Source organism: Halalkalibaculum sp. DA384, from assembly GCF_043951955.1.
GTDB lineage: Bacteria > Bacteroidota > Rhodothermia > Balneolales > Balneolaceae > JAMQKA01.
In genome coordinates this window covers 1-57,671 of the sequence record NZ_JBINJE010000017.1, presented here as the reverse complement: position 1 = coordinate 57,671, position 57,671 = coordinate 1, and the positions used below count along the sequence as shown (strand labels likewise).

Annotated in this window: 43 protein-coding genes, 1 pseudogene and 1 riboswitch (1 of these 45 running past the window's edge); of the genes and pseudogenes, 21 read left to right on the top strand and 23 right to left on the bottom strand. The window is 50.3% G+C overall.

The window, feature by feature from the left end:
- A pseudogene (locus tag ACG2E4_RS11095) lies at nucleotides 1-308 on the top strand (binary toxin-like calcium binding domain-containing protein) (its annotated part extends 100 nt beyond the left edge of the window); the annotation flags it as partial.
- Complete coding sequence (locus ACG2E4_RS11090; RefSeq protein ID WP_395276606.1) at nucleotides 285-698, top strand: OmpA family protein; 414 nt, start codon at nucleotides 285-287, stop codon at nucleotides 696-698. The pseudogene ACG2E4_RS11095 and the gene ACG2E4_RS11090, both read left to right, overlap by 24 nt.
- 113 nt (nucleotides 699-811) lie before the next feature.
- Here the strand turns inward: ACG2E4_RS11090 and ACG2E4_RS11085 are convergent, their stop codons facing one another.
- The 3 genes from ACG2E4_RS11085 to ACG2E4_RS11075 all read right to left on the bottom strand — a co-directional run bounded on the left by ACG2E4_RS11085 (nucleotide 812) and on the right by ACG2E4_RS11075 (nucleotide 6,873).
- On the bottom strand, nucleotides 812-3,220 hold the full coding sequence (locus tag ACG2E4_RS11085) for a DUF5686 family protein (protein WP_395276591.1): 2,409 nt from the start codon (nucleotides 3,218-3,220) through the stop codon (nucleotides 812-814).
- A gap of 587 nt (nucleotides 3,221-3,807) precedes the next feature.
- A complete protein-coding gene (locus ACG2E4_RS11080) occupies nucleotides 3,808-4,446 on the bottom strand; it encodes a class I SAM-dependent methyltransferase (RefSeq protein ID WP_395276590.1) in 639 nt (212 codons plus the stop codon).
- Nucleotides 4,447-4,824: 378 nt separating this feature from the next.
- Nucleotides 4,825-6,873, bottom strand: a complete 2,049-nt coding sequence (locus tag ACG2E4_RS11075; protein WP_395276589.1) for a copper-translocating P-type ATPase — start codon at nucleotides 6,871-6,873, stop codon at nucleotides 4,825-4,827.
- Nucleotides 6,874-7,374: 501 nt separating this feature from the next.
- Here ACG2E4_RS11075 and ACG2E4_RS11070 point away from each other — a divergent pair.
- Nucleotides 7,375-10,806, top strand: coding sequence for an AAA family ATPase (locus ACG2E4_RS11070; RefSeq protein ID WP_395276588.1), 3,432 nt, complete (start codon nucleotides 7,375-7,377; stop codon nucleotides 10,804-10,806).
- 325 nt (nucleotides 10,807-11,131) lie between these two features.
- Here the strand turns inward: ACG2E4_RS11070 and ACG2E4_RS11065 are convergent, their stop codons facing one another.
- On the bottom strand, nucleotides 11,132-11,521 hold the full coding sequence (locus ACG2E4_RS11065) for a GxxExxY protein (protein WP_395276587.1): 390 nt from the start codon (nucleotides 11,519-11,521) through the stop codon (nucleotides 11,132-11,134).
- A gap of 433 nt (nucleotides 11,522-11,954) precedes the next feature.
- Here ACG2E4_RS11065 and ACG2E4_RS11060 point away from each other — a divergent pair, with 433 nt between their 5' ends.
- The 4 genes from ACG2E4_RS11060 (at nucleotide 11,955) to mddA (ending at nucleotide 15,714) form a co-directional block, all read left to right on the top strand.
- The gene (locus tag ACG2E4_RS11060; RefSeq protein ID WP_395276586.1) at nucleotides 11,955-12,740 is read left to right on the top strand and encodes a methyltransferase domain-containing protein; all 786 of its coding nucleotides are present in this window, start codon (nucleotides 11,955-11,957) and stop codon (nucleotides 12,738-12,740) included.
- 63 nt (nucleotides 12,741-12,803) lie between these two features.
- Nucleotides 12,804-13,286, top strand: a complete 483-nt coding sequence (locus ACG2E4_RS11055; protein WP_395276585.1) for a hypothetical protein — start codon at nucleotides 12,804-12,806, stop codon at nucleotides 13,284-13,286.
- Between the two features lie 65 nt (nucleotides 13,287-13,351).
- Nucleotides 13,352-14,932, top strand: coding sequence for a hypothetical protein (locus ACG2E4_RS11050; protein ID WP_395276584.1), 1,581 nt, complete (start codon nucleotides 13,352-13,354; stop codon nucleotides 14,930-14,932).
- Between the two features lie 44 nt (nucleotides 14,933-14,976).
- Nucleotides 14,977-15,714 (top strand): methanethiol S-methyltransferase, encoded by a 738-nt coding sequence (mddA, locus tag ACG2E4_RS11045; protein ID WP_395276583.1) that lies wholly within the window; start codon nucleotides 14,977-14,979, stop codon nucleotides 15,712-15,714.
- A 481-nt stretch (nucleotides 15,715-16,195) separates the two neighbouring features.
- Here the strand turns inward: mddA and ACG2E4_RS11040 are convergent, their stop codons facing one another.
- Together ACG2E4_RS11040 and ACG2E4_RS11035 are read right to left on the bottom strand one after the other, a co-directional pair.
- Entirely contained in the window at nucleotides 16,196-17,410 is a 1,215-nt protein-coding gene (locus ACG2E4_RS11040; protein WP_395276582.1) for a molybdopterin molybdotransferase MoeA, read from the bottom strand.
- A gap of 39 nt (nucleotides 17,411-17,449) precedes the next feature.
- Nucleotides 17,450-17,776, bottom strand: a complete 327-nt coding sequence (locus tag ACG2E4_RS11035; protein WP_395276581.1) for a hypothetical protein — start codon at nucleotides 17,774-17,776, stop codon at nucleotides 17,450-17,452.
- Between the two features lie 123 nt (nucleotides 17,777-17,899).
- Between ACG2E4_RS11035 and ACG2E4_RS11030 the strand changes: the two genes are divergently transcribed.
- Together ACG2E4_RS11030 and ACG2E4_RS11025 are read left to right on the top strand one after the other, a co-directional pair.
- Complete coding sequence (locus tag ACG2E4_RS11030; RefSeq protein ID WP_395276605.1) at nucleotides 17,900-18,334, top strand: uroporphyrinogen-III synthase; 435 nt, start codon at nucleotides 17,900-17,902, stop codon at nucleotides 18,332-18,334.
- Nucleotides 18,335-18,782: 448 nt separating this feature from the next.
- Entirely contained in the window at nucleotides 18,783-20,138 is a 1,356-nt protein-coding gene (locus tag ACG2E4_RS11025) for a hypothetical protein (RefSeq protein WP_395276580.1), read from the top strand.
- A gap of 60 nt (nucleotides 20,139-20,198) precedes the next feature.
- On the opposite strand, the gene ACG2E4_RS11020 is transcribed toward ACG2E4_RS11025, so the two are convergent.
- The 7 genes from ACG2E4_RS11020 to nirB all read right to left on the bottom strand — a co-directional run bounded on the left by ACG2E4_RS11020 (nucleotide 20,199) and on the right by nirB (nucleotide 31,973).
- The gene (locus ACG2E4_RS11020; protein WP_395276579.1) at nucleotides 20,199-20,441 is read right to left on the bottom strand and encodes a MoaD/ThiS family protein; all 243 of its coding nucleotides are present in this window, start codon (nucleotides 20,439-20,441) and stop codon (nucleotides 20,199-20,201) included.
- A 107-nt stretch (nucleotides 20,442-20,548) separates the two neighbouring features.
- On the bottom strand, nucleotides 20,549-22,027 hold the full coding sequence (locus ACG2E4_RS11015) for a rubredoxin (RefSeq protein WP_395276578.1): 1,479 nt from the start codon (nucleotides 22,025-22,027) through the stop codon (nucleotides 20,549-20,551).
- Between the two features lie 185 nt (nucleotides 22,028-22,212).
- Nucleotides 22,213-25,725 (bottom strand): molybdopterin-dependent oxidoreductase, encoded by a 3,513-nt coding sequence (locus ACG2E4_RS11010; protein ID WP_395276576.1) that lies wholly within the window; start codon nucleotides 25,723-25,725, stop codon nucleotides 22,213-22,215.
- Nucleotides 25,726-26,014: 289 nt separating this feature from the next.
- Complete coding sequence (locus tag ACG2E4_RS11005; protein WP_395276575.1) at nucleotides 26,015-27,385, bottom strand: NarK family nitrate/nitrite MFS transporter; 1,371 nt, start codon at nucleotides 27,383-27,385, stop codon at nucleotides 26,015-26,017.
- A 56-nt stretch (nucleotides 27,386-27,441) separates the two neighbouring features.
- Nucleotides 27,442-28,746, bottom strand: coding sequence for an alginate export family protein (locus ACG2E4_RS11000; RefSeq protein WP_395276574.1), 1,305 nt, complete (start codon nucleotides 28,744-28,746; stop codon nucleotides 27,442-27,444).
- Nucleotides 28,747-28,952: 206 nt separating this feature from the next.
- Entirely contained in the window at nucleotides 28,953-29,300 is a 348-nt protein-coding gene (nirD, locus tag ACG2E4_RS10995) for a nitrite reductase small subunit NirD (RefSeq protein ID WP_395276573.1), read from the bottom strand.
- 135 nt (nucleotides 29,301-29,435) lie between these two features.
- The gene (gene nirB / locus ACG2E4_RS10990; RefSeq protein ID WP_395276572.1) at nucleotides 29,436-31,973 is read right to left on the bottom strand and encodes a nitrite reductase large subunit NirB; all 2,538 of its coding nucleotides are present in this window, start codon (nucleotides 31,971-31,973) and stop codon (nucleotides 29,436-29,438) included.
- 294 nt (nucleotides 31,974-32,267) lie between these two features.
- Between nirB and cobA the strand changes: the two genes are divergently transcribed.
- The 4 genes from cobA to ACG2E4_RS10970 all read left to right on the top strand — a co-directional run bounded on the left by cobA (nucleotide 32,268) and on the right by ACG2E4_RS10970 (nucleotide 37,557).
- Nucleotides 32,268-33,149, top strand: a complete 882-nt coding sequence (cobA, locus tag ACG2E4_RS10985) for a uroporphyrinogen-III C-methyltransferase (protein WP_395262122.1) — start codon at nucleotides 32,268-32,270, stop codon at nucleotides 33,147-33,149.
- Nucleotides 33,150-33,419: 270 nt separating this feature from the next.
- A riboswitch (cobalamin riboswitch) is annotated at nucleotides 33,420-33,612 on the top strand.
- Between the two features lie 137 nt (nucleotides 33,613-33,749).
- Nucleotides 33,750-34,097 (top strand): hypothetical protein, encoded by a 348-nt coding sequence (locus tag ACG2E4_RS10980; RefSeq protein WP_395262123.1) that lies wholly within the window; start codon nucleotides 33,750-33,752, stop codon nucleotides 34,095-34,097.
- A gap of 44 nt (nucleotides 34,098-34,141) precedes the next feature.
- Complete coding sequence (locus ACG2E4_RS10975) at nucleotides 34,142-35,128, top strand: ribonucleotide-diphosphate reductase subunit beta (RefSeq protein ID WP_395262124.1); 987 nt, start codon at nucleotides 34,142-34,144, stop codon at nucleotides 35,126-35,128.
- 11 nt (nucleotides 35,129-35,139) lie between these two features.
- The gene (locus ACG2E4_RS10970; protein WP_395262126.1) at nucleotides 35,140-37,557 is read left to right on the top strand and encodes a ribonucleoside-diphosphate reductase subunit alpha; all 2,418 of its coding nucleotides are present in this window, start codon (nucleotides 35,140-35,142) and stop codon (nucleotides 37,555-37,557) included.
- A 148-nt stretch (nucleotides 37,558-37,705) separates the two neighbouring features.
- Here the strand turns inward: ACG2E4_RS10970 and ACG2E4_RS10965 are convergent, their stop codons facing one another.
- On the bottom strand, nucleotides 37,706-38,260 hold the full coding sequence (locus ACG2E4_RS10965; RefSeq protein ID WP_395276571.1) for a hypothetical protein: 555 nt from the start codon (nucleotides 38,258-38,260) through the stop codon (nucleotides 37,706-37,708).
- A 271-nt stretch (nucleotides 38,261-38,531) separates the two neighbouring features.
- On the opposite strand from ACG2E4_RS10965, the gene ACG2E4_RS10960 reads away from it, so the two are divergent.
- The gene (locus tag ACG2E4_RS10960; RefSeq protein WP_395262128.1) at nucleotides 38,532-39,320 is read left to right on the top strand and encodes an SDR family NAD(P)-dependent oxidoreductase; all 789 of its coding nucleotides are present in this window, start codon (nucleotides 38,532-38,534) and stop codon (nucleotides 39,318-39,320) included.
- 458 nt (nucleotides 39,321-39,778) lie between these two features.
- On the opposite strand, the gene ACG2E4_RS10955 is transcribed toward ACG2E4_RS10960, so the two are convergent.
- A complete protein-coding gene (locus tag ACG2E4_RS10955) occupies nucleotides 39,779-40,729 on the bottom strand; it encodes an NADP-dependent oxidoreductase (protein WP_395262129.1) in 951 nt (316 codons plus the stop codon).
- A gap of 362 nt (nucleotides 40,730-41,091) precedes the next feature.
- Here ACG2E4_RS10955 and ACG2E4_RS10950 point away from each other — a divergent pair, with 362 nt between their 5' ends.
- A complete protein-coding gene (locus ACG2E4_RS10950) occupies nucleotides 41,092-42,585 on the top strand; it encodes a formate/nitrite transporter family protein (protein WP_395276570.1) in 1,494 nt (497 codons plus the stop codon).
- Nucleotides 42,586-43,492: 907 nt separating this feature from the next.
- Here the strand turns inward: ACG2E4_RS10950 and ACG2E4_RS10945 are convergent.
- The 4 genes from ACG2E4_RS10945 to ACG2E4_RS10930 form a co-directional block, all read right to left on the bottom strand.
- The gene (locus ACG2E4_RS10945; RefSeq protein ID WP_395276569.1) at nucleotides 43,493-44,740 is read right to left on the bottom strand and encodes an MFS transporter; all 1,248 of its coding nucleotides are present in this window, start codon (nucleotides 44,738-44,740) and stop codon (nucleotides 43,493-43,495) included.
- A gap of 26 nt (nucleotides 44,741-44,766) precedes the next feature.
- The gene (locus ACG2E4_RS10940; protein ID WP_395276568.1) at nucleotides 44,767-45,552 is read right to left on the bottom strand and encodes a nucleoside phosphorylase; all 786 of its coding nucleotides are present in this window, start codon (nucleotides 45,550-45,552) and stop codon (nucleotides 44,767-44,769) included.
- The gene (locus ACG2E4_RS10935; protein ID WP_395276567.1) at nucleotides 45,545-46,174 is read right to left on the bottom strand and encodes a class I SAM-dependent methyltransferase; all 630 of its coding nucleotides are present in this window, start codon (nucleotides 46,172-46,174) and stop codon (nucleotides 45,545-45,547) included. The genes ACG2E4_RS10940 and ACG2E4_RS10935 overlap by 8 nt, the downstream gene beginning before the upstream one ends.
- Nucleotides 46,175-46,299: 125 nt before the next feature.
- Nucleotides 46,300-46,971 (bottom strand): ArsR/SmtB family transcription factor, encoded by a 672-nt coding sequence (locus tag ACG2E4_RS10930; protein WP_395276566.1) that lies wholly within the window; start codon nucleotides 46,969-46,971, stop codon nucleotides 46,300-46,302.
- Between the two features lie 141 nt (nucleotides 46,972-47,112).
- Here ACG2E4_RS10930 and ACG2E4_RS10925 point away from each other — a divergent pair, with 141 nt between their 5' ends.
- Nucleotides 47,113-47,451 carry a hypothetical protein gene (locus ACG2E4_RS10925; protein ID WP_395261658.1) on the top strand — a complete coding sequence of 113 codons (339 nt, stop codon included), beginning with the start codon at nucleotides 47,113-47,115 and terminating at the stop codon, nucleotides 47,449-47,451.
- Nucleotides 47,452-47,954: 503 nt separating this feature from the next.
- Complete coding sequence (locus ACG2E4_RS10920) at nucleotides 47,955-48,782, top strand: sterol desaturase family protein (RefSeq protein WP_395276565.1); 828 nt, start codon at nucleotides 47,955-47,957, stop codon at nucleotides 48,780-48,782.
- Between the two features lie 102 nt (nucleotides 48,783-48,884).
- Here the strand turns inward: ACG2E4_RS10920 and ACG2E4_RS10915 are convergent, their stop codons facing one another.
- On the bottom strand, nucleotides 48,885-49,787 hold the full coding sequence (locus ACG2E4_RS10915; RefSeq protein WP_395261660.1) for a LysR family transcriptional regulator: 903 nt from the start codon (nucleotides 49,785-49,787) through the stop codon (nucleotides 48,885-48,887).
- A 184-nt stretch (nucleotides 49,788-49,971) separates the two neighbouring features.
- Between ACG2E4_RS10915 and ACG2E4_RS10910 the strand changes: the two genes are divergently transcribed.
- The 3 genes from ACG2E4_RS10910 to ACG2E4_RS10900 all read left to right on the top strand — a co-directional run bounded on the left by ACG2E4_RS10910 (nucleotide 49,972) and on the right by ACG2E4_RS10900 (nucleotide 54,363).
- Complete coding sequence (locus tag ACG2E4_RS10910) at nucleotides 49,972-50,274, top strand: hypothetical protein (protein WP_395276564.1); 303 nt, start codon at nucleotides 49,972-49,974, stop codon at nucleotides 50,272-50,274.
- 264 nt (nucleotides 50,275-50,538) lie between these two features.
- Entirely contained in the window at nucleotides 50,539-51,981 is a 1,443-nt protein-coding gene (locus ACG2E4_RS10905; RefSeq protein WP_395276563.1) for a proton-conducting transporter membrane subunit, read from the top strand.
- Entirely contained in the window at nucleotides 51,982-54,363 is a 2,382-nt protein-coding gene (locus ACG2E4_RS10900) for a DUF2309 domain-containing protein (RefSeq protein ID WP_395276562.1), read from the top strand. It abuts the gene before it with no gap.
- Between the two features lie 431 nt (nucleotides 54,364-54,794).
- Here ACG2E4_RS10900 and ACG2E4_RS10895 read toward each other — a convergent pair whose 3' ends face one another.
- Nucleotides 54,795-55,871, bottom strand: coding sequence for a calcium/sodium antiporter (locus ACG2E4_RS10895; RefSeq protein ID WP_395276561.1), 1,077 nt, complete (start codon nucleotides 55,869-55,871; stop codon nucleotides 54,795-54,797).
- Between the two features lie 212 nt (nucleotides 55,872-56,083).
- On the opposite strand from ACG2E4_RS10895, the gene ACG2E4_RS10890 reads away from it, so the two are divergent.
- Nucleotides 56,084-57,136 carry a CNNM domain-containing protein gene (locus ACG2E4_RS10890; RefSeq protein WP_395276560.1) on the top strand — a complete coding sequence of 351 codons (1,053 nt, stop codon included), beginning with the start codon at nucleotides 56,084-56,086 and terminating at the stop codon, nucleotides 57,134-57,136.
- Between the two features lie 30 nt (nucleotides 57,137-57,166).
- Here ACG2E4_RS10890 and ACG2E4_RS10885 read toward each other — a convergent pair whose 3' ends face one another.
- Both ACG2E4_RS10885 and ACG2E4_RS10880 read right to left on the bottom strand, forming a co-directional pair.
- Nucleotides 57,167-57,343: a hypothetical protein gene (locus ACG2E4_RS10885; protein ID WP_395276559.1), complete on the bottom strand. Its 177-nt coding sequence runs from the start codon at nucleotides 57,341-57,343 to the stop codon at nucleotides 57,167-57,169.
- A 113-nt stretch (nucleotides 57,344-57,456) separates the two neighbouring features.
- On the bottom strand, nucleotides 57,457-57,594 hold the full coding sequence (locus ACG2E4_RS10880; RefSeq protein WP_395276558.1) for a hypothetical protein: 138 nt from the start codon (nucleotides 57,592-57,594) through the stop codon (nucleotides 57,457-57,459).
- Between the last annotated feature and the right edge of the window lie 77 nt (nucleotides 57,595-57,671).

Here is a 57,671-nt window from a genome sequence, read left to right as displayed (position 1 = left end):
AAGTTAACGAGTATGATACCGATCCACTTAACGCGGATACGGATGGGGACGGACTTGAGGATGGACCTGAAGTAAATTCCTATGATACGGACCCCAACAATGCCGACACCGATGGTGACGGACTTGAGGATGGACAGGAAGTTAATGACTATCGCACCGATCCCAACAACGCTGACAGCGACGGGGACGGCCTGAATGATTATGAAGAGGTAATGGATTATGATACGGATCCCAATAATCCTGACAGCGACGGTGACGGATTTACCGACGGTCAGGAAATTGAAATGGATACCGATCCCAATGATGCCCAGGATCCCGCCTATATAAGAGAAGGTGACCTTGGCACGATCAATTTTGATTTCGATAAATCGAATATTGACGATCAGGCAGCTGCAATTCTTACGGAGAACGTGCAGCAACTGCTCGATGCGCCCAATTTCCGTGTTCGCATAGATGCTTATACTGACCATATTGGGGGCGACCAGTACAACCTGCGCCTCAGCCAGCGACGTGCTGTTTCCGTGGTCGACTTCTACACTGAAAACGGCGTTTCCGAAGATCGTATTGATTCTCGTGGACTGGGTAAAGCACCGGTTCCCTGCTATGAGCAGGCCGGTCCGGATGATCCAGGCTGCCGCAAGAATCGTCGCGCAGAATCACACCCGATCAGCCCCTACCAGTACACTCCGTCCAACTAACGGCTGATCCGGAGTAATCAACTTCAAGGCGAATCCCCGACGCGGGGATTCGCCTTTTTTAATGCATATTATAGGGCACCATCGGAAGGCCGGATGCAACCCTTTCGTGCAGACTAGAAAATACGTGCCACGCTTATATTCAACAGGTAGGCGGGTTGATCCAGTCGCCGGGCCAGGTCGATCCTGAATAAACCGAAAATGCCGTTCAGGGAGATGCCGGCCTCAAGGTGTGGGTCGCCGGTTTCCGGTACCAGGTATCCCATCCGGTCCAGGATGGCCTGTTTGCGGGTGTCGGAGATCCAGGTTTTGCCGGCCCCGCCGAAGATAATAAGGCTCCAGTTCCAGTCGACCGGTTTTTGTAGTCCCAGCGCTTCAAACGGAATGGTCCGGAAATTGTGCTCGGCATTAAGCATCAGGTACTGCTCACCCATATAGGGAGTCTGCTGGCGGGTCTTCAGCGTGCCGAACGGGCTGAAATGGTCGATTGAAACATCCAGCAGCCCCAGCCGCTGCAGGGGGAGCCTGCCACTGAACGTGCCCGCTGCAAGGTTGAGGTCCAGCGTGTTGGAAAGGAACCGGCGCTGATAGAAAGTGGGAAAACTCCACTGCACAGAACCGGTGTACCTCGCAAAGTTAAAATCACTGCCCAGCATATCATCCGACAGTTCAACTGAAAACGCAATTTTATCGATTCCCGTGACGCCAAAATTGTATCCCTGGTCCAGGTTGTACCCCGCCCTGAGGTCAAGCGAACGCAGCGATCCCTCTTCCACATCGGGATTCAGCTGCAGACGGGGCGACCGCCCCAGCAGATCGTAGCTGGTATTTTGTGACAGGGAGGAGTGTTCCTGACTGTTGAAGCCGACAACTGCCGATAGATCCCGCGGAAATTCCAGCCCGGTAAACACCCGGTATCCTTCGCTGCGAAAATAGTTGTAGTAATCGCGTTCACCCAGCAGGTTGGTCACCGTGGTAAAGTAGGCCCCGTAGATGGCCGACTGCTGCTGGGGGACGGTACCGGCTAGGTATTCCAGCCCAATGGACTGGTCAAATCCCTTGGCATTCACCAATTCATACTCGAGTCCGCCTCCGTAGCTCCACGCCCGGTAGCCGGTGCTGTAGCCGCCCCGAACATTCAGCTCCACCCGATCAGCTATACCGATATCATATTTCAGCCCGCCGTAAAATTCGTCCACCCGGTTGTAGCGGAAAACGGGTGAGAAACTGCCCGGAACTCGATTCAAAAACCCGGATCCGTCGTCACCGTTGCCGTTCTCATCCCCCTCTTCATCGATGAACCGAGCCAGGAAGCCGGAGGGTTTAAACGCCTTTTCCAGGGTGGCGGTGCTGTCCAAGCTGGAGTAGGCTACTTCCTCTTCTCTCGAAAGGGGAACCGATTTCACGGCGCTCACAAACAGCGAATCGGCCCCGGTGGTGGTTGTATCGACCGTGATATGCTCCTTCTTCCGGTAAAGGGAATCGGGGAGCGGAATGTTCACCTCGTAATTTGATATCTGGGAGACCTGGCGAAACCTGATAGTCGGGAAATCGAGGCCCACCATCGAAATCTTGATGTCGCCCCGGATTCGCATGTCGACCGGCAACCAGAACTCTTTTCCGTAGTTGTTGAACTGCTGCTCGTAAAAAGTGTTGAAATCCCTGACAGGCTGTGGAAAGGTCACGACGTCGTTCGGCTGCAGGCTCACTTCCAGCAGGGCGTATTCCCGGTCGAGCACGTAGATGGTGCCCTCGAACAGGGGCTGGAGTTTGCGGGCCGGCGAAACAGATATTTCGTACACCACCCGGTCGTCGATATTGCGGTAGTCTTCGAGCCTGAAATCGTAGTATGTAAGAGCCTCCGGGTGGGTGACACCCACGAGTTGAAATCCGGCAATTTCGATGTTGTCGTCATACAGGTTGGGAAAGTAGCTGACCCCCGCAAAGTTGTCACTGGCTGCGATATTGGCGGTCTGTCGTCGCGATTTAAGCACCTCGCGGTGTCCCTGTTCCTTGTCCCAGAACGCCTCCGAAACAGACTCCGAGATCATCACGATGGCGGTGTCGTTGGAAATGGTCTGCCGGGTATAGGCCTCGGCGCGGTAGGTATCCAGCCGTTTCCGCCACTGTTGTTTACGTTCAATGACCCTGCGCATGATGCCAATGGCGGGATCCCCTCCCGTTATCACGACCTCGTCCATCTGGAGGGTGGAGGGTTCAAGCCGAAAATCCTGGGTGCTGTTCGAGCTTCGCTCGATCGTTCGTTTATCGGTGTTATACCCGAGATAGCGGACCACAACTGTTGCCGGCAGCAGCGAGTCGGGAATGGTAAGAGAGTAGCGCCCGTCGCGGTTGCTGATGGTACCGCGATAGGTATCTTCGATTGAGATATTGGCCGAGGGAAGCGACTCTCCACTGGATGCGTCGGTGATGGTGCCGCTGATCGTTTTTTGGGCATAAGCAGGATCTGAAAGGGAAAGCATCAGCGCCAGCAGGACAACAGGACGGGTGATTCGGAGATACATAGCGATATTTTCTTAATCTGATGAAGACGAAGTGTATTGTACTGATAAATGGGCGGAAAGTTACGATATCCCTGGCAATGATACGACGCTGCGAGTTTTCAACAGTAATCTCTCCAAGGATTCTAAACCCTTAGCCTGTATTTCTCACGATAATGATGCATAAATCATGTACCCTAATGGCAGGCAGTATCTTACCTCATATGTTACCGACCTTTTTATTTGACAGGGGGTAAAGCGCTGGTAGATTTTCCCTTCAACTGCGTTAAAGGGAAAATTACCTGCTCAACGTGCAAAGCTACGTCTGCGCGGCCATTTTCCCTTTGCCTTGCTGAAGAATAAACTTCCTGGTGAGGTAATCCAGGCAGGCTATCCGCCTGAGCGACACCGGGATCGGTTTTGATGAGGAGGCCCAAAAGCACCTGTTTGAGCGGTTCTGCCGGGCCAATGAATCAGAAGTGCAGGAGCAGTAACTCGGGCTGCCATTGGTCAAAGCCATTGTAGAACTTTATAACGGTAAAATTCGCGTCTACAGTGAGGGACAAGGTGAAGGAAGTACATTCGTGGTGGGGCTGTCGCTGGCTAGAGGGTTAGTGTGGTTTAGAGGCTTCAATCTGTCTAAAGATCCCTTTGGCAGTTAAATCCCGGACTTGCTCTATTTTCCAGCCGGCCTTTTCAACATTAGCTACGGTTTGCCGGGCGATATGAACGCCACTCAGGTAGTGGATGGGTGCATCCAGTTTCTCCATTAGGCCGGCCAGGAGGGACTGTTCCGGTTCCGGCTTCATGTGTTCCAGCAGGTGCAGCTGCCCGCCGGGCCGGGTGACGCGCAGGGCTTCTTTTAATCCCAGGATGGGATCGGGGACGGAACAAAACACAAAGGTGGCAACCGCATCGTCAAAATGGTTATCGGGAAAATCCATATTTTGAACATCCATCTCTTTGAGGGTAACATGATCTTTTTGCTTTTCTGCCAGCAGTTTTTTGGCGCGTTTCAGCATGCCGGAAGAGAGGTCGATTCCCGTTATTTCAATATCATCAGGATAGTACGGGATGTTTTTACCGGTGCCCACACCAATTTCCAAAACGTTTGGCCCGTGAATGTTCTGCCATAGCACCCGTCGCCACTTTTTGTACCACAGTTGCTCTACCGGCCACTCCATCAGGTTGTACAAAGGGGCGACAAATTGGTATCGACTTTTCGTATGGGTTGTATCCCTGTTTGTCACTTTATTGATGGTTAATCATTCGTTAGATTTTTTTCCTTTCTTCAAATTCTTCCCGTTCAATTTCGTCACGGGCAAACCTTCTTTTTACTATTTCCATGGCATCCTCCTCCAAATCGTTATTGGGTCGATATGGAATGAGATTGAAAACTATCAAAAGAATAAGGCCAACTACAATGATCCGCCGGATCCAGTGCATTCCTACTAAGATGGTGATCGTAAAACATGGTATTACTACTGTTCAATTGTGATGTTGCTGGTGATTACTGTACCGCCCCGTTCCTTCGCCTTCGAAAACAGCCATACAACAATAGCCTTCGTTGCGGAGCGCCGTGTATTGATCGGATAAACGCTTTAACAAGTTTCATAATAACCTCATTTTTAGCGTTCGATTTTAAGGAACCGCGCATTGATCGCCACGATCACGGTACTGAGTGACATGAGCACGGCGCCAAGAGCGGGGCTCAGAATTATGCCGTAGGTATATAATACTCCGGCGGCCAGCGGTATCGCGAAGGCGTTGTAACCCGTAGCCCACCACAGGTTTTGCACCATTTTTTGGTAGGTTGCTTTTGCCAGCGCGATTAATGAAGCTACATCTTTGGGATTGCTTTGGGTGAGAATAATGTCTCCTGTTTCTACCGCCACATCGGAACCCGCGCCAATGGCAATACCCACGTCGGCCTGCGCCAGGGCCGGGGCGTCGTTCACACCGTCGCCGGTCATGGCCACTTTGAGTCCGCGCTGTTGCACTTCTTTTATTTTGGCGGCTTTTTCCTCGGGCAGCACCTCGGCAAAGAAATCATCCAGTCCAAGTTCGTTGGCTACGTAAGCGGCTGTCTGTCGGTTATCGCCGGTGAGCATGATGCACTGAATCCCCATGTCGTGAAGGCTTTGAATGGCTTCTCTCGAATCTTCCCGGATGCTGTCACCAAGGGCGATAGCTCCCTGCAGCTGGTCGTCAATAATCACGAATACTACGGTTTTGCCCTGTCCCGAGAGCTGCTCATATTGTTCGGTCGGCAGATCAATGTTGTTTTCACGCAGGTAGCCCGGGCTTACCACTTTGACCTGTGTGCCGTCTACGCGGCCTTCAATCCCTTTGCCCGTGATGGAGTTGAACTCCTCTATGTTCATCAACCCGTCCGTGGCCTTTACGATGCCCCGGGCAATCGGGTGTTCTGAGTTCTGCTCCAGCGAGCCGGCCAGTTTCAGCAGTTCATCCTTATCTTCAAAGCCATTGAACGTCAGGATGTCTGTTACGCCGAATTCACCATGAGTGAGTGTTCCCGTTTTATCGAAGATGATGGCTCCGAGATTGCGGGCTTCTTCAAATGCGGTACGGTTGCGGATCAGGAATCCATTTTGGGCGGCCAGGCTGGTGGAAACGGCCACGACCAGCGGTACCGCCAGCCCCAGTGCATGCGGGCAGGCGATCACCATCACCGTAACGGTGCGTTCCAGGGCGAACACAAAATTTTCGGTCGTAAAGAACGTCCAGGCAAAAAACGTAAGCGCACCGGCCCCTAATGCAATCATGGTCAGCCAGAATGCGGCGCGATTGGCCAGATCCTGGGTGCGTGATTTGCTTTCCTGGGCCTGTCGTACAAGATCAATGACCTGGGAGAGAAAGGAGTCTTTCCCCGTCCGGTTAACTTCAACAGTCAGCGACCCCTCTCCATTGATGGAACCCCCGATCACTTCGTCATCCGGCTGCTTGGATACCGGCTTTGATTCGCCGGTCATCAGGGATTCGTTGACTGAGCTTTTCCCTTCCAGGACCAAGCCGTCGGCGGGAATTTTTTCCCCGGGTTTGACCAGTACCTTAAATCCTTTTTGAAGCTCTTCAAGGGGGACATCATTTATAGATCCATCGTCTTGCACCACGTGCGCTTCCGACGGCATCAGTTTGGCCAGCTCTTCCAACGCCCTGGAGGCGCTCATTACAGATTTCATCTCGATGTAGTGGCCGATCAGCATAATATCAACCAGGGTAGCCAGCTCCCAGAAGAAAACTTGTCCTTCTACGACGAATACTACGAGCGTACTGTAGACATAAGCCGCGGTTATGGCAACGCCGATCAGCGTCATCATCCCCGGCTGGCGGTCTTTCAGCTCATCAAATAACCCCTTCAAAAATGGCCAGCCTCCGTAAAAGAAGACGACACTCGAAAGTACAAAGGAGATATAGGTATCACCGGAAAACCGGAGGGTATCCCCGAATCCCAGGAGTTCCTGAATCATGTGAGAAAGAATCAGGATGGGAATGGTCAGGCCAATGGATATCCAAAACCGCTTCAGGAAATCCTGTGCCATATCAGCATGGTGCTCGGCATGACCGCCGGAGTGGCGTTCCTTTTTGTGATCGTGTTCAGGGTGCTCGCTACTGTGATTGTGACCGTGATCCTCATGTTCGTGTGAGTGTTCCATGGTACCAGCCGGTTAGTTGTTATGATGAGGAACCTTTGCAGAACCTGCTATTTTGTTGGGAGGTGGTTGAACCACCGACCTTATGACCTTGTTAAGGGGGAGTACAACTCCCTCAGAACGAGGAGTGAGGGTTTTACAAATCCCTCGATTACAAAGCGTATTTCAGTATTTGAATCTTAGATACATACACTATTTGCAGTTACTCCTTCAATATTATAAAGAGCATAGGCTTAAGTTAAGCTTAAAAGAAAAGTCGGGGAAATCCATTTATTATCAGGAGTGAGATAAATAATCGGAACAAAAAGAGTTACACATTTTTAATGTATGAATGTCATTCACCAGTGATAATTTCGGGGGGGAGTTGATCGATGGATACGCAACTGCCTGACCTGCCGTCATCTCAAATCATTTCTAACATCAGTTAAGAACGATTCTGAACACTATCCATTATTTTGTTATAATATTTTAAATGGGATGGAACTCAACTAAGCTACTGGGGTTATGGAATCGTCAAAGCCGTTATCGTCCGCAAGCCTCGAGATGCATCTGTTCGGGCGTTTTGAGGTTATTATCGATGGACAAGCACTAAATGAAACCGAAATTAAAGGTCGCAAAGCGCGAACTCTGCTTAGGCTAATTGCGCACCAACGTAATTTCCAGATGGCCCGGGAACATGCCACCGATCTGTTATGGCCGGATCTAGATCAAAATGCAGCAAACGCACAACTCTACAAGGCAATCCATCATATAAGAAAAGCTTTTACAAAGCATAATGACGATGCCGATGACTGGATCAACATTACGGATGATTTCATAAAAATCGACCCGCCCGGTGGTGTTGTAACCGATGGACGACTCTTTGAACAAGCAGCACGAACAGGTATCAAAGAGCGAGACCTATCTGAACTGGAACATGCCGCTTCAATATATAGTGGTGAATTTTTGCCCATGGATCGATATGCCGAATGGGCGTCGCTGCCCCGAGAGCACTACCGGCAGTTATATCTGGATGTCCTTACGGCCCTGGCCGGGCAGTATGAGAAGCGTGGCGAGCTGTCGGAAGCGGCTGAAATGCTGAGGCTGGCGCTGGAGAAAGAACCCACCCTTGAAACAGCGCACCGAGGTTTGATGCGCGTTTTTGCCAAAAAAGGTCAGGAAACACGCGCCTTTCACCAATATGAAGTTTGCAGAGAGAGGCTGGGCAATGAGCTGGGTATGGATCCTTCTAAAGAGACTATTGAACTTCTGGACAATATCCGGGAAGGCCAGCTTAAAGTAGAAAAAAAGCAGCGTGCTCGTTTAACATCCTTTCCAGAATCTATCCCGCCAATTATCGGACGCGTTGAAGAGTGTAATACCATAGAGCAATTACTTGATGACCTTTCAAGTGGGCGCGGGAGCGGACTTATAATAAGTGGCGAAGCCGGAATCGGAAAAACACGGCTGGTCCGGGAACTCATTCTGCGTGCCCGCCGCAGGGATATCCCGTTCTTTTTGGGGCGGAGTGGGGAAGCATCCGGGAATGTGGCTTATGGTCCATTTATCGAACTGTTCGACGATATTCTTTACAGGCACCCCGAACTTGAAGAAGAGCTTCCCGTAGAGATCGGACGTCTTGTTCCGACCTTTGCCGGTGAGGGCATCCCGGCTCCTCATGCCGATAAGCTGGCAGCCAAAGGCCATCTTTTTGCCCGGGTACAACGTCTTTTCGCGATACTTGCCCAGGAGGAGTACTGCGCTGTAATACTTGAAGACCTGCATGCAGCAGACCAGGGTAGCCGGGAGCTTTTCTCCTATTTGATCCGGCACCTGGAGCGATTGCCTGTCCTGATTGTCGCTACATTAAGAAAAGGAGAAGGAGAGCCGGAACCGGAGTTTATCAGAGATATGGAAGAGCCTTTGGTGGAAAAGATCGAACTTGCTCCGCTCACCTATGAGGAACATATAGGCCTGCTTCAACAGTATGCCGAACATGATATCATAGGGGCGGATACAGCCCGCCAAATTTATCAGCTTGCCGAAGGGAATCCCTTTTATGCGCTCGAACTGTTGCGACATTACAGGGAAAAGGGAGATACAGATCACCCCCGGGAGAATGAGCATTCCGAGAAAATGCCGGAGTCTCCTGTATCAAAAAACATTCCTTCCTCCCTGCATCAACTGGTCGACCAAAAACTTGAAAAACTCTCTCCCCCCGCCCATCATCTCTTGTATATAGCTGCAGTGATCGGCCGACAGGTTCCCTATGAGCTTCTGGCTTATGTATGGAGTGGTGACCATCAAGGTGCAAACCAGGAACTTTTTACAGCTCTTGAAGAAGTTGTCAGGGAACGCCTGCTTGAAGAGAAGGGACTTGATTATTCCTTTCGTCACGCTCTTGTCCAGGAGACCATTTACTCGTCGATTTCTCAGGCACGCCGTAAAACCCTTCACAGACAGGTAGCCGACCGGCTATTGGAGTTATCGACAGACGCTAAGGAACCACCGGTTGAACAAATAGCCTGGCATTACCTGGGAGCCGGTGATATGTTCAAGGGAGCACAGTTTTTGATTCAGTCAGCTGAAAGAGCAGAAAGTGCCTATGCCCATGAAGATGCCCTTCAGCGGTACCGCGAAGCGTGTGAAGTACTCGACAATCTTGAAACCGAGAAGGCCACCAGGCTGAAGAGAGAAATGTTGGAACGTATTGGCGACGTCTATCGGGCCTGTGGAAAACTTGAGATGAGCTATGAAGCCTATGAAGAAGCGATATCAATTGCTGAAAAAATTGCTCCGGACAACACGGACTTGGTGGAATTGTATCGAAAGATGGCCGTAGTTGCCATATTCCGTACCGAGATCGATCGCTCTGCAACATATCTGGAGAAGGCTTTTGATCTTGTCGAGGATGATGATCGGGCCAAGGCTAGAGTTTTAATCACAAAAGCACTCCACCTGTGGCACTTGAACCGGCTTAAAGAGGCGTACGATATTGCAAAGCAAGCACTCCAAAAGGCCGAAAAAGCTGAAGCAAAGGTTGAAGCCTCGCAGGCGCGTGAAATCCTTGCGATGACCTGCCTGCCACTCGGCCGATGGGAAGAAGGGTTGCAATACGAAATGGACCGGCAGTACCACGGCTGGTCGCCCGAAATTGTGGTGGCCACGGATGCCCATCTCTGCCTTTGGGAATATCATATTTCCGGTGACCAGCCGCTGCAGCGTGCACGTTCATTTTTGGAACAGATAGCCGAGCAGGCTTCGGAAATGGGTGATTTTCGCTGTGTCGCCGTCTGTCACTACGCGCTGGGCACCATGCACCTGTGGAGAGGACAACGGCACCAGGCTGTCGAAGAGCTGGCTGCGAGTCTGGAGCTGCACGAACAGGTGGGATCGCCTGCCGGAATGGCTTATTCGCTGGCCCGTAAGAGCGTGCTTCATACGCTGACAGGCGCCAGTGAGCTCGGGTGGCAGGCCATCCAGGACGGTCTTGCGTATGCCAATCAGGCCGCTGTCAGGGATCATTGCCTGCAACGGCTTTACGGGGTCGGTATCTGGAATCGTATTGAGAGTGATGATATTAAACGGGCCCAACAAATGGTAGAAAAAAGCGAAGCATTGCTGGATGAAACGGGAGCATGTGGGGCCTGTGCCCTGGAATTGTATCCGTGGATGGCCTATTTCTACCTTCATACTGGTCAGCTGGATCGCGCGCGTGAATGTGGAGACGCCGTATCCCAGCTTGCCGAGAAAACCGATAACCCCATTGGAAAAGCGGTTGCCACTATCATCGAGTCCAGCCTTTGCATCACTCAAGAGGATCGGGATCGTGCTGAAGAATGCAGGGAAAAATCTTATCAAATACTGCAAGAGGCCGTGCCGGAAACAACCCACTCTCCCGTAGCCCATTATCTGGAATGCATGGTTGACCAGCAGGACAAGCTGGGTATGAATTGATTGGTTAAGTTTGGCACATAGGTGCTTTTTATCGTTGCCTGAACCATGATCTGTGGGATTGGCTTGATGACCACGATACTTTTTTTGATCAAGGTAATCCTTTTAATCCCGCGAACCAGGGAACGGTTGACAAAGAAACCGGAAAGTGCAATTGTCTTGGGATAGGAATCTGGGAAATAATGTCTCCCAAAACTGCCTTGAACGAATTCCCGATTTGATGTAGTGCCTGATCGAATATTCGGTGCCTTTCTTTTGTGTATCGAACCTGAACCGTGATTGGTGGTATTGGCCTGATGGGCCGGGATTTTTAAATCAAGGTAATCCCTTAATCCTGTGAATCAGGGTTCAGACTGTTATTGTGCAGCCTCTTGTACCCCAAACTTCGGGCACCGAAATTAAGCAGCAGTCCGATTTCCAGGTTATAAGCTTCCAGATAATTCATCGCCTGGGCCAGATGAACATCCTCCAGTTTAATCACGGCTTTCAATTCAACAGATATGGTATCCTCCACCAAAAAGTCAACTCTGCGTGTACCTACCTGTAAATCCCGATAATGTACCGGCATTTCAAACTCCCGGACGAACATGATATCGTTTAATTTAAATTCATACTCCAGGGCCCGCTGGTAGATCACTTCCTGAAAACCATTACCCAATTCGGAATGCACCCGCATGGCACTGCCGATAATTTTGTGCGTAAGTTGTTTATATTTCATTTCTCTTCTCCCGTTGTCTGCCCCGTGATTTGGGATATTGCTTGATGATCGCGATATATTTCAATCAAGATAATCTCTTAATCCTGCGAATCAAGTAACTGATCCTACATCAGGTGCCTTTCTTGAGTATATCGCAGTCTGAACCGTGATTTATAGGATTGGCCTGATGCCCGGGATACATTTCTAATCAAGGTAATCCCATAATCCTGCAAATCAAGGTTCAGACACCCATTTTTTGAATTACTGATATAAAAAAATTCTGATCCAGCATTTCAAGCAAATGGCTTATTTACCAGTTATTCGTTATTAGGGGCACATCTGTTATCCCAATAACCGAACCCGGAAGAAAAACGGAAGATCAAGGGAAGAGTCTGCCATTACATTGCGGGTGAACCAACAAGAAACCCGAATAAGAAACAAAGAGGTAACTGCCATGAGTACTACGACAACCCAATTGGACAAACAGGAAGTAGAGAACGCCGTGCAGGAGATGTACGACGAAGTAGCCGCCTGCCCGAACAAGGAATTTCACTTTCCGACCGGCCGCAATTCTTGCCTGCATCTCGGATATCCTGAAGAAGAACTAAATGCGATTCCGGCCTCTGCCGTTGAGCCGTTTGCCGGGGTGGGATATCCGTTTTTGGCCGAGGTTATACAACCGGGGGATACCGTGGTCGATATTGGCTCGGGATCCGGGGTGGACGCACTTATTTCAGGAATCAAGACCGGACCCGAGGGACAGGTTATCGGTATCGACATCACCCCTGCCATGATCCGGAAAGCCAGGAAAAATATTGAAAAGGCGGGTGTGGATCATATCCGCATCATCGAAGGACAGGCCGTCGATATCCCGCTGGATGATGCCTCAGCCGACGTGGTAACCAGCAACGGGGTCATCAACCTGGTGCCCGACAAGGAAACAGCATTTAAGGAGATTCATCGCATTCTCAAACCGGGCGGCCACATCCAGATATCCGACATTGTTCTGTCCAAGCCGGTTTCCGAGAAGTCGAAGTCCAACGCCCAGCTCTGGGCCGAATGCATCGTCGGAGCCGAACCGGTTGAAGTATATCTGGATATGATCCGTTCGGCCGGTTTTGAAAACGTAACCGTCATCGACCGCCTGGATTATTTTGACCGCAGCTCCAACGAGAGCACCCGGAAAGCCGCAAAAGGGCTGGGAGCTCATACCATTGTCCTGACGGGTCGGAAAGACTGACACGGGTCGACCGTTTCACTCTTTTTATGAAGAATAGTTCATTTCAAAAAATGGAGGATTACGATGTATTTCAGACTAAAGAAAACCTTACCCTGTGTGATTGCCGCCCTGTGCTTGATAATTCTCGGATGCAATCCGGAACGTGAAGCCGATTCCGAATCCCATAACCACGTGCAGGAGTCCGATGGCACCTATACCGTCACCGGAAAGCTGTCGGGATTTGATTGTGCCGTAGTCGGTTCGCTCTGTCCCACCACCCACCGGGGCGCCGATTACACTACCGGCGTATACACCGAAGACGGATCGTTTTACTTCGTCGTCAACATTCCGCAAAGCTTTCTCCGGCAGCATTTCCTGGAGACGGTGGAGGTGGAAGGAACGGTATATGATCCATACAAAAGGGCGGTTGAACCGGAAGCCATCCGCTTGGTTGAAGATGAAGGCCGCAGGCTGGTCTACGAGGCGGGCTACTTTATTGACGAAAATAACGGGCGGGCCACCTTTCAGGAGGGCGTGTACCGTAATGGCCGCTGGATTGCGGATTAATCTTTCATTCAACAGAGAAATCTATGGAGGTCAGTATGCGGATTCACCAACATTCATCATCACTATTGTGCATTGCGATAGTATTACTTGCAATTCCTTTTTGTCAGCTTAATGCCCAGTCACAGGATTATGGCCATGTTGATTTTGAGGTATCCTGCAAAGAGGAGGTACAGGCCGATTTCAACCGCGCACTGGCCATGCTGCATAATATGATGTACGCAGCGGCGCGGGACGACTTCAGGGAGATCACGCAGGCTGACCCGGAATGCGCGATGGCCTACTGGGGCGTGGCAACGACGCTGTTCCAGCCGCTGTGGGGGACCCGGCCGAGTGAAGAAGATCTCCGGCAGGGCTGGCAGACGATCAACAAAGCCCTTGAGTTTGCCGATTCGGAGCGGGAAAGACTGCTTGTTGAATCGACGGAGGCATTTTTCCGTGAGCCCGGAACGACCGATTTCTGGACGCGCATCCGGCGCTGGGCCGAGGCCGTGGAAGGAGCTTATCAAGCTTATCCTGAGGACGTGGATATCGCTGCTCTTTATGGTTTGACGCGCCTGGCAATTGCGCAGCGGGCTGAGAACCGGGATCCCCTTCATGATGAGGCTGAAGCGGTTCTGCGGGAGATCTATGAGCGAATTCCCTCGCATCCCGGTGCGATACACTATACTATTCATGCCACCGACGTTGACGGCCGGGCCGGGAATGCGCTGGACATCGTGGAGGCCTACGGCAAGATCGCCCCGGCGGTTCCCCATGCCCTGCACATGCCCACCCATATTTATGTGCGACTGGGCAACTGGCCGGAAGTCATTGACTGGAACCTGAAATCGGCCGAGGCTGCGCTCAATTATCCGGTCAACGGATCCATCTCCCATCATTACCTCCATGCCATAGATTATCTGGTCTATGCCTATTTGCAGCGGGGTGAAGATGAAAAAGCCGAATCTGCCGCAGAAAGAGGTTTCAGCAAAGAACCGCACCAGGCATCTTTTGTTGCCGCTTTTCATACTGCCGCCATACCGGCACGGCTGGCGGTTGAGAGGCAAAAATGGAACAAGGTCGCCAAACTGGAACCGCGGTCTCCGGGATACCTGCCGTGGGATGCATCGCCCTGGGCGGAGGGACTGACCTGGTTTGCGCGCGGGCTGGGGGCTGTCCATACCGAAAATATTGAAGCTGCGAGTGAAGCTGAACGAAAGCTCGGGGACCTCAGAGATGGAGCAAAAGCCAGCGGAGCTGACGATATGGCTACCTATATCGAAATTGACCGTCGCATACTGACTGGCTGGATAGCTCATGCACAAAACCAAAATGAAAAGGCGATGGATTTACTGCAATCGGCTGCCGAACTGGAGAATAAGATCGAAAAGCACCCGGTAACCCCCGGCGCCCTGCTGCCGCCCAACGAAGCCCTGGGCAATCTGCTCATGGATCTCGACCGACCCGCAGAGGCTCTTGAAGCTTATGAGGCATCTGACGCGGTATGGCCGGGGCGCTATAACACGCTGCTGGGGGCGGCGCGGGCGGCAAAAGCAGCCGGCAAAAAAAAAGCGGCGGGTGAATATTATGAAAGACTATTGGCCAATGCGCAAGACTCGAATCGTGCCGGTACCCGTGAGGCACAAGGTTTTATAGCCGGACAATAAAAAATCATACAATTTTACTTAACCAAAACAGCGAGGTGATTACTATGTTTGGGCGCATTCTTTCTTTTCTCTACGGCATTGTATCTTACGTCATATTCCTGGGATCTTTTCTCTATGCCATCGCTTTTGTCGGTGATTTTGGGGTGCCCAAAACGATCAACAGCGGTCCCGAAGCGGCAACCCTGTGGCAGGCATTGGGAATAAATGTGCTACTGCTGGGGCTATTTGCTGTCCAGCATTCGGTCATGGCCCGGGATGGATTCAAGAGATGGTGGACCAAGATCGTCCCTTCACATGTGGAACGGAGCACGTATGTGCTGCTCAGCAGCTTGGTTTTGATCCTGCTGTACTGGCAGTGGCGTCCACTTACGGAAGTGATCTGGAGCGTTGATGCCGGATTATGGTCAGCATTGTTGAACGGTCTATTTTGGCTCGGCTGGGGAATCGTTTTGGCTACTACCTTTATGATTAATCATTTTAACCTGTTCGGGCTCCGGCAGGTCTGGCTGTATATAAAGGGAGAGGAAATCACGCCCCTTGAATTCCAGGAGCCGGGGCTGTACAAGTATGTACGCCATCCCCTCATGCTGGGATTTCTCATCGCCTTTTGGGCCACGCCTACAATGACACTCGGACATCTTGTATTTGCCATAGCCACCACCGGCTACATTTTTGTGGGCATATGGTTTGAAGAGCGGGATCTGGTCCGATACCACGGAGAAAAATATAAGGAATACCGGCAGCGGGTAAATATGATTATACCCTCTCCAAAGGAAAACTAAGCAATGTACAGGCTGAATTTTTTATTCACCTTGGTACGCTGTACCGTTATTTTTATAGCTTCAAATAACATCATCTGTAACAACAGAAAAGAGTACTATGAAGGGTATTCACCGGAAATGATGATTTTTAAACGATTAGTTGGTCAAATCAGTAACGTGGGTGGACTTCTAGCTATCACCGCCTTAAGCCGAACGTTTTGCAGAACCTGCAACCGAATGGAGGGGACCCGTAAAGTCTACCTGTATGACAGCACCGTCTTAGAGATCTAAGAATTTATGCAATCAGGAGCCCCTGACGATGAGATGAGCAAGCTGTTTCGAGAGGTGCGTAAAAATGAATTTGAAACGGAATAAAAACGCAAACGAAGTCAATATCCAAGCCGAAAATTGATGTTTCCCATTGTGTATAGCACGAAACCTGATATCATCTATCAGAGGTAGAACCAAATACTCGTAGATTATGAAAAGTATATATCAATATTTACCACATTGGACGATACAGGTAAAGTGAAAAACTTTCTTCCCTGGAAAATAGATTCTTTTCCTCTGGTAGCTCAAGCAAACCATCTGCAAGACACAAGTTGGCGAGGTCGCTTGATCCTTTACCCTTCACCGGGGTGGCCTGCATAATTCCCTCGGGCGACTGAGATATCTTAACCTGAAGAAAATAGGTCAACTTTTTTTCAAAGGTATAGTCCTCTGTAAGCTGTGCCACGGGTTGTTTCTCTTCCTGCATCCCCAATTGCCTTTTAAGCCAGGGACAGATATACCGGTAATAACAGGTAAATGTGGATACCGGGTTGCCGGGCAGGGCAAACACCACGGCCTGCACGGACCTCCCAAACCAAAACGGCTTGCCGGGCCGCTGGCGGACTTTGTGGAACAGTCTTTCTACGCTATTCTGCTCAAGCATCTCAGGGATATAGTCCAGCTTGCCCCTGGAGATGCCACCGCTCAGGATCAGCAAATCAAATTGGGACAGCAGTCCCCCCAGCTTATCGGCGATCTCCTCCTTGTCATCATCCAGGTGGAACAGCCGAGCTTTAATCCCCAGCTCTCGCAACGCCGCGGCAAGGGTGTACGAATTGGATCCCCGAATTTGGTGGGGCAGGGGCTGCTGATCGATCCCCACCAGCTCATCACCCGTAGAAATGACGGCCACCCGGGGAGGGCTGGAGACCTTGACCTGTGGCATCCCAACTGTAGCCGCAACCCCGATCTCAGCAGAGCTCAACACCGTTCCCTCTTCAACGATCAGCGTACCCCCGGCGCGGTTTGTACCCTTGGCGTGGATATTCTGCCGACGCGCTTTGGGAGGCTTTTGAATAGTCGCGATTGCACTCCCGTCCTTTTCGGTTATTTCCAGATCTTCATACCGTATAACAGTATCGGTATTTCCGGGTAGGATAGCCCCGGTCATCACCTCCAGACAGTGAACGCCATTCCGAAGTGTCTGCCTGGGCGCACCGGCTTTTTGAAGTCCCGCAATGGGAAATGACCGCCGTCCCTGTTTCCACTGGTCAAACCGAATGGCAATACCATCCATCATTACTCGATCAAAGGGTGGAAGATCCCGATCTGAAGTGATCGACTCACGGAGTACGCGACCTGTAGCTTCCGACACAGGAACCTGCTCAACCCCTGTATCCAGGGTAATTGAATTGATAATCTCTTCAGCCTCTTTAACTGGTATCATCTAACTAAAATTCATTTTTTAACTTAATTGCCTAATAAATTATGGGTACCCCCCCCCTTTGAAAATGTAACTGCACTCGCTTTTGAAAGCAGAGTGGCAGACTCGACCTCCAAGCTGCTTGAGCGGCAGGGAGCCAACGCCATAAGTGCTCCATCCATGCAGGAGGTGCCGCTGTAAAGCCATACTGCTGTATTCGGTTTTGCCCAGCAGCTTTTTGATGGGGAGGTGGATATCCTGGTATATATGACCGGCGTAGGCACGGACATGCTGGTAAAAACGATGAAGACGAAGTACAAACTTGATGATATCCTGCAGGCTCTTGAAGGTATCATCGTGGTATCCCGCGGATCCAAACCAGCCAAGCAAGGTGTTGCGCGGCCTCGATGTGACGATCGATATTAAAGTACCGGAACCGAATACGTGGGAAGAAATTCTTAACGCGCTGGATGAGCATGCCCGGACTTCAGATCTGACCGGTAAAAAGTAGCCATCCAGGAATATGGCGAGCCCAACGAGAAGCTAAATACTGAATTAAAAAAGCGTAGCGCGGAACTGATCCAAATCTCCATCTACCGGTGGGCGCTGCCTGATGACCTGGAACCGCTCAAAAACGGAATCAAGGCCATTCTGGATCGCAAGGTGGATCTAGTGCTCTTTACCAGCAAAACACAGGTCAGCCATGTGATGAAAGTGGCCGGTATGGTAGCCTCTAAAGAAGAACTGCAAGACGCACTTGACAAAAATGTGGTGGTCGCCTCCATCGGTCCGGTCTGTTCCGGAGGATTGCGATCGAACAGCATTGAACCTGATTTTGAGCCGTCGCGATCCAAGCGTGGACGCTTGGAAGAGCCATTGTTTTTTAGTTTATGTTGGTTCATTAATAGTAAATGGCCTACATATTATGCATTTATTTTTCCAATCTAGTTGCTGGCTCCGTCAAGCGTCCACGCTTGACAACTGACACTGCTTAGTAGTTCATCAACTTATTTCTGGATGGACAAATTTCCACCTCTTCTTTTCGCTATTTAAGTGTTATCAAGGCCCAAACAAGCAGGGTCCCGTTAAACAGAACGCCAATCAGTATCATAAGCCATCCCGGAACCAAGTGGGAAATTCCGGCTCTTTCCCAAATCTTATGAATACCTGTCGCCGGGGTAGAGTAGATAATAGCAGTGTGCTTTTCGGACATTGACAACTCTTCAGGATACAGAAGATGCTTCCCCTCTTCCATAATACCATTAATTAAATGATCGATTACACCAGAAAAGACAACCTGTTTTAGCGTGCCATTTCCTTAATTTAATGTATGTATATTCAATTATATCAATTGTTTAACAGCAGGCACTAAATATTAGAGACGGGAGTTAATCAGATGAGTGACAACAATATCAAATCCGAAAAATCTGCGTCTTGGGACTCACTCCTTGAGATAATGCGAGGCCGCCGCTCCCGCCGCTTTGGACTGGGGATGAAAATGGATTCGGGTCCCATGGCCTACGAAAGCCGGCATGAGGGGCTCCCACTCACCGATCAGGAGGAGGCGATGCTGGTATATGCGGCCGCGGGTATCACGGGCTATGCGCTGGGCGACCTGGTCTATGACGAGGGCGAAGGGGGTACCATCCTTGCAGGTCTCACGGGCCGTACCGTACCGAGCGGTGATGCCATCCAAAGCTGCTCCCTGATCGTGATGAACCCGGACGCCACCTATTACATCAAACGACCGGCCGATTTACCGGCTGAATCCGTACCGGAATTGGTCGAGCTCGCCGAGCAAGAAGACTATACCGAGCTATACCACCGGAGCAGGGTCAGGATTAAAGATGGACGCTCCACGCCTCCGCTGGAGCCCTTCTTCAATATCAACTGTAACAAGTGGTCGCTTTACGATCCGGCTGCCACCTACTTTCTGCCAGTCCAGGATTTTACGGTTATGTATATTAACGCACTGCTGGAAATCTTCAACGAGCATAACGGCATCTATCCCATTGATGAGCGAGCAGGCTTTCGACCTGCCGGCATCAAAAAGTTTGCGCAGAGCCGCGGTGGTCACCTCGTGGATGATCCAAGCAAAGAGCATACTATCACTATCCAGCAGCTGGAGACGCTCGTCACGGAGTTCGTCACAGCCGAGGCCGGCATGATTATCCAAAACCTGGCACTTATGACGCAGGCCATGGGTCTGGGCGGATTCCCTCACTGGGCGGCCCATTATTACGGGTGGTTTGAGGCACTGGGATTTCGCATGAGGGAAGTACGTGCCTCCCGCTACCTGGGAATGAACTGGTTTTACCGGTTGATGGCCAAGCTGCTAAATCGGGATCAACCCGTTCCGTTGGTGGTAGGACTGGAATCAGGTGAGGAAGTCCTGATTAAGCCCCATTGCCCGCCGTACTATAGTTCAATGGAGGATGCAGTTCGGACGATTGTTGACATGAAGTGGGGAGCAGAGGGAATATTCAGGAAAGGGGCTTCCAACAGTGCATGGTTAAATTCGGGTGAAGTCAGTAATACAGCACCGGGCGTGAGTGAAGCTACAGTGGAAGCCACAATCGCGTATTGCAGCTATATTTATGAACGCTATGGCCGGTTCCCGGCCTACCAAATGCCGCTGCGCACGCTACTCGGTTTCCAGGCCAATCATTTGGATGTAGATTTTTACAAAAAATTTTATCGTCCAGAGGCCCTTACAGATCTACAGCGGGATCATCTTAAAAATTGGCATTAGAAAAGCTAAACCTCGCGATACAGAACCCAGGTGCCCAATAACTAATACACCAACAAGCAACTACCCGCTACTGACCGGTGGAATAAGCACAATCTCATCCTGCTCCGTCAGTGGCAGATCCTGGCTGGCATATTCCCCGTTTACCGCAATAGCCGGCGACCTGAGGCTGTCCAGTTCAGGAAATTCTTCAATCAATTTCTGCTTTAACGAACTTACGCTGGCAGCAGATGAGACGTTGTACTCCAGCTCTTTGGTACCAATTACATCTTTCGTTATTCCAAAGAGTTTCAGGTTTAGTGACATATCTTTTTGTTTTGCTGGTTTACAAATTGTTAAAGAATCTCGCAAAGACGCGGAGACGCAAAGAACGATTTATAGAACTCTGCGGCTTAGCGACTCTGCGTGAACCCTTATTTTTGGCATTTCACCTTACTTCCCTCAAGTTCCATTTCAAGTTCTTTAAATTCTGACTTCGGCGTTTCACAAAGCGGGCATCTATACCCCTCAGGCAGATCCTCAAACGGCGTCCCCTCCGGGATTTCTGCTGTGGGATCGCCATACCGCTGGTCATAAATCGTCATGCAGTCAGGGCACTGATGCACAGTTTGGGTATCGGGTGCCTCCTCCGGTTCCTCCCAGATTCGATCCTGCCCGTCGTCATCCAGCTGATCGTAATAGATCCGGCTCAGCTTCATGAGCACGTTAGGCAGCTCTCGCTTGGTCACATGCATCGCAAACGGAATGTATTTCTCCTCATTGGGATTAAAATTCTTACTGTAAAATACGTTGTATCGCTTCTGGAGATTATATTTCCCAAACAGGCGAATGCTAGGGTGCATCAAAATGGCAACAGACGTAAACAGGTTGATCGGTCGTTCCTTGATCGAAAACGTCAGCCCATACGTGCTGATATCGTGCTTGTCGAACACATTCACCAGGTATTTCTTCTGCTTCAGGGCATGCTCATTCAATACCGGCAGATGCCAGTTGAGCTCCAGCGAAGAGTGCCGCAGATTAATTCCATTCCGGCCACAAAGCAGCTCCCACTTGTCGCGATCCTCCTCACGGATTCCCTTCACGATAAACGACTTCCACGGGGTGATAATGATCTTCCCGATGTTGGTCCGCGAACACAGATCGCACACTTTTTCCAGGAACGAGATGGTGTACCGGTTGTTCCGCCAGTACAACCCCAGCCAGTACTTACTGCCCGCCATCTTATTCAGCCCCTCGTAATAGGGGAACGGCTCGGACGGCAGCTCCAGTTCTTTGTCGATGGTCCGGTTGTTGGTTTGCAGCTCTTGGTTGATGTTTTGAAACAATAAATCGGTGGCAACAGACTGATCCCGGTTGGCGTCAAAGTAAAGCTGCTCCAGGGCCGCGGCCACCTTCCCGATGTCATAGCTGGATATAAGTACCGGCCATCGCCGTAGATCATCCGTGGGATTAAATTTCAGAAATAGATACCAGTAGTCTTCATGTTCAGAAGCCACAAAATTGAGCTGCCCGTTAAACAGCGGCACCAGGCTCTGCTTGGGATCAGTGACATTCACCTTGAGTCGTGGCCGGTAGTCAAACGTATCCAGCACATTATAATAGGTGCCGGTCGTCACCCATGGGGTAGTCGGCATAATATCGACAGCCACAAACGAAGTCACAATATTCTGGTAACGCTGCCCGCTCCACTCGTACTGCGTACGAATGGATCCAAACTCCTCATCCAGCTTCCGCTGGTCCACCTCGTCGCCCGGAAACATAATATCCTGCCGCGAGCCAAAATGGACGGTCTCGTTCCCCATATCCCGCGCAATGTCGAGAATCTTTCTGAAATCTCTCGGGGATAAAAGTCCGCCGGGGATGAAGGCTCGTATGAGGTCGGTTTTCTTCATCAAGTTCTAGTTATTGGTTAATAGTTATTTGTTATTTAGATGTACTAATAGGCTGTGTCAAGCGTCCACGCTTGACACTTCGCGCCGTTATTTCCAAGCCTGGACGCTTGGAAGAACGATAGTTTGTAGCTCGAAGCGCTGCTTCGAGTTGAGACGTTTACGAAGCAGCGCTTCGAGCTACATGATTACTGCTCTTTTAACAATTGCTCATTGCTCACCTGCTCCAGAATCGCTTTCACTTCCGGCTTGCAACTTCCACAGCCGGTCCCGGCGCCGGTTTCCTGGCAGAGCTTGTTCAGATCCGTACAACCATCTTTAATTACTTCCTTCACATTGCCGTCGCCCACGTTGTTGCAGGAGCAGATGAGTTCGCCCTTCATCGGGGGCATCGCCTGACCGGAGCGCAGCAACTCTTTCCGGCGGTCGCTGAGCTCCAGCTCGCTTTCAATCAGCATGCGGAAGTCGTTGAACTCAGCCTTGTCACCCATTAAAATAGCACCGACCAGCTTGTCTTGGTGGACGATACACTTTTTATAGAATCGCTGGGAGCGGTCCAGCAGCACGATCTCTTCGTATTCCGAATCATCTTCCGGGATTTCCGTCATACCCAGCGAGCAGAGATCCAAGTCGGGGAACTTCAGGATATTCATGGAAAGCGATCCGGCATAGTTGCTTGAGAGATCACCCGAAATGTAGCCGGCCGCGATATTTGCCTGCTGCTCAGCCGCAGCCGTAATGCCGTTCATGGATCCGCGGAATTCGGCAATTTCACCAATCGCATAGATACTCGGATCGCTGGTCTGCAGGTGCTCGTTCACCACTACCCCGCGCTTGCACTCCAGCCCGGCCTCGCTGGCCAGACCGGTGTTGGGACGCGTGCCGATGGCATAAACGACCGCCTTGCAGTCAAGAAATTTGCCGCTCTTTAGGCCGGCCTGAATTTCCTTGCCATCCTGAGAAAGCCGCTCCACCTCATCATTAAAAATGACGTTGATTCCGCGGTCGCGGACGTGCTCGAAAAGCAGCTCGCTGGCGGTCTGGTCCAGTTGGCGTTCCATGAGTCGCGGATTGCGGTGCACGAGCGTAACCTCCATATCTGCCTCGCTCAGTGAGGCGCACATCTCCAGCCCCAGCAGTCCGCCGCCTACAATAACCACGTGCCCTTCATTATTGGTATAATCACGCAGTTTGTCGGCATCGGTGCGGTGGCGGATGGTGAACACGCCGGGCAGATTTGGAATATCCCTGGGGAAATTAGCGCGGCTTCCGGTAGCCAGGATCAACTGATCATAGCTGTGTGTTTTTCCTTCAGGATCAGTAACGGTCTTGTTTTTGCGATCCACGGACTCCACGCTTGTGCCTTCATGGACAGTGAGATCCAGATCAGCAAGCTGGTCGCCCTTCATCTTTTGCAGGCGCTCCCAGCTCAACTCGCCGCTGATATAGTCGGGCAGCAGTACGCGGTTGTAGAAGGGGTACTCTTCCTTAGAAAAAACCTCGATCTCATCGTCCGTTTTCAGCTCACGGTAGCGGTTCACAAAACGGTAGGCGGCCGCCCCGGCTCCCACTACTACTATATTCTCCTTCGCCTTTGTAAACTTGGAAATTTCGACGGTAGAATATTTGAAATCCGGCTCTTTGGATACCGGGTCGATGCGGTCGCTCGTCAGGTTATTGGCACGCGAAAAGTCGTTCTTCAAAATCTTGCCCCAGTGCATCGGAATGAACACCACCCCCGGCTTTATTTCATCGGAAAGCACAGCCTGCACGCGCACGGTTCCACGATCGTTAATCACTTCCACCACATCGCCCTCAGAAATATTTCGTTTTCCGGCGTCCTCCGGGTGAATCTCCACATACGGCTGATCGATATGCTGGTTGAGCCGACTTATCTTGCCGGTACGAGTGCGAGTGTGCCACTGGTCGCGGATACGGCCCGTCGTCAGCACCAGCGGCTTGTCTTCGCCCTCGCGTTCAGGTTTTTTTACATTCTGGGTATGAATCTGGGCGCGACCGTTTTCGGTGTAAAATCGATGATCAGTAAACAAGCGATCTGTACCCTCCTGCGCGCCTTCGGGGAAGGGCCACTGAACGGTACCGTGCTCTTTCAAGTAGTCATAGCTCAATCCACTGATGTCGATATTGGTGCCTTTCGTCAGGTAGCAATGCTCATTGAAAATATCTGCGGCGGTCTCAAAATCGAAGCCGTGGTACCCCATCTTCCGGGCAAAACGGCACAGGATTTCGGCATCGGGCAGGGCCTGGCCGGGCGGCTCCACTACTTTATTCAGGTAGCTGATGCGGCGCTCGGAGTTGGTCATGGTACCCTCTTTTTCGAGGTAGCCGGCGGCGGGCAGGACGAGATCCGCATAATCCACGGTCTCGGAGTCTTTTGAGATATCCTGCACGATCACAAACTTGGCCTCCTCTAGTGCTTCCTCCACCATGGCGGAGTTGGGCAGGCTCACCACCGGATTGGTGCAGATAATCCAGACCGCCTTCATGTCTCCGCTGCGCAGGGCGTCAAACATTTCGGTGGCGGTGTAGCCCGGTTCGGCGGGTACGGAATCCACGCCCCAGCGCTGGGCTACTTCACGGCGGTGATCGGGATTGCTGAGATTGCGGTGCGAGGAAAGCAGGTTAGCCATGCCGCCCACTTCTCGTCCGCCCATGGCGTTGGGCTGTCCCGTCAGCGAAAAGGGTCCGGAGCCGGGTTTGCCGATCTGCCCGGTAATCAGCGAGAGGTTGATCAGCGCCAGGTTTTTGTCGGTGCCGTCCACGCTTTGGTTAAGGCCCATCGCCCACATTGAGATAAAGCCGTTGGCATCACCGATCCACCGGGCCGCCTGTTTGATCTCGCGAATCTCTAGGCCACAGGTCTCGGAGGCCTCCTCCAGCGACTGTTCCATCACCTGCGACCGGAACGCTTCAAACCCATCGGTGTGATTAGCGATGAACTTTTCATTAATTCTTCCGCTTTCGATCAGGCAGCGTGCTATAGCGTGATAGAGCGGCGTATCAGTACCGGGATTGAGCTGCAGGTGGAGGTCGGCTATGGAGCAGGACTGCGTTTCCCGCGGATCGGCGACGATGATCTTCACATCGGGATGCTTCTCTTTGTGGGCTTCGATTCGTCGAAACAGGATCGGATGGCACCACGCGGGGTTGGCACCGGTGATGAAAAAGCAGTTGGCCAGCTCAATATCCTCGTAGCTGATCGGCACGGAATCTTCGCCCAGCGTCTTTTTGTAGCCCACTACCGCCGAGCTCATGCAGAGCCGGGAGTTCGTGTCCACGTTGTTGGTGCCCACAAACCCTTTGGCCAGCTTGTTTACCGTGTAGTACTCCTCGGTGAGGCACTGCCCGGAAACGTAAAAACCCACGGAATCCGGGCCGTATTTATCAATAAAGGTTCTGAATACGGCGGAGGCCCGATCCAGGGCGGTATCCCAATCCACGCGACGGCGGGGCTGGTTGCGCGCCCACCGCATCTGGGGATAGAGCAGCCGGTCGGAGTGGTCTGCCACGGTGTAGTGCAGGTTCATGCCTTTTGAACAGAGCATGCCCTTGTTGACGGGATGGGATTCGTCGCCGGTGACTTTAATCTGACCGTTCGAGTTCTTCTCGACGACAACGCCGCATCCCACACCGCAGTAGGAGCAGGTGGATTTAAATTTCTCGGTTCCGGTTTGGGTCATATTGGATTACTACTTATTCAATTTTCTCAATTGCTATTGTCAATCTCCCTAAATCCCTCTTCTCCAAGAGGGACTTTGGGAGTGCTTATTTTTTGATTTATCAGGTATTACTCTGCATCTATGAGTTCCTCCTTGGAGAAGGAGGACAGGAGGATTGAATTGTAGCCGGGAGTACAAATCCCCCAAAGGAGTAGTGCGTATTTCGTTTTATTCTCTGATTCATAACGTGTGATACGTAATTCGTAACAGCGGCAGCCATCACGCATTACGCATCACGAATAACACTCATTTAATCTGCCAAAGCGGGCTCGGTCTGTAAAACAGGCTCTGATATCGCTTCTTCCAGCTCGTAGAGGGCTTCCTTCTCATCACCAAAGCTGAAGCGTACGGTGAAGGCCAGCAGCGAAGTGATGCTAACAACGACGCCCAGAACAAAGAGGGCTTCGGGATAGGTAATGGATTCATACTTGAACAGGAACCCGGCCATGACGGCGCCTGCATTTCCGCCGGCTCCCACGATGCCGGAGACGGCACCAACAGCTTTTCGATTGACGAATGGTACCACGGAGTAAGTAGCGCCCTCCGCCATCTGCACGCAGAGGCTGAACACAATCATCGTTCCAATGGCAAGCGTCAGCACCGTCATGCTGGAGAACAGCATCAGGGCCAGGCCTTCCAGGAAGAGCATCACGAAGAGGAATCGGACCCGGCCTTTCAGCCCGAATTCGATCCCGAACTTATCGCCGAGATACCCGCCCAGCGGTCGTGCAAACAGGTTCATCAGTCCGAACAGGCCGGCGATGAGGCCCGCGGTTTCGAGATCCAAAGAAAAGTAATCGTAGTAATAGATGGCCGCGATGTTGTTGATAGTCAGCTCAATGCCAAAGCTGGCGCCGTAGATTGCGAAAAGGCTCCACACGCGGTAGTCTTTCATCACATCCAGCATAGATGGCTCCCCTTCCTGCTCTGCATCATCGCCTTCCAGCTCAGCCACGGAGTCAACCTCGAGTTCTGAGAAGTTGCCCTTGGGCGTATCTGTCGTAAAATTGTAGTACAGGATGCCGAGCACGATCATCAGCACACCCGGTACGACCATCGCCCATCTCCAGGCGGACGTATCCTCAAAACCGAGAAAGACGAATCCTGCAAAAATCATCGGCATGATCATCTGTGTGGCGCCGCCGCCCATATTCCCCCATCCGGCGGAAGTGGCATTGGCCGTGCCCACAACATTATCCGCAAACATAACGGAGGTGTGGTACTGGGTTATCACGAACGAGGCCCCGATAATACCGATGGCCAGCCGGAACAGCAGGAAGGTCTCGTAGCTGTTGCTCAGCCCCACGCCAATGACGGGGATAGATCCAAAGATGAGCAGCACGGTGTAAGTCAGCCGCGGACCGTATTTATCACAAAATCGCCCGATAAATATCCGTGCAATGACGGTGATGGCCACCGAGGCAATTATGGTATTACCGATCTGCGACTGCGTGAGACTCAATTCCTCGCGGATCACAGCCATCAGCGGCGCTACCCCGAACCACCCGAAAAAACATAGAAAAAAGGAGATCCAGGAGAGGTGAAAAGTCCGCATGTGCGGTGCAGCAAAACTGAACAGGTTTATGCGTGTTGCCTTGTTCGTATCTTTTGTGGTTTTCATTGGTCTTACCCGACAGTAGTTTTTGTTAGGGATTGATTGGGATTAGGGATCGGTTGCTACATCGAAATAAAAACAGGATTAAAGCTGAGCATCAGCCAGGCCCAGTTGCTGGTTGGACTGCTGCTTCCGCCTTTAATCGCTTCTAGTGAATTGGTGCCAAAAAGCTGGGAATACCCGGCCCCGATGCTTACCTCATCCGACAGGGCGTGCGAAAAAACAAGATCAATTTCTGTGCCCAGCGTGCTGCTCATTGTGCTTGAGAGATTATTGGGATCGACGATATCGACCGGTGAATAAAATTGGTGCAGTGCGGCCGACAGCGAGGATTTTTCAGACAAACTGAACCCGGACTTAACAAACAGATCCACCAGGCCCACACTATTGTTGTGGGATGAAATGGGCTGATTATGCGGGTTGCCCACGTAGAAGTAATCCATGAAGCCGTAAAATTTGTGATGGGTACCGTACAGCGGGTTGAAGGAGTGGTTGTCGGCTTGGTCGGGCTGGGTTCCGGAGAGGTAGTCGGCGCCGAGCGTCAGATTCATATTATCCAACCCTGAGTAGGAGAGACTCGCCGAGGCAAGCATGGCGCTTACATCAGTATTGGTGGGATCGGTGCCGGTTTGGTAATAGAAGGCGACGTTGACGCCAAAATCTGAAATTTTGTGCGTACCTGTGAGTCCGACGGTTTGGGTAAAATTAACGGTGCTGTCCGGCAGCTGAACGCCGTTATTCAGGCCCAGTATTGAAAATGAAGTAGATTCGAGCTCGCGGTGATACCACAGGTATTGCAGCGTTTTGTAATTATTGACGCCGGAATAATAAGTGTCGAACAGTTTGGCGGGCTCCGGTGGATTGTTATCCTGGTTGAACGCGAGGCCACCGTGCAGCGACCAGTCTTCCTGGTCAAGCTTCAAAAGTAGCGCATCATGACTGCGGCCCTGGGCGGTCCACCCCACGCTGCCGAGGATGCGCTGGTCGTCATACACCAGTTCCTGGCGACCTGCTTTCAATGAGAGGCTTTTGTTAAAGTTGATCTGCCCCCATGCCTGGTGTACCGAAAAACGCCCATCGGTTTTATTGAGCTGGCCGGTGCTGCCCCAGATGCGCACATCCTGCACGCTGAGGCCTATTTCGTACAACTCTTTGCTGTAATCCAGGTTCAGGCGGGAGCGCTGTTCGGTGAAGAAAGCAGCCTCAGCACCCTCGGCAGGCAATGTTTTATAGCCATGGCGCAGCTCGGTACGCGGGCGCAGTTCGCCGGAGAGAGTGAACTGGGCGAGAGCATAATCTGCCAGCAGCAGGAAAGCCAGGCAGGCAAAAATGAACGTATATAATTTATTCGTATCGGATAGGATCATAGGGATTATGTTGGAAGCACTGTTGGAACAGATAATTAGGACCGCCGGCTGTGATATTTAAGCGGCTGGGTCGGACTGATCAGTTACGCACTTGTGGATTATGGAGCATTTTAAAGCACTGCTCTTCCAAGCGTCCGCGCTTGGAAAGAATTAAGCTTCATGTTGTCAAGCGTGGACGCTTGACGTAGCCGGTGATGAAACAAAAGCTATGAAAGGCCGACATACACGAATCCATCCTCCACCTTCACCGGGTAGGTTTCAACCGGTTCTTGGTCACCGTTTATATTCTCCCCGGAGTAGAGATTAAAGGCCCGTTTGTGAAAGGGACAGGCTACTTTCGGATCGCCCTCGCTCTCGCCGATCATACCGCGGGCAAGGGCCATCTCTTTTTTGTGGGGACACATATTCTGGCAGACGAACCATTCGCCACGCCGTGTAAAATTGAATACGGCAATCTGCTTGTCCTGCAGCTTCACGCAGGCGCCGCCGTTTTTTGGAAAATCTTCCACTCTGGCAGCTTTGTACCATTCAATGACATCTTGTTGTGCTTCCATTTTTCTAGTTGGGAAACTTTAGGGATTGTGATTTGGATGATAACAGGGATTGGGTTTATGTAACCACAAAGGACACAAAGAATTAGTGTAGTTTGTGCTCTTCGTGGTTGATTGTTAAATGAATGGGGAATTGTTTTACTCCTCATCTTCCCAGCCGGCCGCGGCGGGCACGGGCTGCTCGCGGTACTCCTTGAATTTGACGCTGGGATCGACATCCTCAGAGTTGACGAAATGCTTGAACCGTTTGCGCAGCTCGGGATTGTTGACCACCTCTTTCCATTCGCAGGAATAGACGTTGATCAGCTGCTGCATCTCCTGCTCCAGCTCCTCGCCGATGCCAAGAGAATCTTCGACGACCACTTTCTTGAGGTAGTCCAGGCCGCCCTCCATTTTGTTGAGCCAGGTAGAGGTGCGATCCAGGTGTTCGGCCGTTTTGATGTAGAACATCAGGAAGCGGTCCAGGTATTTGATAAGCGTTTCTTCACTGAGATCGGTGGCCAGCAGTTTGGCGTGCTGGGGATTGGTACCGCCGTTTCCGCAGACAAACAGGTTCCAGCCCTCTTCGGTGGCGATGATGCCAAAGTCCTTGGCCTGGGCTTCGGCGCATTCGCGCACGCAGCCGGAAACGCCGCCTTTGAGTTTATGGGGAGCCCGCAATCCGCGGTATCGTTCCTCAATTTCGATGGCAAAGGAAACCGATTCATGCAGTCCATACCGGCACCAGACGGAACCGACACAGCTTTTCACCGTTCGGAGCGCCTTTCCGTACGCATGACCGCTTTCGAAGCCGGCCTCGATAAGGTCTTCCCAGATATCGGGGAGCTGATCCACGCGGGCGCCCATCATGTTGATGCGCTGCCCGCCGGTAATTTTGGTGTAGAGATTGTATTTCTTGGCGAGCTCACCGATGGTGATCAGCTTGTCGGGCGTGATTTCGCCGCCGGGTACGCGTGGAATCACCGAGTAGGTGCCGCCGCGCTGGATGTTGGCCAGGAAGCGGTCGTTGGTATCCTGGATGGTATCGCGGTCTTCCAGCACGTGCTCGTTGAAGGCGCTGGCCAGCAGCGAGGCGACCACCGGCTTGCACTTTTCGCAGCCGTTGCCTTCGCCCACCTCATCCAGTAGTTCGTCATAGGTGTGCAGCTCTTTGACTTTGATAATGTCGAAGAGCTCCTGGCGGGTGTAATCGAAATGCTCGCAAATGACCTTGCGCACCTCTTTGCCGCGGGCCTCCATCGACTGGGTCAGCAGGTCGTCCAGCATCGGCACGCAGCCGCTGCAGCCGGTGCCCGCCTTGGTGCATTTTTTAATGCTGTCGATATCCTCTTTGCCTTCCTCCTCGATGAGCTCACAGATCTCGCCCTTGGTCACGCTCTCGCAGGAGCAGATGATCGAGTCATCGGGAAAATCATAGACTTTTTGGCCGGCGCCGGACTCCTCGTCGCGCTTGCCGATAATCAGGTCCACGGGATCAGGTGGCAGCGAGAAGCCATTCTGGGCAATCTGCAGCAGCATGTTGTAGTCATCAGCATCGCCGACGAGCATGCCGCCCAGCAGGCGATCGCCATCCTCAGAGACGTTGATACGCTTATACACGCCCTTCGCCTTGTTGTCGATAATTACTTTCTTGCTGTTCTCTTCCGACTCGCCAAACACATCACCAAAGCTGGCTACATCCACGCCGACGAGCTTCAGCTTGGTGGACATATCGAATTCGGTAAACTCCTCATTGCCACCGGCCAGGTTCTCCACCACCACATCGGCCATCTCGTAGCCGGGGGCCACCAGGCCGTAGATCATGCCGCGGTGCAGGGCGGATTCCCCGATCGCATAAATATCGGGATCGCTGGTTTTCATCTTGTCATCCACGATGATGCCGCCGCGCTTGCCCACTTCCAGGTCGGCTTTGCGGGCCAGCTCATCGCGTGGACGAATTCCGGCGGAGATAATCACCATGTCGGCCTCCAGGCGATCGTCATCTTCAAAGTCGAGGTATTCGGGCGTGCCATTGCCGCCGATGAGCGTAGTGTTCTTGTTCAGCAGAATTTCCAGGTCCAGCTCTTCAAGCGCCGTCTTTAATGCATGAGCGCCGATCTCATCCAGCTGTTTCGGCATCAGGCGCGGGGCAAATTCGATGACGCTGGTCTCCAGCCCGAGGTCCATGGCCGACTTGGCCGCCTCCAGCCCGAGCAGTCCGCCGCCAATTACCGCCGCCTTGCCGGCGCCCCGGGCATAGTCCGTGATGGCATCCAGATCCTCAAGCGTGCGATACACAAATACGCCCTTCTTGTCGGTACCGTCGATGGGAGGCACAAACGCGCTGGAGCCGGTGGCCAGGATCAGCTTGTCGTAGGAAACCGTGCGCCCTTTCTGGGAGGTTACGGTCTTGGATTTGCGATCCAGATCCACCACGAGCTCTCCGGTAAACAGGGTAATGCCCTGCTCCTCGTACCAGGAGCGCGGGGCCATCTGCAGGTCCTCCTCGTCCGCATCGGCAAAGTAGGAGCTCAGCTGTACGCGGTCGTATGCCGGGCGGGGCTCCTCGCCAAAAATGGTAATCTTAAAATTGGTGCTCGTTTCCTTGTTGATGAGCTTTTCACAAAACTTGTAGCCCACCATCCCATTTCCAACAACGACAATGTGTTCCGGTTCGGGAGATTTAGCTGGTGACATAACGAGTGATTGAGTTTTATGGTCCACACCTGCTGCATGCGCAGAATGTCAAGACGAAATTCTTAATATTTTTAGTTTAAAATTCAATAAAACCTTACTAATTTATGCAAGTATTGAATTTCAGCTCGCATGTTAACATCAATTAATAAAACTTTCAAACTAAAAAATAGAGTTAATTTTCATTTTATATATTTATACTTTAGTCAAAGTGAATAATTTTATTAAATTAAATAGGCAAAATTTCCATAAAGCCGTAATTTTAAATATTTGTACTTTTATTCTGCTACTTTGCTTATGCCATTGACTAAATCCACAGAAACTCAACCTGATATACCGGCCGGGGGTGGCAAGCTCATACTGGTGGGGGCCGGCCCCGGCGATCCCGATCTGATAAGCATCAAGGGGGCTAAAGCCCTGGCCCGGGCCGATGTGGTGCTGTATGACACGCTCTCCCATCCCGATCTACTGGATTATGCACCACCCCGCGCTGAGAAAATTTACGTGGGGAAAAAGGCGGGCTCATCGCAAAACAGCCAGGAGAGCACGAACGATCTTATTGTCCGAAAGGCGAACGAGGGCAAGTGCGTGGTGCGGCTGAAGGGCGGTGACCCGTTCATTTTTGGTCGCGGGCACGAGGAGCTTTGCCATGCGCGGGATCACGACATCCCGGTGGAAATTGTGCCCGGTATTTCCAGCTGTACGTCTGTTGGGGAGCTGCAGGGCATACCGCTAACCAAGCGCGGTGTTAACGAAAGTTTTTGGGTGACCACCGGCGTGACGCGCAACGGTACGGTTTCGAAAGATGTGAAGCTGGCCGCCCGGTCTTCGGCCACCGTCGCCATCCTGATGGGGATGCGGAAGCTCCCCGAAATTACGCAGATTTTTCGCAATCACGGCGGTGCGGATACGCCTGTTGCGGTCATCCAGAAAGGCTCGCTGCCGGGGGAGAAGATCGCCCTGGGCACGGTGGATACGATTGTGGATGAGGTACGCAAAAATGAATTGACAAACCCTGTCTTGATCATAATTGGAGACGTTGTGCGGCTACATCCCGATTTTTGCAATTCACAAAAGAAGTGGCGAGGAAAACAGGATATCGTATTTAGTGCTTTTAACAGCAGCTACAGGGAGATAACAGAATATATGAGAGTAGGAATCTCTGCCCTAAACTTCTAACCTGCATTTCACCGAAATAGGGCTCATGCGCAAGACGCTGGTGGAAATTGCCCGCCAACCTATCAATAAACGTACTCGCCGGCAAAGTTCAGCAACAATAGCTTCGCAGGTTGAACACGTTTCATCTTCCGGATGATTCTACAGGAATATACAGTTTACCGTAATTTAGAGATAGTCTATCCCCAGGAGCTCAATAAGAAAGCCGAATTGTTAACAACTCGACTTTTTTGTGGAAAAGTATTCGTTGACAATGAGAGCGGCAGCTCTTTTCTTGAATACAGGTTTGAAGGTGCCCCGATTCTGTCGGGGTGAAAAGGGAATCCAGTGAAATGCTGGAGCTGTACCCGCAACTGTAATCCGGAATATTCTTTGATTTAACCACTGTCTCAGCCCCAAACGAGGCGGGAAGGTTCGAAGAAATTGTCGGTAAGTCAGGAGACCTGCCTTTAAATCAGTAAACGAGGCCTTCGGGAGTTAAGGCGTTGTTGAAAGGCAGGTATGGAATACCCGACTGTTTTTACTGATCTCACCAGCTCCGTGAACTCCTGCCCTTCAACGTTTTGCATCCCACCTCAGAATTGCAAGCTAAAACGAATTGCTATGATTACCCACAATCTTGGATACCCGCGGATAGGTATCAACAGAGACCTGAAGAAAGTAATAGAACCGTATTGGAAGGGAGAGACCGGCAAAGCCAGACTGAATGAATCAATTTCGATCTTCAAGGTGATGCACTGGACCACCCAGAAAGATGCGGGAATCGACCTGGTACCTTCAAATGATTTTTCGCTCTACGATCAGGTGCTGGATATGGCCCTGTTGGTCGGCGCCATACCAGATCGTGATCTGTATGAGAAAGAAAATGACAAAATTTACAGCTATCCCATCGATACCAGCTTTGCCATGGCGCGAGGATTACAGGATAATACGCAAGTAATTTCCTGCTAAGCAATAGTTCTATCATGAAAACCAGGAATTCAAAAATCACAAGTATGAATAATAAACTGATTGGGCGTACGTCTGTACGCGAAAATATCAAACTGAGCGAGGATCCCTCGTATCCCATCTTTAAAGAGTTGTACGAAAAACAGAAAAAGGTGGTCTGGTTTCCCGAAGAGCTGAACATCCAGCAGGATGCCCTCGACTATCACACGCTGACCCACGATGAAAAAGAGCTTTTTGATACGGCTGTGGGCTATTTCTGCTCGTCGGAGCTGCTGGTGCAAAACGTGCTGGTCAATTCCTTTTTCCCTTTGCTCACCGATCCACACGCAAAGATGAGCTTCAGCACCCAGCTGTTTATGGAGAATATCCACAGCGACTTCTTTGAGATTGTACTGCAGTCCTTCGGACTGGACCGCGAGAAGATGTACGATGTGGCCTTCGACGATCCGATATTGCGGAAAAAGCAAAATCTTATTGTCGATGAGATCGATAAAATAAGTCACGGAAAAATTAATCCCGAAACACTCGAGGGACAAAAAAAGGTACTTCGGGCCATTCTGCTAAATAACATCATCTTAGAAGGGATTTTCTTTTACTCCTCATTCGCCCATTTCTTTGCGCTCAAGGATATGGCCAAGATGAAAAACGTGGTTTCCGGGGTGGAACTGGTACTGATCGATGAATCGCTGCACCTGCAAAACGGCATCGAAGCTATCCTGATTATGCTGGAAGAAAATCCGGAAATTGTGAAGGATACCGAGTACGTGCAGGATATCCGGAATGTCATCCTGGAGGGAACCTCCCTGGAAATTGAGTATGTCAAACATCGATTTGGCGACCGGACGATCCTGGGCATTTCATCCGGAGAGATGGAGCGGTACCTGAAATATATCACTGACCGGCGATTGCAGGAGCTCGGCTTTCGGCAGGAGTTTCATATTAATGAAAATCCACTGCGATTCCTGCAGAAAGAAGACGTAAAAAAGCTGATCAACTTTTTCGAAGTCTCATCTACCGAATACACTAATTACTAAAACATTCAACTATGAAACGTACAGTCATAAAGCGCGACGGCACGGAACAGCCTTTCCGCACCCAAAAAATAATCAACGCGATATTCGAAATCATCCAGAGACTAAAAGTCGAGGATGATTATGAGCTCGTCTTCAAAATCATGAAAGAGCTTGACCTGAAAGTCCCCGAGCGGGTCACCACCGAAGAGCTCGACCGGCTGGTGCTCAAGGCCATCGAGCAGCTCATCCCCAAGCACCCGGTCTACGATACGCTGGCCACGCGCCAGCTGCTGAAGATCATCAACAAGGATATTGACCGCCGGCTGGATGGATTCAAAGAGTACTTGGAACAGGCCTTTGACCAAAGCCTGCTGGATGAACGGCTTAAAGAGTTTGACTTCGACCTGCTGGCCGACAGTCTCAATTTCGACCGCGACGGACTGCTGGGCTACTTTGGGCTGACTACGCTGAAAGATCGCTATCTGATGAAAAATCGCGAGGATCGGACGATTGAGAAACCACAATGGTTTTTCATGCGTGTGGCCATGGGGATCGGCAATTCCAATGAGCAGATCGTAAAGATATATAACAAACTCTCGAATTTGGAGTACCTGCACTCCACGCCCACGCTGTTCAACTCGGGCACCACCACGTCGCAATATTCGTCCTGTTACGTGAGCGTGATCGATGATTCGCTGGACTCCATTATGGATAAAGTGCGGGAGACCGCTTTTCTGGCCAAGTATGCCGGAGGCGTGGGTACCGATGTGACCCGTATCCGGGCAACCGGTTCCAACATCAAATCGTTGAATGCACCTTCCTCGGGTGCGATCCCATTCATCAAAGTGTTTGATACGCTGGTAAACTCCATCCAGCAGGGCGGACGCCGGCGCAGCTCGCAGGTGATGTCGATGCAGCCGTGGCACCTTGATATCGACGGATTTCTGGATCTGCGGGAGACTACCGGTAACGCCTATTTCCGCACCCCGTCACTCAATACCAGCCTCTGGATGCCGGACGAGATGATGCGGCGCATCAAGGAAGGCGAACCGATCTACCTGTTTGATCCCGGCGAATGCCCGGAGTTGGTGGATGCCGTGGGCGACGATTTCAAGAAGAAGTATGAGAAACGTATCAAGCAGGCCGAGGCTGATCAGCTGGAGCATTATGAGAAACGTGACAGCCAGAACTTCTTCAAAAAATACCTGTTCAAGCTGGCTAAAACGGGTCATCCGTGGCTCATTTTCAAGGATGAGCACAATCGCCATAACCCGTGTCCCGAGTACAGCGTGATTAACAGCTCGAATTTGTGTACCGAGATCTCCATCCCCAACCGACCCGACTCCACGGCCGTCTGCACGCTGGCGTCGGTGAACTTGTCGAAACACCTTAACGAAGACAACAGCGATATCGACTGGGACAAGCTTGAGGATACGCTGGAGGTCATGACACGGGGACTCGACAACATCCTGGATAAAAATTTCTACCCGTCCGAGGCCGCAAAGAAGAATACGATGGATCTGCGACCGCTGGGCGTCGGCATGATGGGCTTTGCCGAAGCGCTTGTGGATCTGGACATCCCGTACGATTCCGAAGAAGCAGTGATGCTGGCACGTAAGCTGGGATCCTTTATGCGCAACATTACCTATCGCACATCGCAGGAGCTGGCTGAAGAGCGCGGGGCGTTCAAACACTACCAGAAGATGGAAGACCAGGGGGATCCCTATGATTACGAGCCGCGCCGAAACGCCGTACTGCTGGCAATTGCGCCTACCGCTTCCATCTCAATTATTTCCGGCACGACGTCTTCCATCGACAGCTACTTCAGCAATCTTTATTCCCGGGATACCCTTTCCGGCAAGCATATTGTGATCAACCGTCAGCTGATAGAGGACCTGGAACAGAAAGGATTCTGGAGCGAAGAGATGGCGCAGACCATCAAGGCGAATAACGGCTCGGTTCAGCCGATAAAGGAGCTGGATGGCGTCATCAACAAGAACCTGTACAAAACAGCTTATGAAATTCACCCTAAGCGACAGGTTGATATCGCCTCGGCCTTCCAGGAATCCATTGATCAGTCGGTCTCGAAATCGCTCTATATCGACGAGCAGCTGCGCGACAGCATGGATGAAATCTACCTCTATGCCTGGGAAAAGAAATTGAAATCCACTTACTACTGCTTTATTGACAAGGTGGTGAAAGGCGAAAAATATACCGAAAGCGTCAACAAGCGGGGCTCACGTCGTGGTTTCGGAGCGGCAGGTTCCGACCATAATGGCTCCGTTTCCAAATCAGCCGATACTGATGATGAGGAAAGTAAAGGAGCACTGGAAGCCAAAGCCCGGGAAAAATTTGGGGATGAGGTCGTCGAACAGGCACTCAATGCCAAGAATGCGGATTCCTGTCCCACTGATCCTATGTTGCGTCGGATTTGTCCGGCCTGCGAATAATGAATTTCAAGCGATGTCGTCGAAATGGCGGCATCGCATTTTTATTGAATCCTTAAATTTGATATAAGCAGTGGTCGGAGGCCATAAAAAGGCAATTTTTATATGGTTCCATGTAACAACAGTTGGGAAACCCATGAAAACTCTTCATTTATTTTTGTGGATAATCCATTTGCCCGGTGGCGATCATCCAGTGGTGGTGTTGATGATGTACTCCGGCAGCCAAGAGTCCAATGTAGCCCAGAGCTCTAATCTTAGGAACTTCGTTTGAATTAGCAGACGTACAGGTAATGGTCCACACCCCATTCTTATGCCTGGATTCCATGGTCCAGCCTTTTTCTTTTTTGAGCATCATAGGGTGCATGGACAACACGCGTTTCAGAGCTACGTTGGCTCGCTCTGTAGATGGTCGAACCTGCAGTTCTACGCCTTGTTCTACAGGTTGCTTTTCAAGCACTTCTACCTCTTCGGTAAAGGCTTTCATATCCAGCAGGTGCTGCCTCAGCGCTTCCAGGTCAACCTGTTCCCAATTGGTATTGGGATCCTGTTCCAAAGCTGTAATCGTCTCCTGAATGGCACCAAAAATTTGATTGCCGGGAGCCGAAAGCGGGGTAGAGCCGTGATGCTGGGCGTTTGTATTATTGAAAGAGAGTGCAAAGAGGATTAGCGTAACTCCTGACAACTTCATCAACTTGGTATAAAGCATGTCTTACTTACTTGATTTGACTAATAATTTGAACTGAAATATCAGGAGATAAATACAGAAAAAGAAATAATCAGAATGCCACTGTCATTCCAAACGTTTCGGTGCCCATCACCTGCAGGGCCGTAAGTGAGACGGCCAGGTACAGTATTTTGGCTTTAATGTATCAAAAAGACTACTTACAAAATTAATACCTTTAACAAGTGGTTTATCTTGGTATGAAATTGATCTGAAAAAAGACAGTATTCTTTAAATAAACTATCAGAGGCAGATTATGAGATTATCAAATAAGAATGTTCTGATTACGGGAGGAAGTGCCGGTATCGGGAAAGCGTTAATTGAAGAACTTTCGGTAAAGGATATTACTGATATAGCCGTCATGGGGAGAACCGTTGAAAAGTTGGATGATCTGGAAGACCAATTTCCCTCGGCTCGATTCTTGAAAATTCAGGGAGATGTATCTGTACTAAGCGATGTAAAAGAGGCATCGAAAACGATAAAACAAGAATGGGGCTCCCTTGATATCTTGATCAATAACGCCGGGGTAGTCAGTGCCGGACTTTTAGAGGAGATCAGTGATGAGGATATTTTGGGGCAGATTAATGTTAATCTCACGGGACTTATTTATATGACCAAGCATTTCCTGCCGCTGCTCAAGAAGAGCGACGAAGCGGCTATAATGAATATTTCCTCTGGACTCGGATATATTGCCATGCCATTTTACAGTGTCTACGCAGCCACAAAAGCGGGCGTTAAACATTTTTCTGAAGCGATGCGCAGAGAACTGGTTGATTATCCGATTCACGTGATGACGGTCTATCCTACCTCTACTGATACCCCAATGATGGAATCGGCAAATACAGGCGATATGGATAGCCCCCAAAAAGTGGCACGGGCCTCTATCGAGGGATTACTTAACGGTGAGATAGAAGTTGTACTTGGTGGCCAACAACGGATAGATGACATCAAAACAAACCTAAATGACCCTCAAAAAATGGATGAAAAAGTGGATGGCATGTATGAGGCGTTGCGTAAACGGGCAGAACGACATCGGTCGATGTAATCATTGTTGCATTAGATTATAATATTTCAGCTCCATATACCATCATTTCTAACAACTGGTAGTATAACTGTGAAAATTATCCTATCTATGGGATTTTGATATCCAACTGGATATAATAGAACCTAACAGGCAAGGAGTAAGCTATGAATGCTGCAGAAAAGAAAAGGGAATACGCTGCCAAGATCGACTTCCCAAAACACCTGATCATATGAGGAGCCCGTACAGAGTACCACTATATTACTGAGTTTGGAGACGAATTTGTTACCCTTAGTCCACGGGAGTTGATCCACTCTGATGAAATTTTAGGTGTACCTTGGAGATGATTGATAAGGCTATGAAGAACCTTGCAGAAGGTAAGGTGTCAGAATCGGTGGATATGGAAGAACTCGAAAAACTGCTTGAGGGGTAACCGGGTCATATATTCGAAATTATAATGGGTGTCGCCGATCTTAATTTTTTTAAGGAATAATAGCAGTTTTTCCTCGTGTATGCAGCGACTCAATCTCTTGCAGAGCCATCGGTACCTCATCTAAATCAAAGGTTTTAGAAACCGGCACCGTAATATATCCCTCATCAGCCAGCTGCTGTATATGTGTTAACTGCCTGGCATTGGGCTCAACAAATACGTACCGAAATTTAGTATCGTCTGGGATTTTCGGATTTCTGTGGGTAATGGAAATAAGTTGTCCGCCGCTTTTTAGCGTGCCAATACTTTGATCGAGCGATTTTCCACGGGAACAGTGGAAGATAAAATCCACCCCATCCGGTGTTACTGTCTTTACAGCTTCCCCCACATTACCGGCACTATAATCGATGGTTTCATCGGCACCAAGCTCTTTCATGTAGTCTTGGTTACGACCGCTGGCCACGCCTATGACTGTAGCACCAACGGTTTTTGCCAGCTGAATAGCTATGGTTCCTACCCCACCAGAGCCACCCAGTATCAATAATGTTTGACCTTTTTCCAGATTTCCAAACTGGAACAGTGCCTGGTAGGCAGTTAATCCGACCAATGGGACAGCGCCAGATTCTTCCATTGTAATTTGTTGCGGGCGCTGGGCAACATAGCTTTCAGGAATAGATACGTACTCTGCAAAAGTTCCGTACTGCACGGTAGGGCGACGGGCGTACGCATACACTTCATCTCCCTGTTCAAATCGCCGTGCAGCAAATCCACGCTCTTCAACTATACCCGCCATGTCCCAGCCCGGAACAGCGGGAAACTCTGCGGGGATTACTTCATTAAGCATGCCCCGGGCTACGGCTGCATCTACGGGATTTACACCTGCCGCTTTTACGCGGACGAGGACTTCGCCTTCCCCGGGTTCAGGGCGCTCGAGGGTTCCCGTTTGAATATGATCCAGCTCTCCAAATTCTTCAAAATATGATGCCTTCATCTGTGTACTCATAAATGGTATTAATTGCTTGTATTAATGTCATTAACCGTGGAATGGGTAAACGTTTACAGTAAGAGATCCGTTTCGGTATCGGATATTTGACAGTTGTAATGACATAGAGTTATGTGTTGATACATCAATAGTATTTCTTGGGATATTACATTGATGATCCATGGTAAAGCAGGCTCAAACAAATGTAAGACTGCCAACGGTAATTGCACGTGCATCAGATTAGCGATACCTTTATGACCAGATAGATTATTCAATAAATCCTTCCTCGATATCAAATGTTAGCATTATTCTTCCAATCGATGTGTAAGTAAGAATTAGTAAATAGAATTTCGTTATTTCGATTAATTTAATAGAAGAACTCCATGAAGACAGACAGTATCAGAGAACAAATTGACCAGTCCCAAAGCGGTGCACCCGCGGGCGGACAGGCCGTTCGTGATATATTTTCGACGGATGAAATTTTTCATCGCATTGTAGCCACAGCCGATGAGGATTTTAGCCGCACTGCGCGTCTCCTTTTTCTAAGCGGAGTGGCTGCGGGGCTGTCTATCGGCCTTACATTTGTGGCCCGGGCTGCGATGACGGCCGCCGTAGGTCCGGAGTCTTCGTTGTTCCTCGGTAACATGTTATATCCCCTTGGATTTATACTGATTGTAGCCGGCAAATATCAGCTGTTTACCGAAAATACGCTTACCCCTGTCACGCACGTGCTCACACGGATTGCCAGCGTGCCCGCGCTGCTGCGCGTTTGGGGCATAGTGCTATTTGCAAATGTTATTGGGGCAGGAGCGTTGGCGTATGCATTGGCCAACACCGGCATCTTTGCGGCCGAAGCGGCCGAAGTGGCCCGGGGCTTTGGAGAACATGCCCTGAGCGTATCCTGGAATGATCTGTTTTGGAAAGGCGTATTGGCAGGATGGATTGTAGCCTCGATGGTATGGCTGACCCACGCCGTACGGGATGCCATGGCTCGCATCGCTATTGTTTTTATACTGATGTATCTTATTCCTATAGCTGATCTGTTCCACTGTATTATAGGTGCTTGCGAGGTGCTTTATTTAATTTTTCAGGGATTAGCAGGATGGGGTGAGTTTGGATATTTCTTTTCGGCCGTTACGTTAGGCAATACGGTGGGCGGAGTGATACTGGTGGCTATTCTCAATTATTCCCAAACCCGTCAGAGTCGTTTTCCCGATCGGGACTGTGGTCAGCTGGAGCTTACATGGAAAGAATGGTTGTTTGGTCGTAATACTACGTTGCCGGATTTTGTTCGTCGCCCGCATTCTAATCAGGATCAAGAAGAAGAAACGGAGGATACGTTGCAGCCTCCTGTCATTGATGAAGATCACCAGCGTGGAAACCGCGATGCGGAAATTACCCTCTTGCAGTATGGGGACTATGAGTGTGAAACAAGTCGCCGAATATATAAGATGGTAGACGAGATTATGCAGGATGAGAATGGGTACATCCGATATATTTATCGGCATCTTCCGCTTAGCCGACGCCATCCGCATGCCGAAAACGCAGGTATGGCGGCAGAGGCCGCCGCCGACCAGGGCAAGTTTTGGGAAATGCATGACGAACTGTTTGACCATCAAAATCATCTGGAAGATGAAAACCTGCTGAAATGTGCTCGTCATGTAAATTTGAATACCGATCGATTTCAGAAAGAAATGTTTGCCGAAGAAAATAGGAAACGCGTGCTTGAAGACCGGCGCTCCGGAGTACGTAGTGGCGTGAGCGACACCAATAATTTGTTTATCAATGGGCAGCGATTCGAGAAAGCGATGAAAAAGGACAACATTCGGCGAGAAATTGAACGCATTAAAATGACGTTAATATCCGATAATAAATAATGATGGATCACGCCAAAACGAAGAGCTGAAGTTGTAAGGGGGCGGTCAAAGGGAGAATTCCCAGAAGTACCGGCAAGAGCCGGTTGGCAAGGTTTCGGTGGACTCCCCTCCACATTGGGACAGGTGGCCGTTGACTAAAGCCCTAATTGATGGTTGTTGTCACTCATTGTCGCAGCACCCATCCGGTTTTATTTCCCCTTCAATCGCTTTTAATATTGGATAATCACTCACTTACCAAAAACAGTTAGTGAGCATCCCCGGGAAAACCCCGGATACTTTTTAATCTCCGGTTTTTTCATGGTTTACTACAGTAACATGTCGGATTTTGAGTTCCCGAGCAGTTGCTGGTTGCTCCTTTGGTTATGGGGACTTCGCAGCCGCAACTATCATCGGGGCTCCGGTAAACTTCTTTTTTTTGAGTTTTAAGTGGCGTAACAATTCCTCTTGTTTATTACAGAATACAATTCGTCTGTAATATAGGCCCTGTACCATGTTCGAGAGTCAAATAAATTTTGAGAGATTGAAAGCTAACTACTTGGTAGCCTTCGACAATATCGCAAACGAAGCTCCCATCTCCGGTACAATTACACACAAAAGCCGTTGTAGGATAAGCATATTTCAGCCTATCAGGATTTTCCTGATAGGCTGAAATATCACATAAAAAAGGTGCCAAGATTCCCTAATATAGGTACATGAAGTATGTCTCTTGCGGAAAAATATTTACGCTAATTGTTTATGATAAATAACATACTGACTTAAAATCAAGTAGGTACAAAATCGGTTTACTTTTAAGAGTAAAAAATGCATTAGGGCGTTTGACGTCTTTTAAGATTTACGGAAGTTAATCCCCCATTAAAAATATTGACCATAGCGTTGGTCAAATATTAAGACCTAACTTTGTTCAAAACTACAATTTCGATTCTTGTGTGTAACGTTTCTCTCTCATTCGTAACTGGATCACCCAGGCCGAGGCAAATGTGAGCGCTCCGATAGCAAACACCGCCGTATAAATCCCGAACCAGTCGGCAAGAACACCTGTAAGCAGGGCACCGATGGCATAACCCAAATCCCGCCACAGCCGAAATATGCCAATGCTTTGCGCCCGCTGCCCCGGATGGGTGTTATCGGCCACGGCGGCCAGGAAGGTCGGATACACGATGGCGGTACCGAGCCCGAGCGTAAAGGAGAGCAGGATAAACTGAAGGTAGCTGACGGCCCACCCCATCAGCACGAGGGTCACCCCTTGCAGCAGCATACCCCAGAACAGCATCTTCTTTTTTGACAGGTGATCGGCCATTTTACCCGTAGCAAGTTGTCCGACACCCCATATGGCCGGGTAAATGCCGGTAATCACGCCAATACGCCCCAGCGAAAAATCCAGATCAGCCAGCAGAATCGGCAGCAGACCCCATACCAGCCCGTCATTCAAGTTGTTGACAAGCCCGGCCTGGGTGACCGACCCCAGGTTGGGGTGCTTCCACGAGGTTTCGGCAAACAGGCGTTTGAGCCTGGGAACAGTCGAGGTTTCGGATTCGGCCCGGACGTGGTGGATGGTGTCTTTGATCAGCAGCCAGCTCCCCAGCAGTCCCAGTCCGGCCAGACCGATACCGATATAAAACGGGTAGGGACGCAGGCCGTATTCGGAGGCAACCCAGCCAGTGGCGAAGGCTACGAGGGCTACCGAGGCGTAACCGGCCGACTCGTTCAAACCCATTGCCAGGCCGCGATTACGCTCGCCTACCAGGTCGATTTTCATGACCACGGTACTCGACCAGGCCAGCCCCTGGTTAATGCCCAGCAGGACGTTGGCGGCAATAATCCAGCTCCAGCTCCCCGCATACATCAGCATAAAGGGGACCGGCAGGGCAAACAGCCAGCCGGTAATCAGCAGCTTTCGGCGGCCGATACGGTCGGCCAGCGCCCCGGCATAAAAATTGGACACGGCTTTGACGATACCGAATACAACGATGAAGGAGAGTATGGCTGTCTTGGCCGCCATACCAAAATCCACTTCGGCAATTTCGGGCAGGATGGTCCGCTCCAGGCCGACCATGCCGCCGACAAACCCGTTGATGATGACGAGCAGCGTGAACTGTTTCCAGTTTTCTTTCAGGCCGAGGCTCACCTTGCTGCTATGTTTACTGCCTGTCTTCATATGTGTCGTTTGCTTTTGGAAACGTATTACCTGTTAATATTCTCGATGACTTTTTCTATGAGCTTCAATGAGGCAATGCTCCCGTTTTCGAGACCCTTTTCAAAGTCTCCGGTCTCCCGGGCCATAGTGTTGGTCAGATGGGCAAAGCAAACTACCTGTTGCTGCCGATATTCAGCAAAGGCATAAAGCGCAGCCGCCTCCATTTCTACGGCGTTTACCTGTTGTCGCTCAGCGTATTCAATGGCAGATGCGGTTTCCCGGTAGGGCGCATCCGTTGTCCAGCTTTTCCCAATCCCCACCGACAATTCAGGGTGGGACCGGAGCGGCTTCATATTTTCCAGCAACTCACGGTTTAGCAGCGCCGGTTTCCCAGGCGGCAGGTAATGGCAGCTTGTGCCCTCATCCCGCAGGGCCTCCTCAATCAGGATAAACTGCTTGCCGTCCGGTGGCGGTGTGATCGTCCCGGCCGAGGTGATGCTAACCAGTAGCTCGCACCCGCTGGCGAACATCTGCTCGGCCACCAGCACTGCAAACGAAGCACCGACCGCCTGCCCGATAATGCCAACCGTCCGGCCACCCAGCTCGAATTCATGCATCGTCGTGTGATACCCCGCCCAGCAGCGGTTGACCGAAGCTCTGCCGCTTCTGTTAAGATACGTTACGATATCCCCGTCGGGTTCCAGCAGGCAGATATCCGGGATCTCGCATTCCGGCAACGATTTCTGTCGCCGGGCCTCCCGCAGCAGGTTTTCCGGTTTGAAGACCGATTCTTCCTCGTAATCCTGTTTGTCGAAAAGTAGGTTCTTACTCATTGTGTTTGCTTGCTTTGATTACGACAAAACTTCCTTCTCCATATCCCGGTTTGGGTTGCTCCACCTGTTCGGGTTCCGGACTAAAAAGCGTCTGCCGGAACTCGATGTCGGAAAAGCCCGCCTTCCTGAGGTGGGCTGCTGTCTGGTCGGGGGTGTGAAAGGTGGCCCGGCTGTAGATAATCCCGGATTCCTTTGTATTTCGATAATGCCGGGCAATGGCCCCGTTTTTGTCCAGCATGCCGATCACCAGACGCCCGCCGGGCTTCAGGACGCGATGGGCCTCCCGGCAGGCGGCCTCCAGATTATCCAGGAAACAATCGATGGTGACCATCATGGCAAAGTCGAACGACTCATCGGCAAAGGGGAGCTCCTCGGCTCGGGCTATCTGCACCTGGATGCCTTTCTTTCGGGCCAGATCCGCCATGTTGGGAGCCGGCTCGATTCCAGTAGTGATCCCCAGCTCGTCGGCAAACCGCCCGGTGCCGGTGCCGATATCCAGCCCCTTGCCCTCCCGGGGGATGAAGGTTTTCAGGGCTTCCAGCTCCGACCGGTAGAGCACGGAGTGCTCCTCAAACCAGGCGTCATATTCTTCAGCAATGTCGTTAAAGGGATTCTTAGTCATGTTCCTATTATTTAGCGTTTCATCTTGTCCTGGGCGCTAATGGGTTGTGCTGATAATGCAATCAATGCGAATACAAGTGTGACAGTGAGTGATCTCATGATCGCTAAAGTTTACAATTCGCCTTTCTATTTATTATTCAAATATTCAATCGGAAGCTCTTCAAGCATCCATTCAGGATAACCTTCATCAAGCCGCTTGGCATTAAATCCTTTCTCCCGGAGCAGCTCGACCGCATCATCGGCAAACACGCAGAACGGTCCCCGGCAATAGGCCACGATTTCCTGGTCATCCGGCAGCTCATCCAACTTTTCCGAGAGCTCCTCAACCGGGATATTCACCGCCCCGGCAATGTGTCCCTCCTCAAATTCATGCTTCGGGCGCACGTCGATAACCGTAATGTCCCCGCCCCTCATCTTTTCGGCCAACTCCTCGCTCGACAGCGTTTCCAGGGATTGGCGTGACTCCCGGAACTGGCGCAGCACGCGCTCAATTTCGGCTACCCGTTCTATGCCCAGATCCCGGAGCGCCTTCCACGCCTTATATACGCTTTCCCCGGCCAGCCCGTAGTACACGTGATTGCCCTCGCGCTGTGTGCTGACCAGCTGCGCCTGTTTGAGCACCTGCAGGTGCTGGGAGGCATTCGCCCCGGAGATGGCGGTTTCTTCGGCAATCTCTGCTACCGAAAACCGCCCCTGGGCCAGCAGTTCCAGGATTTCCAGCCGGTGGGAGTTCGACATCGCCTTTACAATGTTGGCCAGTTGCTGATAGACTTTGTTTTTGAAGGTCCGTTTTTCCATGTCGCTCTGTTGGTTTTCCTGAATGATGCACCGTCAATATAGTAAGCAATAGACAACTATTCAATAAATCAATTGAATAGTTGTCTAAAATATGTTATCATGCAAATGAGTTGAAATTTCGATCACTAACACGCTATCGATATGAGCAGCCGGCCACCTATCGCTTGTGACTTTTCAGCAATTGATGATAATGAGATTGAAGAACACCGCGAGAACGGCCGGGCGGTCTTCGAGGCGATCAGCGAGATTCGGGAGACCCCGAACGGATATTCGTTTAAGCTTCCAGCCGATACCGATATTATTTCACGGGCTGGTGCTTTCATAGCCCGGGAACGACTGTGCTGCCCGTTCTTCGAATTTACGTTAACAATTCCACCGGATCATAATCCGGTGTGGCTGAAACTCACCGGACGGCAGGGCGTGAAGCCCTATATAAAGGAAACGCTACTGCCCAAGCTGGATGCCTCGGTTGCAGGTTAATCTGAACAGGGCTTCTTTTAACAAGATAATTTTATGCGTGACGATGCTTTAGCGGATAAATTGGGTGAACGAAATACAAGGTTTTATGGGTTTTTGCCAATTATGTGCATATGGTGCGGCGGGCAGGAACCATCGCTACCCTGAAAGACGGTAACAACCGGTAATCCTTGCATCTGGTGTTCATTTTTTGAATGAGCAAAAAATGAACCGGCAACACTCACCATAAAATCCCAGATGTTGTTCTTGAGGGAGCTTCATTCAGGCTTCTGCTTATCAACGTTGGCAGACGTTGCTGGCACCAGTAGCAGGGATTTTCTGGACTTGGGGCTGCCGGTGAGACTGGGTTTTATCCCTCCGGCCTATGGATTTATGAGCCGCCCGGGCAAACGCAGCGAAGGCGCGGGTTAGTTATTTGTTATTGGTTATTTGGTTAAACCAATAACTAATTCCTAACAACTGATAACGAATAACGAATTACTGGTAACCAATAACCAACCAACGCTATGCAATCATTACTCGCAGCGCTGCAACAATCACAAGTGATCGCCATGCTGGCAGGACTGCTCCTGCTGTTTTTATGGGAGAGCCTGCACCCGTTTTACGAGCATTTTCGTGGATCTTTTAAAGACCGGGGCAAACACGCGGTGCGCAACCTGGTTATGGGGGCACTCAATTCGGCTCTGATAGCCGTCGTTTTTGTGGGACTCTGGTTTGCCGCCTCGGTCTGGGCCGACGACTACCGGTTCGGGATGATGCACTGGCTGCAGGATGGGCTCGGCCTGCCGGGATGGATTCATGCCGCGGGTGCGGTGCTCCTCTTTGACGCATGGAGTTACGCATGGCACCGCATGAACCACGAGATACCGTTCTTCTGGCGCTTCCACCGGGTCCACCACTCCGATCCCAACATGGACGTGACCACCGCCAACCGCTTTCACATCGGGGAGATCTTCTTCTCCTCGCTGTTTCGCATTCCCCTGATCGCCCTGTTCGGCATCTACCTGTGGGAGCTGGTACTGTACGAGACGCTGATGTTTGCCGTGGTGCAGTTCCACCACTCCAATATTAATATTCCGGCACAGGTGGATCGCTCCCTGCGGGCCGTCATCGTTTCTCCCAACATGCACCGCGTACACCACTCCCGCTGGCAGCCGGAGACCGATTCCAACTACAGCTCCCTGTTTTCGTTCTGGGACCGGCTGGCCCGCACCTTCCGGCTGAATCCCAATCCAAAAAACATTCGACTAGGGCTGGATGAGTTTGACCGGGAGGAGGACCAGACCGTGGGAGGCATGTTGAAGACGCCTGGGGATAAAAAGAAAAGGGAGTAGCTGCGCAAGACCTGTCACGTTTTGGGAACCTGCCAGGCCAGCCTAAACGGGAAAAGAGAGTTTACCTGAATTCCCTTGCAGAAGTTATTCAGTTGTATCGATTCATGGAGTATATTGCTGAATGTCCTTTTCCTGCAGGAAAGAGAGAAAGTTTTGGGTTACAGGGGTTAGCTTTTTCTTCTTGTTGTATAACACATGCCATCGTGTCAAAATTGGGAAATCGTCGATACTTAATATGCTAATCTGGTTCAGGGAGAGTTCATTCCCCATACTGAGCCTGGATATCACGGAGATTCCTATCCCTGCCATTATCGCTTGCTTCACCGCCTCGTTGGTACCCAGCTCCATCGCGGGCTTCACATTGATGCCTTTGTCTCTAAGATACTGTTCCATTACCATGCGTGTACCCGAACCGAGTTCCCGGTAGATGAATGTCTGCTTGGCCAGCTCCTCGAGGGCGATGTGTTCCCGATAGGCAAGAGGATGATCGGGGGGAGCGGCCATCACGAGTGGATTGTCAAAGAAGGGTTTCGCCTCAATAGATTCATCTTCAGGAAGCTGGGTGAGGACAGCCAGATCAAACTCATTTTGAGAAAGGTGATGAAGTACCTCATTACGGTTGGTCACCTTCAGCTTGATCTCCACCAGCGGATAACGGCGTTGAAATTCCCCCAGTAAATAGGGAACAAAATACTTGGCTGTGGAAGCTGCGGATATGGAAAGTGTGCCCTTCAGCCCACCCTGAAACTGCGATACAGCCGAATCAAATGATTCCAGTTCCTGGGTAATACTCTTGTAAACTTCGTAAAGCCGTTCTCCCGCATTGGTCAGATAAAGCCTGCGTCCCACTATTTCAATAAGCGGTATGCCCACAGATTCCTGCAGTTGTTTAATCTGTATAGATACGGCTGGTTGCGACATGTGTAACTGCCGGGCTGCTTCCGTCATACTTTTATGACGAGCAACCATCCCAAATATTTGCAGCTGATGCAGAGTGAAATTCATTGCATAAATTATAGTTAATGCTAATTATCAATATTATTAATTTTAATTAATATAAAAAAGAATTTATTGTTGGGTGGTTTGAAAAGCATCATTCCCTTTTAGTGAAGAGATTCGGAATGTAGTTGCCGGATAAAGGGAAGAAAGCAAAATAGTAATCCCAAAAAATCACCCAAACATATCAGACATGAAAACGGAAGTTAATAACCTGACAGGCTATGAACTTGTAAACGGAATGTTCACTGCCGAGGAAGCCCGCGAGGTATTGATGAGTTTAATCAGCAGCAAACTCAGATTTCACAGCAAAAAAAACCTGCATTCATACGAGAGGTCCGGCGTGGCAGATCCCAAATCAGAAGAACGCATTAACGAGCTGCAGCAGCTTCGCAAACAGATACTGGCCGAGCTTGAAAAAGCAAACGAAGAGGGATTGATGGCAGAGCTGCAGGCAAATGTACAACTCAAGTTCCGGGAACCGGTGAGTAAATGAAGTTTCATTCTTCCAGATCCGGTATTTAAACGGGAAATTTTTTGCACTCAGAGCTTGTCATTGACTTGGATATTAGCAGGAAAAATGTGGCAGTATCCTGTTTTCCCGTACCGCGGATGTTCGAAAGACAGAAAGCAAAGAGTACATAAATAAATATTTATATAAACCATATAATATATTAATTATGCTTAATCATAAGTCTTTAATAGCTTCTGCGGTGGAAAAATTCAAAGGCACTTACTTTTTATTAATCATCAATCTCATATGAAATCCACCGCACCCGAAAGCTTAACAGAAAAAAATAGATCTTTTTCCGACGCCATTATAAAAGTAATATGGACCCTGTTCCTGGTCTTCCTGGTTATTACCGCTATTACACTGTTTCGCCCTGTTGAGTGGCGTATTGAGGGCATCATTGTTTTTGATCAGCTAAGCCTGCTTATGAGCACGGTTTTGACCCTGTTTTGCGGTATCGTACTAAGCTATTCGAGCCGCTATCTTGCGGGCCACGCCAAGCTTTCCCGGTTCTTCATAAACTGCGTGCTGTTTACGATGGCCGGTTTCCTTATGGTGACTGCGGATCATATTCTGCTGTTTACGGCTGGCTGGCTGGGTATGGGGTTGTGCATGGCCGAACTAATTGGCGGATACACTCATGTTCTGGAAGGAGCAGCTTCCCGTAAAAACGCCCGCAAGTACTTTTTACTGAGTACATCCCTGCTGGCCGGGGGGTTCGGTTTGCTTGCAGTACAGGCTAACACGTGGAGTATATCTGCCATAATCAATGCAATCGGAGACGAATCGACCAGTCATTTGACGGTATATATCGCTGTACTGCTGTTAATTGTGGCAGCGTTTATACAGTCGGCCTTGTTCCCCTTTCAGCGATGGTTAATGTCGTCGATGACGGCGCCCACCCCGGCTTCGGCCCTTATGCACGCCGGATTTGTAAACGCCGGGGCCATTTTGCTTACGCGTACCGCTCCCCTGCTGTTCATCACAGATCTGCTCTGGGTGCTGGTACTGGCCGGGGGTATCGGTGCTTTGGTGGGTAAATTCAGCAAGTTTGTACAGGCCAATATCAAGCAGAAACTGGCCTGTTCCACCACTGCACAGATGGGATTCATGTTGCTGCAGTGTGGTCTCGGTTTTTTTTCGGCGGCCATTACCCATCTCATTTTGCACGGATTTTACAAAGCATACCTTTTTCTCTCGTCGGGGAGCAGCGTAAGCCAGGAAACACCCTATGCCACAGAAGAACAGCATTGGAGTGGCTGGCAGCTCCCGGTAACCATTGTGAGCGGGCTCGCAGGCGGCGTGCTATTTGCCTATACAACAGGTAAGGGATTACAGCTTAACAGCGGCTTATTTCTGACGCTCGTCATCGTACTCACGGTGATCCACGGTACGCAGGACCTGCTGAAGCAAACCGGCCTGTCTGCAGGTGCCAAACTCTTGATGCTCCCCATTGTCATAGTACCAGCTCTTTTGGGGTACGCCTTAATCTTTAATGGTATTTCAAGCTTGTTGAGCGGAATGCCGATGGCGGAAATCCCGCTGCCCATCGCCTCGGATCAGGTAATCATTGGAATCCTTTACCTCGCTACATTTATCACCATCGAATTAAAGTTGTACAGAAAATCCAGACGACTGTACGTGCACCTGCTAAATATCTCCCAACCCAAATCCAACACCATACTTCAGTAGATGAACGAACAATCCATTACATCCCTCATACAGGAACTCTCGGAGCAACTTGTGCAAAACTGGCCCCTGTATTCCTTTGTGACCTCTAATCCCTTAAGCGGCCTTGAAGACCTGCATTTTGAGGAAGCGATATCCAATATTCGGGACCATATTTCGATTAATGGATATCCCTCCGCGTCGGTTTTTAAGCAGGCCTGGAAACGAAATCAGATTAAGTCCGAATTAATTGAAGAACATCTTCTGCAAAAGGACATCACCCTTACCGCGGGAGAATCGCTGGAAAGAATGAAGGTGCTTGAAGCCCAACATTCAAACGAGCGGATACTCGATGAGGTAGACCGTCACTTGATAAAATGGCTTGCGGTGTTTATGGATCAAGGGTCAACGGAATGGAGTATGCCCGATCGTCAACAGGGATTTTACAGGGCGTGGCGTAATATCGCATATCTCGACGTTACTCTGCCAAACAGGGGACAGATCAGCATGCTGCCTGAAACCCCTGTGACAACACTCCAGCACCTTCTCAAAGAATACAATACCGATGCCTGGAGGTGTATATTCAAACATCACCTGCTGGCGTTACCGGGGTGGACCGGTTATATAGCGTACCGTTCCGGCAACGAAAATGACTGGCAGAATGTGAGCCCGGTTTCCCTGGTCGACTACCTTGCTGTTCGCCTGTCCATTTGCTTTCTGTTTCAGAAGGATATGATGCCGGATGATGAAGTACGCGATGACCAACTGCTAAAAGAAGAGGATAACCTCAAGGCGGCCTGGCTCAAAGCGATGGAACACACCTACCAGGAGCAGCTGTTTGAAAAGGTCAGCTCACAGCATCTCAATGGGCAGTCCCAGCACAACCAATCGCCTGATGCCCAGCTTGTATTTTGCATCGATACCCGCTCCGAACGCATCCGACGTGCGGTGGAACAGGCGGGGCCTTACCAAACCTTCGGGTATGCCGGCTTTTTTGGGATCCCGATGGATTACAAACACCCCGAAAAAAATATCACGAATAAATCTTGTCCGCCGATTTTGGAATCGGCATTTGTGGCTACTGAAACGACGACCACGGAGTCAAAAGAGAAACTTGAAAGATTCAACTTTTATAATAATCTCAAAAAGACACTACAAAGATTTCGATTTACCCTTAAAAATAATGTACCGGCCTCATTTGGATATGTCGAATCTGCAGGATTGTTCTACGGCACGGCCCTGCTGTTTAAGACACTTGCACCGGACCTGGTACATCGATTTTTTGAACGCATTTCGGCGCATACCGGTCACCCGGAATGGTTCAGCGATGTCTCCTTGTCGTACAAATCACCGGAGAACTCCGTTGCCGAGCCGAACCTTTCAACCGCAGAAAAGGCGGAAATTGCCCAGTCTGCATTTAGTGCCATGGGGTGGCAAGAATTTGCTCCGCTGGTAGTCTGGGCAGGCCACGGCAGCGATACTGCAAACAACCCATTTGGCTCCAGCCTGGACTGCGGGGCTTGTGCCGGCAACAAGGGGCGCCACAATGCACGTGTGATGGCCCAAATCTGCAATGACCCCGGCGTACGCAAACTACTGGCAGAAGAGCATGGCATACACATACCCGATGGAACGTGGTTCCTGGCGGCAGAACACAACACCACAACGAATGCTATTGAACTGTTTGATCAGCAAGTGCCTGAGCATGTTCGGGCACAAATTACCGATTTGAAAAAAAACCTGTCCACGGCTCAAGATTACGCAAATATGGAACAGTTTAATATGATTTCGGCAGATCCCCAGGATGTCAAAAGAGAAGCGGGTCGCCGAGCGGCAGACTGGGCGGAAACCAGGCCGGAATGGGGACTGGCCGGCAATGCCTCATTTATCATTGGTCCACGCGAGATGACCTCCAACCTCAATCTTGAAGCCCGCAGCTTCCTACACTCTTATAACTGGAGAAAGGATACGGATGGCGAGCAGCTGGCTGGCATTTTACAAGGCCCCATGGTCGTGACCCAGTGGATCAACAACCACTACTATTTTTCCACGGTGGATAATGACCATTTTGGTGGTGGCAGTAAAGTGACCCAAAATGTGACAGGAAAATATGGCGTGGTACAGGGAAATGGCGGAGATCTCAGGCCTGGATTACCGCAAGAGTCGTTGCAGGTGGATGACTTCCAGCTGCAACATTTTCCGCTCCGCCTAACAGTGCTTGTCCATGCACCCAAAGAATGGGTAGAATCCATTCTTCGTGAGCATCGCAACTCGCTGGGTAACCTGGTAGAGCATGAATGGATATACCTCACTGTCATCGACCCGAAAGCAGGTAATACCATTTCTTATATCGGGCAAGAAAAGCAGGAGGTGGCCGCGAAAGATGAAGTCACTGTGCCCGGATAATCTGTTCCTGGCAATCTGAATCCTTAGGATAGTGAAGAAGCCTTAAAAGAAAAGATCAGGGCGGGGAATGGCCCCGCTCCGGCCGCAGGCGCGGGAGCCGTTGAGATGCGACCTGTCGCCTCTGTACTGGATCTTGTTTTGGCTTCCTTGTCCCATTCAAGTCCGGGAAGCGGGGTGCATTTTTGTCGCCCCCATCTTGCCAGACCCGAAAATATTCCTGCTGGGATTTGGTGCTTTCACCGGTTTATGCGAGGTCCTTGGGGTTCATAATTCTTTGTTTTTCATTCTCAATTTCCGGCCTGTGATTTTTCATTTTGTTTACACAAAAAGAACACTCCTTGTCTGGAACAAGCGTTCATGACTTTTTTATAGAAGCACTGATTTTTTAATATCTTTCTCGAACCAGGTTTTATATATAATAATCGGCATTACTACCCTGTGTTATCTTTTCCGCTAAACTCCCGTATAGCTATCACGAGCAGGGTGACCGAAGATATCGGGATTACAAAACAGAGCATGGCAGTACTAAACGTCGGCAGGATCTCGTGTTGGGTCGCAGCCAGCACCAGGTACAAGGTATAGGCCACGTAGTACCCTGCTAATAAAGCTCCCTCCCACCTGTTGATTACTCCACCTGTGAAAAAGACGGGAAGACAGGCAAAAGCAACGGCAATCATGACCGGGATATCAAAACGGAAGATCCCTTCGGACACTCCGATACCGGCAGGTGCAAATATACCTGCAAGACCCAGCACGCCGACAATGTTGAATATGTTGCTTCCCACAACATTGCCAACGGCTATATCTCGTTCGCCTCGAACAGCTGCAATCAAAGAGGTTACCACTTCGGGCAGTGAGGTACCGGCGGCAACTATGGTCAGGCCGATGACCACTTCGCTGACTCCCAAATACTGGGCAAACGATATTGCGCCATTGACAAGCCAGCGCGAGCCGATTACCAAAAGGATGAGACCCCCTCCCACATAGAACACATCACGAACCCAGTTTACGTTGGCATTATCTTCGTCAGAACTTCTTTTATCAGAAGTTAAATTCGTATTGGAGGCTTTTCGACCCTGGTAAATTAAAAAAGCGATGTACAGGCAAAGTCCTGCCAGCAGCAGTCCGCCGTCTACTTGACCAATATTTCGATCCAAAGCAGCCAGCAGAATCACGACCGACAGGGCAATCATCAGGGGAACATCCAGCCGAATCAATTGCTGCGAAACACGCAAGGGCACGATCATTGCCGAAAGGCCCAGGATAAAAAGCACGTTGAAGATATTACTTCCAACCACATTCCCGAGCGCAATGTCGCCTTGTCCCGACAGCGCGGATTTTATACTGACGGCAAGTTCTGGAGAGCTGGTACCGAAAGCCACTACCGTTAAGCCAATTATCAGGGGGGAAATACCCACGACGGCAGCCATTCGGGAGGCTCCGCGCACTAACATTTCTGCACCGATGATTAGGAAAGCCAAACCGGCAAGAAAAAGAATGACAATCATTTAAGATCTATTGTTAATATCTCCAGGTGATCATCCCAAATACTTTTTTGGTCGGCCCGGGAAAAGTTTTGATGACAGTGGTACAAGATACACTCATGGAATGGAAGATGGCAAGACAACTATTTAATCCACGAAAACCAGTTACGATAATATCCATTGACCATAATTGTTAACACCACAAACGGCAATCAGGAAATTACATAACATATTGTATGGAATTATTTTTGCGGTTATCAGGCGGTGTTATCCTTCTGCTATTAAATGCATTTTATGTTGCTGCTGAATTTGCGCTAACCCGTCTGAGGCAATACGACCGTAGCGAGCTGGGTGACAACAGCGGCCTGAAGCGTGCCTGGGAAATGACCAGGACGCTGGAAATATACCTTACTTCTTGTCAAATCGGGATTACCACAACCAGTATTTTGCTGGGTGTTATTGCCGAGCCTGCGGTAACGGAATTAATTGAGCTGCTGATGCCGGCCATAACGATCGGTCCCGTTTCATCACATACAATCTCCATCATACTGTCCGTCTCTATCATAAATCTCGTTCACACCATCTGGGGTGAACAGGCTCCGACCTACCTGGGGGTGGAGCGTGCGAAAACAGTAGCTCGATATTCTGCATATCCTCTCTACTGGTGGACATACGCCATTTACCCGCTGCTGATATTCGGCGACCGCGTTACCAAGGCCACTCTCAAGCTATTTGGCATTGAAATGGAACGAACCTGGATTAAGGAGGAATCCTCTCCTGGTTCGGGTGATATCCGCTCTGAAATGATCAATCTTCTTAAAACAGGGGGTGTTTCCAGCGACCGCAGAGAGGAGGTAATAAACGCCTTAAATATTGATAATTTGACAGTAAAAGACATTATGATTCCGCGGGATGAAATTATAAGCCTGAGTACAGAAAATTCATTTCAGGAAAACCTGGATATTATGCGCGGTCATATGCACGCTCGCTATCCCCTTGTTGGCGAAACTGTTGATGACTTTAAAGGTATTTTATACACCCCGCAGATAGCGGCCAACAGTAAGGAGTTAATCGCAAACGATAAGGAACTCGACGATTTTGACTGGCCAAAGATGATTGTTTCACAGGATATGGCGGTCAGTGAATTGATAGACCATTTCCAGCAAAAGCATCATGAGCTGGCACTGGTAAAAGCAGATAATCAAATTACAGGTCTTGTAACCCTGACCGATGCTATGGAAACGATTATCGGCAGTGCCGAAGATCCACTGGACTTAATGGAGAACTGACGCTTTCAGCAGCTGTTGGAAGCGATAAAACTAGAATGAGGCACCCGCTGCAGCCTGCAGCAGGCGTGGAAGCTCGTTGAGACGCGACATGTCGCGTCTGTACTGGATCTTGTTTCGGCTATCGCGCCCCCATTCAAGGCCGGGAAGACAGGGTGTGTTTTTTGTAGCCCGCCCTGCGTCAGACCGAAATTCTTCCCTTTTTTTCACACAAAAAGAAATACTCCTTGCTTTGGAAAAAGCTTTTCTGCCTTTTTGAGAAGCCCCAAATAATCAATCTCAGGTAGGTTTTCGGACAGCCTCAAAGCCTTCTATGAATTCGATTAATTCTCATGAACTGTTTCAGCGATAGCAATTCCCGCAAATAGAATGATAAGATCTTTAATTAAATATTGCCCCTCTGGGCTTGGGACAAAAGGGATCTGTACAAAGCATACGTCAGGGTTGGCTATTTCGGTCATATAGTGCCACTCATTTCGGGCCATATAGTGCCACTTTCCAACAGCGATATTAGCGGTTAACGGTCATTGGGTCAAGC

Bases quoted from the DNA above. Each gene is read 5' to 3' on its own strand.
- ACG2E4_RS10935 (WP_395276567.1), bottom strand. From the start codon at position 46,174: ATGACTAAGAATCCCTTTAACGACATTGCTGAAGAATATGACGCCTGG.
- ACG2E4_RS11055 (WP_395276585.1), top strand. From the start codon at position 12,804: ATGTATTTCAGACTAAAGAAAACCTTACCCTGTGTGATTGCCGCCCTG.
- ACG2E4_RS11085 (WP_395276591.1), bottom strand. From the start codon at position 3,220: ATGTATCTCCGAATCACCCGTCCTGTTGTCCTGCTGGCGCTGATGCTT.
- ACG2E4_RS11060 (WP_395276586.1), top strand. From the start codon at position 11,955: ATGAGTACTACGACAACCCAATTGGACAAACAGGAAGTAGAGAACGCC.
- ACG2E4_RS10925 (WP_395261658.1), top strand. From the start codon at position 47,113: ATGAGCAGCCGGCCACCTATCGCTTGTGACTTTTCAGCAATTGATGAT.
- ACG2E4_RS10915 (WP_395261660.1), bottom strand. From the start codon at position 49,787: ATGAATTTCACTCTGCATCAGCTGCAAATATTTGGGATGGTTGCTCGT.
- ACG2E4_RS11040 (WP_395276582.1), bottom strand. From the start codon at position 17,410: ATGATACCAGTTAAAGAGGCTGAAGAGATTATCAATTCAATTACCCTG.
- mddA (WP_395276583.1), top strand. From the start codon at position 14,977: ATGTTTGGGCGCATTCTTTCTTTTCTCTACGGCATTGTATCTTACGTC.
- cobA (WP_395262122.1), top strand. From the start codon at position 32,268: ATGCCATTGACTAAATCCACAGAAACTCAACCTGATATACCGGCCGGG.
- ACG2E4_RS10940 (WP_395276568.1), bottom strand. From the start codon at position 45,552: ATGAGTAAGAACCTACTTTTCGACAAACAGGATTACGAGGAAGAATCG.
- ACG2E4_RS10920 (WP_395276565.1), top strand. From the start codon at position 47,955: ATGCAATCATTACTCGCAGCGCTGCAACAATCACAAGTGATCGCCATG.
- ACG2E4_RS11010 (WP_395276576.1), bottom strand. From the start codon at position 25,725: ATGACCCAAACCGGAACCGAGAAATTTAAATCCACCTGCTCCTACTGC.
- ACG2E4_RS10965 (WP_395276571.1), bottom strand. From the start codon at position 38,260: ATGCTTTATACCAAGTTGATGAAGTTGTCAGGAGTTACGCTAATCCTC.
- ACG2E4_RS11015 (WP_395276578.1), bottom strand. From the start codon at position 22,027: ATGAAGAAAACCGACCTCATACGAGCCTTCATCCCCGGCGGACTTTTA.
- nirB (WP_395276572.1), bottom strand. From the start codon at position 31,973: ATGTCACCAGCTAAATCTCCCGAACCGGAACACATTGTCGTTGTTGGA.
- ACG2E4_RS10945 (WP_395276569.1), bottom strand. From the start codon at position 44,740: ATGAAGACAGGCAGTAAACATAGCAGCAAGGTGAGCCTCGGCCTGAAA.
- ACG2E4_RS10950 (WP_395276570.1), top strand. From the start codon at position 41,092: ATGAAGACAGACAGTATCAGAGAACAAATTGACCAGTCCCAAAGCGGT.
- ACG2E4_RS10955 (WP_395262129.1), bottom strand. From the start codon at position 40,729: ATGAGTACACAGATGAAGGCATCATATTTTGAAGAATTTGGAGAGCTG.
- ACG2E4_RS11090 (WP_395276606.1), top strand. From the start codon at position 285: ATGGATACCGATCCCAATGATGCCCAGGATCCCGCCTATATAAGAGAA.
- ACG2E4_RS11075 (WP_395276589.1), bottom strand. From the start codon at position 6,873: ATGGAACACTCACACGAACATGAGGATCACGGTCACAATCACAGTAGC.
- ACG2E4_RS10930 (WP_395276566.1), bottom strand. From the start codon at position 46,971: ATGGAAAAACGGACCTTCAAAAACAAAGTCTATCAGCAACTGGCCAAC.
- ACG2E4_RS10895 (WP_395276561.1), bottom strand. From the start codon at position 55,871: ATGATTGTCATTCTTTTTCTTGCCGGTTTGGCTTTCCTAATCATCGGT.
- nirD (WP_395276573.1), bottom strand. From the start codon at position 29,300: ATGGAAGCACAACAAGATGTCATTGAATGGTACAAAGCTGCCAGAGTG.
- ACG2E4_RS11005 (WP_395276575.1), bottom strand. From the start codon at position 27,385: ATGAAAACCACAAAAGATACGAACAAGGCAACACGCATAAACCTGTTC.
- ACG2E4_RS10975 (WP_395262124.1), top strand. From the start codon at position 34,142: ATGAATAATAAACTGATTGGGCGTACGTCTGTACGCGAAAATATCAAA.
- ACG2E4_RS10880 (WP_395276558.1), bottom strand. From the start codon at position 57,594: ATGACCGAAATAGCCAACCCTGACGTATGCTTTGTACAGATCCCTTTT.
- ACG2E4_RS10910 (WP_395276564.1), top strand. From the start codon at position 49,972: ATGAAAACGGAAGTTAATAACCTGACAGGCTATGAACTTGTAAACGGA.
- ACG2E4_RS10890 (WP_395276560.1), top strand. From the start codon at position 56,084: ATGGAATTATTTTTGCGGTTATCAGGCGGTGTTATCCTTCTGCTATTA.
- ACG2E4_RS11070 (WP_395276588.1), top strand. From the start codon at position 7,375: ATGGAATCGTCAAAGCCGTTATCGTCCGCAAGCCTCGAGATGCATCTG.
- ACG2E4_RS11020 (WP_395276579.1), bottom strand. From the start codon at position 20,441: ATGTCACTAAACCTGAAACTCTTTGGAATAACGAAAGATGTAATTGGT.
- ACG2E4_RS10905 (WP_395276563.1), top strand. From the start codon at position 50,539: ATGAAATCCACCGCACCCGAAAGCTTAACAGAAAAAAATAGATCTTTT.
- ACG2E4_RS11025 (WP_395276580.1), top strand. From the start codon at position 18,783: ATGAGTGACAACAATATCAAATCCGAAAAATCTGCGTCTTGGGACTCA.
- ACG2E4_RS11065 (WP_395276587.1), bottom strand. From the start codon at position 11,521: ATGAAATATAAACAACTTACGCACAAAATTATCGGCAGTGCCATGCGG.
- ACG2E4_RS10970 (WP_395262126.1), top strand. From the start codon at position 35,140: ATGAAACGTACAGTCATAAAGCGCGACGGCACGGAACAGCCTTTCCGC.
- ACG2E4_RS10980 (WP_395262123.1), top strand. From the start codon at position 33,750: ATGATTACCCACAATCTTGGATACCCGCGGATAGGTATCAACAGAGAC.
- ACG2E4_RS11000 (WP_395276574.1), bottom strand. From the start codon at position 28,746: ATGATCCTATCCGATACGAATAAATTATATACGTTCATTTTTGCCTGC.
- ACG2E4_RS10900 (WP_395276562.1), top strand. From the start codon at position 51,982: ATGAACGAACAATCCATTACATCCCTCATACAGGAACTCTCGGAGCAA.
- ACG2E4_RS10960 (WP_395262128.1), top strand. From the start codon at position 38,532: ATGAGATTATCAAATAAGAATGTTCTGATTACGGGAGGAAGTGCCGGT.